This window comes from Actinomadura rubrobrunea NBRC 15275, assembly GCF_001552235.1.
GTDB classification, from domain to species: domain Bacteria; phylum Actinomycetota; class Actinomycetes; order Streptosporangiales; family Streptosporangiaceae; genus Spirillospora; species Spirillospora viridilutea.
Genome location: NZ_BCQU01000054.1, coordinates 1 through 45,460 on the forward strand (window position 1 = coordinate 1; position 45,460 = coordinate 45,460).

A 45,460-nucleotide genomic window follows, 5' to 3' on the forward strand; every position below is an offset into this window, starting at 1 on the left:
CGACCGCGCCGGAGCGGCCGCGGACGGGCGGTTCCGGCCAGGCCGGACCGCCGGGCGCCTCCCCGGAGCAGTCCGCCGCGCGCGCCGCCTCCCGCGACCAGACCGCCCAGCCGCCGTCCCGCACCGCCGCCTCCGCCCCCACCGTCCCGTCCCGGCCCTCCCCGGCCACGACTCCGCCGTCCGCCGCCCGGGTGCGCCGCAGGCTCGCCCGGCTCGGGGGGCCGCGCGGCACCGCTATGAACCCGGTACTCGAACCACTGATCAAGACGGTCCGCAACACCCATCCCAAGGCGGACCTGCGGCTGATCGAACGCGCCTACGACGTCGCCGCGCACTACCACCGCGACCAGAAGCGCAAGAGCGGCGACCCCTACATCACCCATCCCCTCGCCGTCGCCACCATCCTCGCCGAGCTCGGCATGAACACCGAGACGCTGTGCGCGGCGCTGCTGCACGACACCGTCGAGGACACCCCGTACACCCTCGAGGAGCTGCGCGCCGACTTCGGCGACGAGATCGCCGCGCTGGTGGACGGGGTGACCAAGCTCGACAAGGTCAAGTACGGCGACGCGGCCGAGGCCGAGACGGTCCGCAAGATGGTCGTGGCGATGTCCCGCGACATCCGGGTGCTGGTCATCAAGCTGGCCGACCGGCTGCACAACATGCGCACCCTGCGCTACCTGCCGCGGCACAAGCAGGAGCGCAAGGCCCGGGAGACGCTGGAGATCTTCGCGCCGCTGGCGCACCGGCTCGGCATGAACACCCTCAAGTGGGAGCTGGAGGACCTGGCGTTCGCCACCCTCTACCCCAAGCGGTTCGACGAGATCGCCCGCCTGGTGTCCGAGCGGGCCCCGCGCCGCGACGTCTACCTGCAGGAAGTGATCGAGAAGGTCTCGGCCGACCTGCGCGAGGCGCGGATCAAGGCCACGGTGACCGGCCGCCCCAAGCACTACTACTCGATCTACCAGAAGATGATCGCCCGGGACGTGAGCTTCGACGACATCTACGATCTCGTCGGCATCCGCGTCCTGGTCGACAACGTGCGCGACTGCTACGCCGCCCTCGGCTCGATCCACGCGCGATGGAACCCGGTCCCCGGCCGGTTCAAGGACTACATCGCGATGCCGAAGTTCAACATGTACCAGTCGCTGCACACCACGGTGATCGGCCCGGAGGGCAAGCCGGTCGAGCTGCAGATCCGCACGTGGGGGATGCACCGGCGGGCCGAGTACGGCGTGGCCGCGCACTGGAAGTACAAGGAGGAGACGGTCGCCGGCCGCAAGGCGAGCGACATGCAGTGGCTGCGCCAGCTGCTGGACTGGCAGAAGGAGACCGCCGACCCGGCCGAGTTCCTGGAGTCGCTGCGCTTCGACCTGTCGGTCTCGGAGGTCTTCGTCTTCACCCCCAAGGGCGACGTGATCGCCCTTCCGCAGGGCGCCACCCCGGTCGACTTCGCCTACGCCATCCACACCGAGGTGGGGCACCGCTGCATCGGCGCCCGGGTCAACGGGCGCCTGGTGCCGCTGGAGTCCACGCTCGACAACGGCGACACCGTCGAGGTGTTCACCTCCAAGTCGCCGGACGCCGGGCCCAGCCGCGACTGGCTGGGGTTCGTCAAGAGCGCCCGCGCCCGCAACAAGATCAAGCACTGGTTCTCCAAGGAGCGCCGCGACACGGCGATCGAGTCCGGCAAGGAGTCGATCGCCCGCGCCATGCGCAAGCAGAACATGCCGCTGCAGCGCATGATGTCCGGGGAGGCGCTGCTGGCGCTCGCCCGCGACATGCGGTACCCCGACGTGTCGTCGCTGTACGCGGCGGTCGGCGAGGGCCACGTGTCGGCCCAGCACGTCGTGCAGTCCCTGGTGGACGCCCTGGGCGGGGTGGAGAGCGCCGAGGAGGACCTCGCCGAGATCGCCCTGCCGACCCGCCGCAAGCGGGTGCGTCCGGCGGGCGACCCGGGCGTGGTCGTGGCGGACGACCCGGACGTGTGGGTGCGGCTGTCGCGCTGCTGCACGCCGGTGCCGGGCGACGACATCGTCGGCTTCGTGACCCGCGGCCACGGCGTGTCGGTGCACCGCACCGACTGCGTCAACGTCGCCCAGCTGCGGTCCCAGCCGGACCGGCTGATCGACGTCAAGTGGTCGCCCACCGAGGACTCGGTGTTCCTGGTCGCGATCCAGGTGGAGGCGTTGGACCGTCCGCGCCTGCTGTCGGACGTCACCCGGGTGCTGTCCGACCAGCACGTCAACATCCTGTCCGCCTCGGTCACCACCAGCCGCGACCGCGTCGCCGTCAGCCGCTTCACCTTCGAGATGGGCGACCCCAAGCACCTGGGCCACGTCCTCAAGGCGGTCCGTTCGATCGACGGCGTCTACGACGTCTACCGCATCACCAGCGGCGCCCACCGCTGACACCCCTCGTACCGCCGTCGCCGCCGCGTCGGCGCCGCCGCCCCCGCCGAGCATGGAAGAGGGCGGCCGCCGGTCGCTCCGGCGGCCGCCCTCATCGCGCGTGTCGCGCCCCGGGACGGGCGCGGGTCAAGACTTCTCCTCGGGGACGGCGTCGATGCCGGCCTCGGCGCGCTGCTGCGGCGTGATGGGGGTGGGGGCCGCGGTGAGCGGGTCGAACCCGGACGCGGCCTTCGGGAAGGCGATCACGTCGCGGATCGTCTCGGCGCCCGCCAGCAGCATGACGATGCGGTCCCAGCCGAACGCGATGCCGCCGTGCGGGGGCGGGCCGTACTTGAACGCCTCCAGCAGCCACCCGAACTTGGACTCGGCCTCCTCCTTGGACAGGCCGAGCACGTCGAACACCCGCTGCTGCATCTCCGCGCGGTGGATGCGGATCGAGCCGCCGCCGATCTCGTTGCCGTTGCACACCAGGTCGTAGGCGTCGGCCAGGGCCTCGCCCGGACGGTCCTGGAAGTCGTCGGCGAACTCGGGCTTGGGCGCGGTGAACGGGTGGTGCACCGAGGTCCAGCCGATCTGCTCGCCCTTGTCGTCGTACAGCGGCTCGAACACCGGGGCGTCCACCACCCACGCGAACGCCCAGGCCGACTCGTCGATCAGGCCGCAGCGGCGGCCGATCTCCAGCCGGGCCGCGCCCAGCAGCTCGCGGGACTCCTGCGGGCGGCCCGCGGCGAAGAAGATCGCGTCGCCGGGGGCGGCGCCGACCTTGGCGGCCAGGCCCTCCCGCTCGGCGTCCGACAGGTTCTTGGCGACCGGGCCGGTCAGCGAGCCGTCCGGCTGCACGAGCACGTACGCCAGGCCGCGGGCGCCGCGCGCCCTGGCCCAGTCCTGCCAGGCGTCCAGCTCCTTGCGGGTCTGGGACGCGCCGCCCGGCATCACCACGGCGCCCACGTACGGGGCCTGGAAGACGCGGAACGACGTGCCGGAGAAGTACTCGGTCATGTCGGTCAGCTCCTGGCCGAACCGCAGGTCCGGCTTGTCGGAGCCGTACCGCGCCATCGCCTCGGCGTAGGTGAGGTGCGGGATCGGCCGGGGGATCTCGTACCCGACGATCTCCTTCCACAGCCGGGCGACCAGGTCCTCGGCGACCTTCAGCACGTCGTCCTGGGTGACGAACGACATCTCGATGTCGATCTGGGTGAATTCCGGCTGCCGGTCGGCGCGGAAGTCCTCGTCCCGGTAGCAGCGGGCGATCTGGTAGTACCGCTCCATGCCCGCCACCATCAGCAGCTGCTTGAACAGCTGCGGCGACTGCGGCAGCGCGTACCAGTGGCCCGGCTGCAGCCGGACGGGCACGAGGAAGTCGCGGGCGCCCTCGGGGGTCGAACGGGTCAGCGTCGGCGTCTCGACGTTGACGAACCCGTGCTCGCGCATGACCTCGTGCACGATGAACGTCGCGTCCGAGCGGATCCGCATGGCGCGGGCGACGGCGTCGCGGCGGATGTCGAGGTAGCGGTACTTGAGCCGCACCTCCTCGTTGACGTTGGCCGCCCCCTCGATCGGGAACGGCAGCGGCGCCGACTCCGACAGCACCTCGATGTCGGTGGCGGCGACCTCGACCTCGCCGGTGGGCAGCTCGGGGTTCTCGTTGCCGGCCGGGCGCACCCGCACCTCGCCGGTGACCTTGACGCAGTATTCCGAGCGCAGGTCGTGCGCGGTGTCCTCTTCCCGGAAGACCACCTGGGCGATGCCGGACGCGTCGCGCAGGTCGATGAACGTGACCCCGCCGTGGTCGCGGCGGCGGGCCACCCACCCGGCCAGGGTGACCTGCTGACCGGCGTGCTCCCGGCGGAGCGTCCCCGCCTCGTGCGAGCGGATCATCGTGCGAGCCTTTCTGTCAACGTCGTGACGATCTCGGTGAGCGGTACGGCGGTCTGGTCGCCGCTTGCCAGGTCCTTCAGCTGGACGGACCCGGCGGCGATATCTCGCTCGCCGAGGATCACGGCGTACCGGGCGCCGGACCGGTCGGCGTCCTTCATGGCGCCCTTGAGCTTCTTGCCGCCGTAGGCCATGTCGGCCGCCACGCCCGCCGCGCGCAGCTCGGCGACCAGGCCGAACACGCGGCGCTCCGCCTCCTCGCCGAGGGCGACGCCGAACACCTCGCAGCGCGGCGGCGCGGCGAACTCGGCGCCCTCGGCCTCCAGCGCGAGCAGGGTGCGGTCCAGGCCGAGGCCGAACCCGATGCCCGGCAGCGGCGGGCCGCCGATGTCCTCCGACAGGCCGTCGTAGCGTCCGCCGCCGCCGATGCCCGACTGGGCGCCGAGCAGCGGGTGGTCGAACTCGTAGGTGGTGCGCGTGTAGTAGTCCAGGCCGCGCACCAGCGTGGGCGTGTCCTCCCAGGCGATGCCCAGGTCGGACAGCAGGCCGCGGACCCGGTCGTGGTGGGCCTTGCAGGCGGCGCACAGGTGGTCGGACACCAGCGGCGCGTCGGCCAGCCGGGCGCGGACCTCGGGGCGCTTGTCGTCCAGCACCCGCAGCGGGTTGATCTCGACGCGGGTGCGGGTGGCCTCGTCCAGGTCGAGGCCGCGCAGGAACTCCTGGAGGCGGGCGCGGTAGGCGGGGCGGCACTCGCGGCAGCCCAGCGAGTTGAGCAGCAGCCGCACCCGCGTCAGGCCCAGCGAGCGGTACCAGTTCCAGGCGATCGCGATGGTCTCGGCGTCGACCTGCGGGTCCTCGCTGCCGATGGCCTCCAGGTCCAGCTGGTAGAACTGCCGGTAGCGGCCCTGCTGGGGCCGTTCGGCGCGGAACGCCGGGCCGGTCGTCCACACCTTGACCGGCAGGCCGCCGCGCTTGTGCAGGCCGTGCTCCAGGACGGCGCGCAGCACCCCGGCGGTGAACTCCGGGCGCAGCGTCAGCGACCGCCCGCCGCGGTCGGTGAAGGTGTACATCTCCTTGCTGACCACGTCGGTGGACTCGCCGACGCCGCGCCGGAACAGGTTGGTGTCCTCGAAGACCGCCAGCTCCAGGTAGCCGTATCCGGCCAGCCGCGCCTGCTCGGCGAACCGCTGCCGGACGGCCTGCAGCAGGTCCGCGCGCGGCGGGACGTATTCACTGACCCCCTTGGGGGCCTGGAAGCTCGAACTCATGATCCTTATTCGGGTGTCACATCCCCGTGCGGGGACCGTCGGCGGGGGCCCCGCTCGGGGCCGAGAGGCCTGCCAGGAACGGGTTGGTCGCGCGCTCGCGGCCGATGGTGGTCTGCGGGCCGTGGCCGGGCAGGACGGCGGTGTCGTCGGGCAGCGGCAGGCACACCCGCGCCAGGCTGTCGAGGATCTGCTCGTAGGAGCCGCCCGGCAGGTCGGTGCGCCCGATCGACCCGGCGAACAGCAGGTCGCCGGTGAACAGCACGTCGGGGCGGTCGTCCGCGGCGGGCGTCCGGAACGTCACCGATCCGGGGGTGTGGCCCGGCGCGTGGTTCACGGTGATGCGCAGCCCGGCCAGTTCGATCACGGCGCCGTCGGTCAGCTCCCGCACGTCGTCGGGCTCGGACAGCGTCAGCCCGCCGAACAGCTCCTGCCCGGGCCCGAGGCCCAGCCCCTTGGCGGGGTCGGTGAGCAGGTCGCGGTCGTCGGGATGGATGTAGGCGGGCACGTCCTTGGCGCCGCACACCGGCGCCACCGACCAGACGTGGTCGATATGGCCGTGCGTGAGCAGGACGGCGACCGGCTTGAGCCGGTGCTCGCGCAGCAGCTCGTCGATGCCGGCCTCGGCGTCCTGGCCGGGATCGACGATCACGCACTCCTCGCCCGCGGCGGGCGCCACGACGTAGCAGTTCGCGGCGAACGATCCTGCGGGGAACCCGGCGACGAGCACGGTCGTCCTTCCCTTCGAGCTGTGCTGCGGGCCTCGCCTGGCCGGCGGGGCCGTTCCCGGCCGCCCGTCGGCGCAGGCGGCGGCGTTTCGAGGGTACCGGCGCGGCCAGGGGCATCGCGAACGAGATCCGCCATCGCCGTGTCGCTTCCCCCGGTGGACGCGGGGCGCGGACGCGGTCGAGGCCCGGCGGGGACCGTGGTCGAGGCGCGGCTGGGACGCCGACGTCGGGCGCGGGCGGCTTGACCATACACGGGCCGTATGCCGGTACCGCTACTATGCGCTGCACGTTCACCTGATCACTTGTTCGGCCCGGCGCGCGTCAGGGGTCGGGCAGACGGTTCGACGCAACGGATCCGCATCACCGGGAGGGCAGGCACGTGGCGGGGAAGGACCGCAAGAAGCAGCTCGCGCGGCAGCGCTACGAGCGGCAGCAGCAGCGCCGAAGGGCCCAGGAGGCCCGGGCCCGTCGCGTGAAGATCATCGGTTCGGTGCTCGCGGTGGCCGTCGTCGCGGGGGGCGTGACGGGCGTCGTGGCGCTGGTGGGCGGCGACGACGACTCCAAGGCGGACGCCGCGGCCAGTCCCCAGGCGTCGCCCAGCGCGCAGGCGAGCTCGGCCAAGCCGGGCGAGTGCGCCTACAACGACACGGGCGACGCGGCCAAGGACGTCGGCAAGCCGCCCGCCAAGCCCGCGTACGACAAGGCCGTCAAGGCGACCCTGAAGACCAACCAGGGCGAGGTGGAGCTGGAGCTGGACGGCAAGAAGGCTCCCTGCACCGTCAACTCCTTCGCCTACCTGGCCAAGAAGGACTACTTCGACAAGACCGAATGCCACCGCCTCACCAGCGGCGGCCTGAGCGTCCTGCAGTGCGGCGACCCCAAGGGGGACGGCACGGGCGGGCCGGGCTACCAGTTCGCCGACGAGAACACCCAGGGCGCCGAGTACGACAAGGGCACCCTGGCGATGGCCAACTCCGGCCCGGACACCAACGGCAGCCAGTTCTTCATGGTGTACGCCGACTCCCAGCTGCCGCCGAACTACTCGGTGTTCGGCAAGATCACTTCGGGCATGGACGTGCTCGAGAAGATCGCCAAGGGCGGGTCCGAGCCGGAGGGCGACGGTAAGCCCAAGACAAAGGTGACGATCCAGGACGTCTCGATCGCCAAGAAATAGGCGAACGGGATACTAAGGTGTGGAGGGTCCGGTGAGTGTGAGCACGATCGGACCGTGATTCAGGAGGCAAGGGTGTCCAGCGCGACCGATCCCTGGGGCCGGGTGGACGAGGACGGCACCGTCTATGTGCGGACCGCGGAGGGCGAGCGGGTCGTCGGCTCGTGGCAGGCCGGCGCCCCGGAGGAGGCCCTGGCCTACTTCCGGCGCAAGTACGACGCTCTGGCCACCGAGGTGAGCCTGCTGGAGCAGCGGTTGCGCACCACCGACCTGCAGCCGGGCCAGGCCCAGCAGGGCATCCAGCGGCTGCGCGAGGCGGTGAGCGAGGCGCACGCGGTCGGCGACCTGGACGCGCTGATGCGCCGCCTGGACGCGCTGGAGGAGGAGGTGGGCCGGCGCCGCGAGGAGGTCCGCGCGGCGCGCGAGCAGGCCCGCCAGGAGGCCCGCCTGGTCAAGGAGCGGATCGTCGCCGAGGCCGAGCGGATCGCCGCCGAGGAGACGCACTGGAAGAACGGCGGCGAGCGGCTGCGGCAGCTGGTGGAGGAGTGGAAGGCGGCCGAGCGGATCGACCGCCCCACCGAGACCGCGCTGTGGAAGCGGCTGTCGGCGGCGCGCAACGCCTTCACCAAGCGCCGCAAGGCCTACTTCGCCTCGCTGGACGACCAGCGCGAGGAGGCCCGCCGGGAGAAGGAGCGGCTGGTCGCCGAGGCCGAGGCGATGAGCGACTCCACCGACTGGAGCGAGACCGCCGCCGCCTACCGCGACCTGATGCGCCGGTGGAAGATGGCGGGGCGGGCGGCCCGGGACGTGGAGGAGCAGCTGTGGGCCCGGTTCAAGGCGGCCCAGGACGTGTTCTTCCAGGCCCGCAACGCCGCGTTTGCCGAGCGGGACGCCGAGCTGCGGGTCAACGCCGAGGAGAAGGAGAAGCTGCTGGCCGAGGCCGAGCGGCTGCTGCCCGTCACCGACGTGCGGTCGGCGCGGCAGGCGCTGCGCTCGATCCAGGAGCGCTGGGAGGCGATCGGCCCCGTGCCGCGCGACCAGCGCGACCGCCTGGAGGGGCGGCTGCGCAAGGTCGAGGAGGCGGTGCGCGGCGCCGAGGAGGCCGAGTGGCGGCGCACCAACCCCGAGGCGCGGGCCCGCGCCGAGGCGACGGTGGCGCAGCTGCGCAGCTCCATCGACCAGCTGGAGAAGCGGCTGGCCGAGGCCCGCGACGCCGGCCGGGACAAGGACGCCAAGGAGGCCGAGGAGGCCCTGACGGCCCGCCGCGCCTGGCTGGCGGAGGCCGAACGGACCCTGGCGGAGTTCTCCCGCTGACGCGCCCCGTCGCGCGGCGGCCCGGTGGGACCGCGCCGCCGCGCGACGGAGGGCTCACGCCGACGCGCTCACACTCGCGCGGTCACGCTCATGCCGAGGCGCCGCGCTCGGCCAGCATCCGGTTCATCAGGGCGATCTCCGACTGCTGCCCGTCCACCATGGTGCGGGCCAGGCGGCGCACCTCGGGGCGGTCGGTGCGGGCCAGCACGGCGCGGGCCATGTCCACGCCCCCGCGGTGGTGCGCGATCATCAACCGCAGGTAGCGGATCTCGGCGTCGCGCCCGGACGCCCGCTCCAGCTCCCGCAGCCGCGTGCGCGTCGCCATGCCCGGCATGACGGCTCCGTCCGCGCCCGAGCCGGGAGCGTGCGCGCCGCCGTGATGCCCGGACATCCAGCGCATCCGGCCCCCCGGGTCGGTCTTGGGCAGGCCCCAGTCGTCCAGCCAGGCGGTCATCATGCCGATCTGCGCCTGCTGGGCGGTGATGATGTCGTACGCCAGCAGCCGCACCGGCTCGTCGCGGGTGCGCTCGCGGACGATGAACGACATCCGCACGGCCTGGGCGTGGTGCGCGCTCATGTCGCGCGCGAACCCGGCCTCCGGCGAATCGGTGCCGGGTTCGCCGGACCGCTTCGCCGCCAGGACCGTCAGGACCGCGGCCGCCAGCAGCACCAGCGCCGCCAGCGCGACGGCGGCGCGCCGCACGCCCGTCCTCCCACGTGGGCCGTCCTCCCGCTCCGGACGGGGAGGGGAGACGGCCGTGCCCGTCTCGGCGCCGCTCACGGCGTGTCCTTCGCGCCGTCGCAGGCCGCCCCGGGCTCGGGCGTCTGCGGTCCCTTGACGTAGGCGCGCAGGAACGCGTCGATCCGCGCGTCGGAGGCGTCCTGCAGCATCAGCTGCCGGCCCCACGCCGTCAAGGCGATCGGGGCGTCCTGGCCCGGGTAAGGGCTCAGCATCGTGTAGTCGGTGCCGTCCACCTTGTCCTTGAGCCGGTCGAGCTGGTCGCCGGCCAGGCCGGGACGGTAGGTGACCCAGACGGCGCCGTGCTCCAGGGAGTGCACGGCGTTCTCGTCGCGCAGCGGCCGGTCGTAGACGCGTCCGTCGCAGTTCTGCCAGACGGGGTCGTGGGCCCCGCCCATGGGCGGGGCGGTGTCGTACTCCACCGCGCCGGTGGTGTGCTCGCGGCTGAGGCCCTCCTTCTCCACGACGCCGGAGATCGCCGCCTCGGCGGCGGACGGTCCCCGCGTCTGCAGGAAGGCGAACGCGATCGCCACGGCCGAGACGACGCCGATCACCGTGAAGAAGACGATGCCTCCCCACGGGACCTCCCGCTTGATGAGTGCGTTCTTGCGGTTGCGCGCCCGGGAGGACCGGCCGCGGTTCTGCAGGTTCTTGTGCCGTTGCTGGTTGCGAGCCCGCGTGCGGGCGCTCTTGGACATGCGTTCTCTCCAAGCAAGCTGAGATGAGGCAGGGGAAAACGGCGCTATGGCCGTACGTGGGCAGGGCGGTACGGAAGACAGGGGGCTGCCCTGACCTTCCGAGGCCGCCGGCCTGTCACAGCCTCAGAACCTGGAGAGAAGCCAACGAAGGCGTCAGAGGCGGGCCGGTCGCCGAAGGGACGAGGACCCGGGGCGCGCGGTCCGCCCGCAGCGCGCGGCGGCGGCGTCGGCCCACGGCCAGCGCGATCGCCAGAAGGCTGATCAGAACGGCGAGGCACAGGCACGCGTGGGCGGGGCCCAGCGGGGGCAGATCGACCGGCGCCTTCGACGTCGTCGCCGAGGACGCCGCCTCCGGGTGGAGGGCGTGCGCCTTCGGCGGGAGGTCGGCGGCGATCACGTCGGCGACGGCGGACGGCACCGACACGGCGTGCTGGGTGCACACCCGCAGCGGCGCGCCGTGGCCCAGCCCGTAGCTGGAGACGAGCCCGGCCACCAGGAACAGCGCCACCAGCAGGCAGGCCGGCCCGCGGCGCGGCTGCGGGGCGGCCGCCGTACGGGTCACCGATTCACCTCCGGGCGATGCCGACGCGACCGACGCGGCGGCGGATCGGCGCTATCGGTGCGCCCCGGCGCGATCCGCCTGACCAAGCGGTCAACGCGGAGCCCCGGCGCCGAGTTCCCGGGACACCGCACCGGATCGGTCCAAACCGAACGCCACCGTCATTCCGGACGGGCGGAGGAGGCGGCCCGCGGGCGCCCCGGGCCCGCCGGACCGAAGCCGGAGATGTCGGCGCGGCGAGATAGTGTCGGAGGGTGAGCAGGGCGCGACCGGACCAGCCGGAAGGGCTTTTCGACGATCCGCTGGAGGAGATCACCGGCGACCGCGGCGCGGGCCGCGGCACAGGACGCGGCACGGGGGGACCGGCGGGACCGGGCGGCGCCGGCCCCGTCGACGGCAGGGAGCCGCTGGCCGTCCGGATGCGCCCGCGCGGCCTGGACGAGGTCGTCGGGCAGGCGCACCTGCTGGGCCCCGGGACCCCCATCCGCCAGCTCGTCGACCGCGACCAGCCCATGTCGCTGGTGCTGTGGGGGCCGCCCGGCACCGGCAAGACCACCCTGGCCACCGTGGTCAGCCGGGTCACCCGGCGCCGCTTCGTGGAGATCTCCGCGGTGACCGACGGCGTCAAGCGGGTCCGCGCCGAGATCGACCTGGCCCGCCGCGAGCTCGGCATGACCGGGCGGCAGACCGTGCTGTTCGTCGACGAGGTGCACCGCTTCAACAAGGCCCAGCAGGACGCGCTGCTGCCCGCCGTGGAGAACCGCTGGGTGTCGTTCATCGGCGCGACCACCGAGAACCCGTTCTTCTCGGTGATCAGCCCGCTGCTGTCGCGCTCGCTGCTGCTCACCCTGGAGCCGCTCGGCGAGGACGAGCTGCGCGAGGTGGTCCGGCGGGCGCTGGTCGACGAACGCGGCCTGGCCGGGACGGTGGAGCTGCAGGACGCCGCCGAGGACCACCTCATCCGCCTGGCCGGCGGCGACGCCCGGCGCGCCCTGACCTACCTGGAGGCGGCCGCCCTGGTCGCGGACGGCGGGACGATCACCGTCGAGGTGCTGGAGAAGGCGGTCGACCGGGCCGCGGTGCGCTACGACCGCGAGGGCGACCAGCACTACGACGTCGTCAGCGCGTTCATCAAGAGCATCCGCGGCAGCGACGTCGACGCGGCCCTGCACTACCTGGCCCGCATGCTGGAGGCGGGGGAGGACCCTCGGTTCATCGCCCGGCGGCTCATCGTGCACGCCAGCGAGGACGTGGGCATGGCCGACCCCACCGCGCTGCAGACCGCCGTCGCCGCCGCGCAGGCCGTGGAGTTCGTCGGGCTGCCCGAGGCCCGCATCAACCTGGCCCAGGCCGTGATCCACCTGGCCGTCGCGCCCAAGTCCAACGCCGTGATCACCGCGGTGGACGAGGCGATCGGCGACGTCCGCCGCGGCCTGGTCGGCCCCGTGCCCGCCCACCTGCGCGACGCGCACTACAAGGGCGCGGCCAAGATCGGCCACGGCGCGGGCTACAAGTACGCCCACGACTACCCCGGCGGCGTGGTGCGCCAGCAGTACGCCCCGGACGCGGTGAACGGACGCGAGTACTACCGCCCGACCCGGTACGGCGCCGAGGCCCGCTTCTCGGAGATCGTCGAGCGCATCCGCTCCGTCCTGCGCGGCCGTCCCCGCGACACCCCGGCCGAGCCCCGCTGACCCCGCGCGGGCGGCCCGCCGACACCGTCCGCGCGATCTGGAAAATCATTCGGGCGCCGCGGGGGTCGGCCCGATAACCTGCCGATGTGACACCCCGGTCACCGGGGGAACGAGGGCGGCGCCGCCCGCGGGGGACGACGGCGCGACGCGTGTCCGAGCGGCCGCGCGCACGCGTCTCCCGGACCGGCGCCCACGGTAAGGTCAGTCAGACCGGACCAGCCAGCCCGAAAGACACAGCGAACGGAAGTCCTGATGCTCACAGGTGGACAGCTCGCGGGCCTCATCGTGGCCGTGTTCTGGGCCGTGCTCGTGTCCTTCCTCGCCTACACGCTGCTGCGGCTCGCCCGGCTGCTGCGCGAGGCCGGCGACCTGGTCGCCGACATCGCCGACCGGGCCGGCCCCCTCATGGAGGACATGTCCCGCACGGTGCGCCGCGCCAACGAGCAGCTCGGCCGCACCGACGCGATCACCAAGCAGGTCGCGGGCGTCACCCAGAACGTCTCGGCGGTCACCACCGTGATGACCTCTGTGGTGGGCGGCCCGCTGGTGAAGGCGGCGGCGTTCTCCTACGGGGTCCGCAAGGCCCTGGCCGGCCGCTCCGACGGAGGACGGGGATCGGGACGGTCCGAGCTGCCGCCCGGCCCCGCCCGCAACGGCGCCAGGAGCAGGGGGCGCGGGCGATGAAAAGGCTGTTCTGGCTCTCGGTCGGCGCGGGCGCCGGCATCTACGTCAGCCACCGGGTCCGGCGCCGGGTCGAGCGGCTGGCGCGCACCTGGTCGCCCGAGGGCGTGGCGTCCCGCGCGATCACCGCGGGACACGACATGGGGGATCGGTTGAGGCATTTCGCCGACGACGTCCGTAGAGAGATGCGGAACCGTGAGGCGGAACTGCGGGAGGCCGTACGGATCGACACCGTGCCGATCGACACCCCAGAAGCGGACCCGGCCCCGCGGCGCCGGGTGCTCAAGGCGCGTTACACGATCATCGACGACGACAAGGATGGCCACTGATCATGGAGTCGGCAGAAGTCGCACGCCGCTTCCTCGCGTTCTTCGAACGGCGCGGGCACACCGTGGTGCCCTCGGCCAGCCTGGTCGCCGAGGACCCGACCCTGCTGCTGGTGAACGCCGGCATGGTCCCGTTCAAGCCGTACTTCCTCGGACAGCGCACCCCGCCCGCGCAGCGGATGACCAGCGTCCAGAAGTGCGTGCGCACCCCGGACATCGACGAGGTCGGCAAGACCACGAGGCACGCCACCTTCTTCCAGATGCTGGGGAACTTCTCCATCGGCGACTACTTCAAGGAGGGGGCGATCCCCTACGCGTGGGAGCTGCTGACCACGCCGCAGTCCGACGGCGGGTTCGGGTTCCCCGAGGACAAGCTGTGGGTCACCGTCTACGAGGACGATGACGAGGCCGCCGACATCTGGCACACCAAGGTCGGCATCCCGCTGGAGCGCATCCAGCGGCGCGGCCTGGCCGACAACTACTGGCACATGGGCGTGCCCGGGCCCGGCGGCCCCTGCTCGGAGATCTACTACGACCGCGGCCCCGAGTACGGCCGCGAGGGCGGCCCGGTCGCCGACGAGGACCGCTACCTCGAGGTCTGGAACCTCGTGTTCATGCAGTCCCAGCTGTCGGCGGTGCGCAGCAAGGTCGACTTCGACGTCGAGGGCGACCTGCCCGCCAAGAACATTGACACCGGCATGGGCCTGGAGCGCATGGCGGCGATCCTGCAGGGCGTCGACAACATCTACGAGACCGACACCCTGCGCCGGATCCTGGACCGCGCCGCCGAGCTGACCGGCGCCGTGTACGGCCGCGACGCCCGCGCCGACGTGTCCCTGCGAGTGGTCGCCGACCACGTGCGCAGCGGCACCATGATGGTCGCCGACGGCATCCGCCCCGGCAACGAGGGCCGCGGCTACGTGCTGCGCCGCATCCTGCGGCGCTCGATCCGCAACCTGCGGCTGCTGGGCGGGCAGGACGCCGGGCTGATGCACGAGCTGACCGCCGTGGCGATCGCCACGATGGGCGAGCAGTACCCCGAGCTGGTCAACGACGCCGCCACCATCCACACCGTGATCGACGCCGAGGAGGAGTCGTTCCTGGCGACCCTGCGCACCGGCACCGCGATCTTCGACACGGCGGTGCAGGAGACCCGGCGGGCGGGCGGCACCACGCTGCCGGGCGAGCAGGCGTTCAAGCTGCACGACACCTACGGCTTCCCCATCGACCTGACCCTGGAGATGGCCGCCGAGCAGGGCCTCACCGTCGACGAGGAGGGCTTCCGGCGGCTGATGGCCGAGCAGCGGGAGCGGGCCAAGCGCGACGCGGCCGCGAAGAAGACCGGCAACCTGGACGTGTCGGTGCTGGACGAGCTGCTCACCGGCGCGGGCGGCCGGGTCGACTTCGTCGGCTACGAGCACGTCACCGGCGAGGCCCGCCTGGTCGGCCTGCTGGTCAACGGCGCGTCCGTGCAGGCCGCGGGCGAGGGCGCCGAGGTCGAGGCGGTGCTCGACCGCACCCCGTTCTACGCCGAGGGCGGCGGCCAGCTCGCCGACCAGGGCGTGATCCGGCTGGGCGGCGGCGCGGTGATCGAGGTGCGCGACGTGCAGTCGCCGCTGGCCGGGCTGATCGTGCACCGCGGCGTGGTGCGCAATGGCGAGGCCCAGGTCGGCGACTCCGCCTACGCCGAGATCGACGTGGAGCGGCGGCGGGCGATCTCCCGGTCGCACTCGGCCACCCACATGGTGCACGCCGGGTTCCGCCGGGCCCTCGGCGAGTCGGCCGCGCAGGCCGGCTCGGAGAACTCCCCGGGCCGGTTCCGGTTCGACTTCACCGCCGCCGGCGCCGTGCCGCCCAGCGTGCTGCGCGACGTCGAGGAAGAGGTCAACGCCGTCCTGGCCGACGACCTGGACGTGCGGGCCTTCCACACCTCCCTGGACGAGGCGCGGGCCATGGGCGCGCTGGCGCTGTTCGGCGAGAAGTACGGCGACGAGGTCCGCGTCGTGGAGATCGGCGACTACTCGCGGGAGCTGTGCGGCGGGACCCACGTGCACCGGTCCGGCCAGCTCGGCCTCGTCAAGATCCTCGGCGAGTCGTCCATCGGCGCCGGGGTGCGCCGCGTGGAGGCGCTCGTCGGCATCGACGCCTTCCGCTACCTGGCCCGCGAGAGCGTCCTGGTCGCGCAGCTGGCCGAGCAGATGAAGGCGCGCAAGGAGGAGCTGCCCGAGCGGATCTCCGGCGTGGTGGCGCGGCTGCGGGAGGCCGAGAAGGAGCTGGAGCGGCTGCGCTCGGCGCAGGTGCTGGCGGTCGCGGGCTCGCTCGCCGACGGCGCCAAGGACGTGGGCGGCGTGGCGTTCGTCGGGCACCGCGCGCCCGACGGCACCGGCGCCGACGACCTGCGCCGGCTCGCGGTGGACGTGCGCGGCCGGCTGGCCGCCCGGCCCGCCGTCGTCATGATCACGGGCGTGCCCAAGGACCGGCCCGTCGTGGTCGTCGCGGTCACCGAGGGCGCCCGCGAGCGCGGGCTGAAGGCGGGCGCGCTGGTCGGCGTGGCCGCCAAGGCCCTCGGCGGCGGCGGAGGCGGCAAGGACGACCTCGCCCAGGGCGGCGGCTCCAACGCCGGCGCGGTCGGCGAGGCCATGGCCGCCGTGGAACGGGCCGTGGGAGCCGCGTGAGCCCCATGGTCGCGCGGACGTACGGCAGGGGCGGGCACCGCGCCCGCGGCGGGCGCCCGACCGGACGCCGGTCCCGGGGGCGCCGCGCCCGGCGGAGCGGAGCCCGGCCATGAGGCAGGGCGTGCGGCTCGGGGTCGACGTGGGCACCGTCCGCATCGGGGTGGCCCGCAGCGACCCCGCCGGCATCCTGGCCTCGCCTCTGGAGACGGTGCGGCGCGGCAAGGGCGACCTGGACCGCCTGGCCGCGCTCGCCGAGGAGGTCGAGGCCATCGAAGTGATCGTGGGCCTGCCCACGTCGCTGTCGGGGCGCGAGGGGCCCGCCGCCGAGGCGGCCCGGCGGTTCGCCGCCGAGCTCGCCGGGCGGCTGGCGCCCCGCGTCGTCCGGCTCTGCGACGAGCGGCTCACCACCGTCACGGCGGAGAACGGCCTGCGCGCCGGGGGAGTGCGCGGCCGGGCGCGCCGTCAGGTCGTCGATCAGACGGCCGCGGCGGTTCTGTTGCAATCGGCCCTGGATGGGGAAAGGTTGACGGGGAGCCCCCCAGGCGAGATCGTCCGGGGAGGCTCATGAGCGACTTGGATCTGTTCTCGGACCCCTACGGCGAACGGCCCTACGGGCACTCGGGCTACGACGATTCGGGCCGCGACGGGCGGCAGGGACCGCCCCCCAGCCGCCGCGACCGGCGCAACGCGCGCAAGCGGCAGCGCCGCAAGCGCCGCAACGGCCGCGCCGCCGTGCTGTTCGCGCTGGCGTTCCTGGTGGCGGTGGTGGGCACCGGCGGCGTGCTCGGTCTGGCCTGGCTGGACCACCGGCTGCATCCGCCGGACTACGAGGGCCAGGGCACCGGCAGTGTCACGGTCCAGATCAAGGAGGGCGACAGCGGCGCGGTCATCGGCGCCACCCTGGAAGAGCACGGCGTGGTCAAGAGCAGCCGCGCGTTCGTGAAGGCGTACGGCAGGGAGCCGCGGGCCTCCAGCATCCAGCCGGGCTTCTACCAGATGCGCAAGCGGATGTCGTCGGCCGCGGCGATGGCGCTGCTGCTCGACCCCAAGTCGCGGGCGAGCAACCAGATCACCATCCCCGAGGGGCTGCGCGTCAGCCAGGTCGTCCAGCGCCTGGCCCGCAAGACCGGCATCCCCGAGAGCGAGTTCACCAAGGTGGTGCGGAACCCGAAAGGCCTCGGCCTGCCGCCGTACGCCAAGGGCAAGGTCGAGGGCTACCTGTTCCCGGGCCGCTACGACCTGGACCCGAACGGCTCGGCCGAGGAGATCCTCAAGCAGATGGTGGACCGCTTCAAGCAGACCGCCGACCGGATGGAGCTGGAGGAGCGGGCCCGGCGCGCCCGCATGAACCCCGGCTCGGTGATCACCATGGCCAGCCTCATCCAGGCCGAGAGCGGCCGCCCGTCCGACATGCCGAAGATCTCCCGGGTGATCTACAACCGGCTGCGGCACAAGCCCGAGCCGATGTTCCTCAAGTTCGACAGCACCACGCTGTACGGGCTGAACAAGTTCGGCTACGTCGCCAGCAACGAGGACATCCGCTCGCAGAACCCGTACAACACCTACCAGCATCCGGGACTGCCGCCGGGCGCGATCTCCAATCCGGGGGAGTCCGCCATCGAGGCGGTGTTCGAGCCCGAGCCGGGCGACTGGCTGTTCTTCGTCACCACCGACCCCAAGAACCGCATCACCGAGTACGCCGAGACCGAGGCCGAGTTCAACCGGCTGCGGGCCAAGCTGAACGCGTACCTGGCCAGGAACGGGGGCAACTAGTGCCGCACGCCGCGGTCGCCGGCTCCCCCATCGCGCACTCGCTCTCCCCGGTGCTGCACCGGGCCGCGTACGCCGCGATGGGGCTGGAGGACTGGACGTACGAGGCGTTCGAGTGCGCCGAGGAGGGCCTGCCCGCCCTCCTCGGCGGGCTCGGCCCCGACTGGGCCGGGCTGTCGCTGACCATGCCGCTCAAGCGCGCGGCGCTGACGCTGGCGGACACGGTGTCGGACCTGGCCGCCGCCGTGGGCGCCGCCAACACCCTCGTGCTGCGGGACGGCCGCCGCCACGCCGACAACACCGACGTGCACGGCATCGTCGCCGCGCTCGCCGAGAACGGCCTGGACCGGGCCAAGTCGGTGCTGGTGCTGGGCGGCGGCGCGACGGCCGCGTCGGCCCTGGCCGCGCTGGCGCGGCTCGGCGCGGCCGAGGCGCGGCTCGCGGCGCGCCGTCCGGAACGCGCCCGGGACGCCGTCGAGGTCGGACGCCGGTTCGGCCTGGCCGTCGAGGCGGCCTCCCTCGGCGACCTGCCCGCCCTGCTGGACGTCGACCTGGTGGTCTCCACGCTGCCCGCGGGCGCCGCGGACCCCTACGCCGAGCAGGTGGCCGCCTCGGGCGCGGCCGTGTTCGACGTGGTGTACGGGCAGCCGTCCGCGCTCGTCGGGACGGTCGAACGCGCGGGCGGCCGGGCCGTCGACGGCTTCCCGATGCTGCTCCACCAGGCCGTGCGGCAGGTCGCCCTGATGACCGGACGCGACGACGTGCCGGTCGAGGCGATGCGCGCCGCCGGGACCGCCGAGCTGGCGCGGCGGGCCCGGGCCTCCGGCGGCGCCTGACCCCCTCGGGGCGTCACTGAGCGCTCGGCGGCGACTGCGCGGCCTGCTGCCCCGGCGCGGTGAGCGCCGCGGACGACGAGCGGCGCCGTTTGGCCGCCTCGTGCGCCGTGGTCATCACCATCGGCAGGATGACGCTGAGCCAGAAGTCCTTCCAGTCCCAGGTGCCGGTGGCCACGCCGGCCAGGCTCCCCACCGCCACCAGGACCAGCAGCAGCCGGCTCCAGTTGCGGAGCAGGAACGGCGTCACCCGGACCCGCAGCCCCCGCGCGGGCAGCAGGGCGGTCAGGGGGCGGTCGCGGGCGTGCCCGCGCTGCACCACGGCCGCGTCGGGCAGCCAGTGCAGCACGTCCCTGGACGCCGCCAGCGGCATGCGGCGCAGATCCGTCAGCGCCTCCAGACGCCACCACAGCGTCCACAGCGAGGTCCGGCCGCTGCCGGGATAGCCGATCCACCGGGGCGTGGCCACCTCGCCGCGCACCAACGTCTGGAACGCGCGGCCGACCACGGCGCCGGGGACGCCCCGCGGATCCCGCAGCAGCGCCGAGACGGCGACCGGCAGGCCGTAGTGCCACAGCGCCAGCCGCCACACCGGCCGCGTGCCCGGCCCGCCGGGCGTCACGTCATAGGTCTCGATCCAGGTGTGCGAGTCCTCGGTGTCCAGGTTGGCGCGCAGCCAGTCGTAGGCGGCCAGCAACCGCTCGTCGTCGCGCAACGCGCGCGCCTCGGCCAAGGTCAGCAGAGCGAACGCTGTGTGCGTGACGGTCGGGGCCGCAGCGCGCGTCGGCCCCCAGGCGGGCCGTTTGCTCGTGCGGTCGGACGTGAGCCACTCCACGCCCCGCTCGACCGCGGGATGGTACGGGTTGAGCTGTGTGAGCGCGCGCAGCGCCAGGCAGGTCAGCCACACCCGCGACGGGCACCCGTACAGCGACCCCCAGCCGCCGTCCGGGTTCTGGTTGCGCAGCAGCCACTCGTAAGCGCGGCGGATGTCGGGTGCGTCGTCGCGCAGTCCGCAGCGTGCGCGCGCCAGGAACCGCGCGATCCACGCGGTCGCCTCGACGACGGGCATTCCCAGACTGGTCCTGGTGGCCCAGCCGCCGTCCTTGAGGCGGTCGGCGGAGGCGGCCTGCCGCTCGGCCAGGAAGGCCAGCCCCTCGTCGAAATGCTCGAACGGCCGTCCCGTCTCCGTGAACGCCATCAGGGCGACCGCGGTGGCGGTCGCGCCCGGGTCGGGACGGGTCAGGTCGTGGTACCAGCCCCCGACGTCGCCGGAGGGGACGTAGGTGTCGCGCAGGACGTCGAGCGACTCGTCGAGCCGGGTCTGGAGCACGGCCATGTCGATGCTGGGGGAGGCGCTGGTGGGAGGCACTGTCGTCACGTTAGGTCTGGCTTTGTCAACACGACCGTCATCTCTTGTTTATGTGCCCGTTAGGGCACGCTTCTGCACCCGGAAATGACGGCCACTATCCGCCCTCTCGGACAGGTAGATGTGCCGTATCAGCCCGCACGCCGGAGGGCAGGCTCTGTGACGCCCCACTTCATGACCCCCAGGAGGCGTCGTGGCCGAACCCGCGATGCGCACCGCACCCGAGGCGGACTGCGTCTTCTGTCCGCCGCTGAGATTCCGTTTCAACGCCATGGCCGACCTCCCCCGGGAGGGGAGCGTTCTGGCGGAGGACGACGTATTCCTGCTCATGCCCGACTTGGCGCCCCTCGCCGACGGGCATCTGCTTTTGGTGACGACCGCCCATTACCAATGCGCGGGGGCGTTCGATGCGGCGCTGTGGGGACGCGCGCTGCTATGGCGGCAGCGCGTCTCCCAGCTCTACGCCGCCGCTTACGGAACCGCGGACGTCCTCGTCTTGGAGCACGGGCCGGGCAGCGCCCAAGGCGGCGGCGCGTGCATCGACCACGCCCACTGGCACCTGCTGCCGACCGCGGCGAGCGTACGGGCCGTCCTGGAAAAGCAGGGCCCGGCCGGCAGGCCCGCGACACACCGTGCGCTCCGGGCGTGCTTCCGTGCGCGTCGGTCCTACCTGCTGGTCGACGAACGCAACGAACCGGTGATGTACCCGGGCGACGGCGCCCCGCGTCAGTACCTGCGCTGGGCCGCCGCCGTGGCCCTCAGCCGCCGCCGCGGCACCTCACCGGGCGTTTGGCGCTGGCAGGAGATGTTCGGTCTGCCGGAGAGCAAAGCCCGCTTCCTGCGCACGCTCGACGCCATGCGCAAGGCCGCCGCGGCGACCAGGCCGCCCGTTCCGGAGGGCGGCGGGCGGGGTCACCGGATGCCCGGCAGGCGCTCGCCGCACCGCGACGACAGCCACCAGTAGAGCTCCCCGGCCGCCAGCCGGTCGCCGAACCCTGTGCGCCGCACCCCCGGGCCGTACCCCGTCGCGTACTCCACGAGCACCTGCCCGCGCCGGTAGGCCACCACGTCCTCCAGCGAGGTCGGACCGTGGCGCAGCAGCCACAGCGGCCGTCCCCCGACCCTGCGGTCCAGCGCCGGGAGCATCTCCCGCACCTCGGCGGGCGTCGACGGCACCGGCAGGCCGAGCAGCCGCGCCAGCGTCGGCACTTCCGTGATCACCACGTCGACGGAGCCGAGCACCGGCGCCGCCTCCGCGGCGGGCAGCCTGCGGTCGATGTCGTGCGGCACGAGGTCGAACGCCACCAGCGTGCCGCCCCGCCGGGCGACGTCCACCGCCGCGCGCAGCGCCGCCCGCGACGCCGGCGCCAGCAGGGAGTAGCCGTCGGCGAACAGGACGTCCGCGCGCCGGATCGCCGGGGCCGCGCGGCGCACGTCGTCCTCGGTCAGGCGGCGGCCCGGGCCCTGGTCGTCCACCACCAGCAGCCGCACCCCCGGCCCGAGCGCGTCGCGCCCGACGGGCCCGCCCCGGGCGACGCCGACCGCGTCCGGGCGTCCGGTCCCGTCGCGCAGCATCACCGACACGCCGTTGGCCGCGCCCGGCTCCACGCACAGCAGGTCGCGCACGCCCATCCGCCGCAGCTCGCGCCGGATCACGGGGGTGAACGCGTCGTCGCCGATCTTGGCGAGCAGCGCCACCCGGCGGAAGTAGCCGGTGGCGCAGCGGGCCATGTTCATCGCCGTGCCCGCCACCACCGCCCGGGCGGGGGCGTAGGCCAGCCGGTCGGCGGCCAGGTCGGTGAAGCGCACGCCGGGCAGGTCCGCCCGCGCCTCGATCATCACGTCGCCCAGCACGACGAGGCGGAACCGGCGTTCGGCCGCGCCGTCCAGCCCCGGCCACCGGACGGGCGGGTGCACGGCCGCCGCGCCGTCGGGAGGGTCGGGAGAGCCGGGAGACGAGGCCACTCCCGCGCCGGGTCCGGTCACCCGGCCGCCGGCCGCAGACGCAGGAACGCGCGCATGACCGGCCGCAGGTCGGGGATCAGGTCGAACCGGTCCAGGCCGCCCAGCGGCACCCAGGCGGGCTCGTCCAGGTGGTCGTCGGCCATCCGGTGCTCCAGGCTGACCTGCGTGGTCATCGCGCGGCACGTGCGGGCGACGGCCACCACCCTGACGAGGCCGCGCCCGCCGTCCGGGCCGCGCGCGAGGGCGGGATCGCCCTGCGGGCGGCGCTCGGGCATCGACCACTGCCACAGGTGGAACGGCGGCCCCGGCTCGATCTCGAGGCCGACCTCCTCCCAGACCTCGCGGCGGATGTGGTCGTCCAGATCCAGGTCGCCCGCCACCTCCAGGCGGCCTCCCGGGACCTCCCACCGGCCCGGGTGCAGCGGGTCGGACGCGGATTTGCGGACCAGCAGCAGCCGGTCGTCGTGGACGATGAACGCCTTCTGCGCGAACTCCAACCGGACCGGGACCCCGGTCGGCTCGATGGTCGCTGCGGCCTCGGTCCTGATTACGGGCATCGCGCCATGTCTTTCCGTGCGGTCGGCCCACGGCGTCCCCAGAGGGCAGGTCCACGGTAACAAGGCCGCTTGCGGCCGCCCAGCGCCCGTCGGTGACTCTTGACGCGCTCTGGAGCCGGGAATGAACGGAAGGCGTGAGCGGTTGCGAACAGTCGTCGTACGGCACGGCATGACGCGTCCGTTTCGCTCTCCCGCGGTGATCTCGAGGGCGCCGTCGGATATCACATTGGGACGCGCCAGGTGATAGTCTTGGAAGTCGACCGATCCGGCATGGGTGTCCTAGTGTTCACCCGGGCCGGGCGCAAGCGGAGGCCGCCTCCCACCTGACCGGCCGTGCAGGCCGGTGGGTCTCGGTTTCGGCGAACGGGCGCTCGCGGGCGTCCGGCGCGCCGTCGTCACCGGGCACCGTCCCGGTCACGGCCGAAGGTGGCCCCGCATGCGATGCCGTGCGGGGCTTTTCGTATGAGAAGCCCGGGGTACGACCGGTCCGAAGACTTGAGCAACGGCCCCTAGGAGGTCCCATCAGCGCCGAACTGCGTATCAACGAGCGCATCCGAGTGCCCGAGGTCCGGCTCGTCGGTCCGAACGGCGAACAGGTGGGCATCGTGCCCATCGCCAAGGCCCTTGAACTCGCGCGCGAGGCAGACCTCGACCTGGTCGAGGTGGCCCCCACGGCGCGGCCGCCCGTCGCCAAGCTCATGGACTACGGCAAGTTCAAGTACGAGTCCGCGATGAAGGCGCGGGAGGCGCGCAAGAACCAGGCGCACACGGTCATCAAGGAAATCAAGCTCCGACCGAAGATCGACCCGCACGACTACGAGACCAAGAAGGGTCACGTGGTGCGGTTCCTCAAGGCCGGCGACAAGGTCAAGGTCACGATCATGTTCCGTGGCCGTGAGCAGTCCCGGCCCGAACTGGGCTTCCGCCTGCTGCAGCGGCTCGCCGACGACGTCGAGGAGCTCGGCTTCGTCGAGTCCCGGCCCAAGCAGGACGGGCGGAATATGATCATGGTGATCGGGCCGCACAAGAAGAAGGCGGAGGCCCGGGCCGAGCGCGCGGCCGCCCGCGCGCAGAAGTCGAGGTCCGGCTCGGCCTGAGCCGCCCTCGCCACGGCCCCGTCCCGGGCCGCCTCCGGCGGCGCGGCCGGGCCGCGCGGACGGCCGTCCGGCCGTTTCGCGGGCGACCCTGCGCTCCTGCAGGGTCGAGACGCACGTACATTGATGCCTGATCCAGGCGCGTACCCCGCGGCATCCGTGGGGCGCGCGCCGGTCAGGCGCGCCCCCGTGCATCCGGGGGCCCGGATTTGAGGGAGACGACGGCGACCATGCCGAAGACCAAGACGCACAGCGGCGCCAAGAAGCGGTTCAAGCTGACCGGCTCCGGCAAGGTGATCCGCCGCCGCGCCAACCGCAACCACCTGCTCGAGCACAAGCCGAGCAAGCGGACTCGGCGCCTGGACGGCACGACCGTGGTGTCCCCGGCCGACGCCAAGAACCTCAAGAAGCTGCTGCGCAAGTAGTAGCCGCCAACCGGATCTGTACGACCGGCCGAGGGCCTGACGGCCCCGGCCCCCACGAAGGAGTAGTCACGTGGCACGCGTGAAGCGAGCGGTCAACGCCGCCAAGAAGCGCCGGGTCGTTTTGGAGCGGTCGAGCGGCTACCGCGGCCAGCGGTCGCGCCTGTACCGCAAGGCCAAGGAGCAGCAGCTCCACTCGATGACCTACGCCTTCCGGGACCGCAAGGACCGCAAGGGCCAGTTCCGGAGGCTGTGGATCCAGCGCATCAACGCCGCGGCCCGCGCCAACGGCATGACCTACAACCGGTTCATCCAGGGGCTGAAGGCCGCCGAGGTGGAGGTCGACCGGCGGATGCTGGCCGAGCTGGCGGTCAACGACGCGGCCGCGTTCGCCGCCCTGGTGAAGGTGGCCAAGGACGCGCTGCCGGCCGAGGGTTCGGCGGCGGCCTGATCCGACCCGGACCGACGATGGCGAGCGGCGAGCTGACCTCCGTCCGGTCACCCCGGGTCAAGGCGGCTCGCCGGCTCGCCAAACGCGCGTTCCGGCGCCGCGAGCGCCGGTTCCTGGCCGAGGGGCCGCAGGCGGTGCGCGAGGCCCTGGAGGCGCCCGGGCGGCTGGCCGAGCTGTTCACCACGGCCGAGGCCGAGTCGCGGCACGGCGACCTGGTGCGCGCCGCCGAACGGGCGGGCGTGCCGGTGCTGCGGGTCAGCGGCGAGGTCATGGCCGAGCTGGCGCAGACCGTCACCCCGCAGGGCCTGCTGGCGGTGTGCCAGTTCGTCGACGTCCCGCTGGAGGACGCGCTGGAGCCCGCGCCCACACTGGTGACGGTGCTCGCGCACGTGCGGGACCCGGGCAACGCGGGCACGGTGCTGCGCACCGCCGACGCCGCCGGCGCGGAGGCCGTGGTCTTCACCGACGCCTCGGTCGACCCGTACAACGGCAAGTGCGTGCGGGCGTCGGCGGGAAGCCTGTTCCACCTGCCCGTCGTCGTCGGGCCGAGGTTCGGCGACCTGCTCCCCGCGCTGCGGGACAGGGGCCTGACGGTGCTCGCCGCCGACGGGGCGGGCAAGCGCACGCTGGACGAGGCGATCGACGACGGCCTGCTGGCCCGTCCCACCGCATGGGTGTTCGGCAACGAGGCGTGGGGGCTGCCCGAGGAGATCCTCGACAGCGTCGACGACGTGGTGCGCGTGCCGATCTACGGACGCGCCGAGAGCCTCAACCTGGCCACGGCCGCGGCCGTGTGCCTGTACGCCTCCTCCCGCGCGCAGCGCGCGGGCTAGCGCCGGCGACGCCGCGCGGCGGCCGCGGCGTCGCGCGGTGGTTGTGCGCAGTTTTACCGATGGCCGGATGCGGTCGCCTTCCACCCAGCCGAAGCGCCGGTGAACTGGGAACATGGAGTCCCGCCGGCGGCGCCGCGGGGGAGTCGGCGCCGGGGAGGCGCTCGTCCTCGAGGAGGAGAGGCAGACCACCCGGGCGGCGGATTCCGGGCGTCGTACCCGATGCCTACGGTGAGGGGCGAGAGCGGCGACGAGGCCGCATGACGTTGGGGGCGGACATGATGACCGACGACGGCAGGGCGACCCGGCGCGCGGGCCTGGGGCGGCGGCGGCCGGAGATCCGGTGCCGCTCGAGCGCGACCCGGCGGCCCCGCAGCGCCTTGCCGGACCTGACCGTGACCGTCACGGTGGCCTTCGGCGAGGCCGCCGTGGTGACCATCGACGGCGAGATCGACCTGCGCACCGCCGACACGCTGCGCGCCGAGCTGTTCGCCCTGCACGCCGCGGGGCGCCGCAGCCTGGTGCTGGACTTCGCCGGGGTGCGCTTCTGCGACGCCAGCGGCCTGAGCGCCCTGGTCGCCGCGCACAACCGCGTGACCCGCGAGGGCGGCCGCATCCGCCTGGCCCGGGTGCGCCCGCAGCAGCGCCGCCTGCTGAGCATCACCGGCCTGGACCGGCTGTTCCCCTCCTACGACGACCTCGCCGAGGCCGTCGCCGACGCCCGCACCTCCACCACCCCCTCCAGCTGACCCCGGCCCGCCGCGTGGACGGCGGGGACACAAAAGCCTTGCCGCAGCGGGGGTTCCGGGTGCCCCAAGGCGGCCGTGTCCGGATAGAGTCTGCTCTCGTAAAGGCTTGAACGGAGCCGTGTTCCCATCGGTGACTGGAGGCCGTCGTGGACGGAGAGCGCTCCCCGGACGCATCCGGGCGCGTGCCCTCCCTGCGCACCCGTGACGCGGCCTCCGGCGCGACCGGCGCGCCGGTTCCGGACGCGGCCTTCGACCCGCCCCTCGACGCGGTCGACGGCGTGGTGGACGACCTTCCCGACGGGCTGCTGGTGGCCGACCGGTCCGGGCGGGTCGTGGTGTTCAACGCCGCCGCCCAGCGCATCACCGGCGTCCCGGCGCGCGCGGCGCTCGGCCGCGACTTCCGCGACGTGCTGCCGCTGCGCGACGCCGAGGGACGCGACTGGTGGAAGTGCCTGGCCCCCTACGACGGCCTGGCGACCCGCACCCGGCACCCCGAACGGTCGCTGTACCTGCCCGACGGCACCGAGGTGCTGGTCACCGCGGGGTACCGGCGCGGCGAGGGCAGGCGTGTGGAACGATTCACCGTGTGCCTGCGGGACGCCGCCCAGCGGGCCCGCCGCGAACGCGACCGCGCCGACCTGGTGTCGACCGTGGCGCACGAGCTGCGCTCGCCGCTGACCAGCGTCAAGGGCTTCACCGCCACGCTGCTGGCGCGCTGGCACCGCTTCAACGACGACCAGAAGCGGGTCATGCTGGAGACCGTCAACGCCGACGCCGACCGGGTCACGCGGCTGATCACCGAGCTGCTGGACGTGTCGCGCATCGAGGCCGGGCGGCTGGAGATGCGGCGCCAGGTGGTCGACCTGGCCGAGGAGGTCCGCAAGGTGATCGCCGGACGGGTCGCGGCCGGCGACCCGGAGGACCGGTTCCGGTTCGAGGTGCGCGGCCCCCTTCCGGAGATGTGGCTCGATCCCGACAAGATCGGGCAGATCATCGGTAATTTGGTGGAGAACGCGGTGCGCCACGGGGCGGGAACCGTCACCATAGTGGTGGAGCCGGACGCGCATAAGGAGGGAGCCGCCGTGTCGGTGCGCGACGAGGGCGAGGGCATCCCGCCCGAGGCGGCGCAGCGCGTGTTCCGGCAGTTCTGGCGCGGTCCCGGCGGCAACCGCCGGCGCGGCACCGGCCTCGGCCTCTACATCGTGAAGGGCCTGGTCGAGGCGCACGGCGGCACGATCACCGTGCAACGCGCCCCGGGCGGCGGCGCCGAGTTCCGATTTACCGCGCCCGCCGGGGCTCCCGACTACGCCGTCTGACAGGGACGGGCGTCACGAGCCGCCGAGCGGGCCGACACCGCAGATCATTCCGCCGCGCCCTGAGGCCGCGCCGCGGGCGGCGCCACTAAACTCGGGGCGTTCCACGCCGACCGGAAGTTGTCAACACCACCATGTCTGCACCCAACAAGTCCTACGACCCCGTCGAGGTGTCCGCGCTGGCGCCCGAGGAGGTCGAACGGGCCCGCGACGAGGCGCTGGCCGCCATCGCCGCGGCCGCCGACCTCGACGAGCTCAAGCAGGTGCGCCTGGCGCACGCGGGCGACCGCTCCCCGCTCGCCCTGGCCAACCGCGAGATCGGCGCGCTGCCGCCCGCGGCCCGCGCCGAGGCGGGCAAGCGCGTCGGCGCCGCCCGCGGCGCGGTCGCCAAGGCCCTCAAGGCCCGCCAGGCCGAGCTGGAGGAGGAGCGCGACCGGCGCGTGCTGGTCGAGGAGACCGTCGACGTCACGCTGCCGTGGGACCGGGCCCCGCGCGGCGCCCGGCATCCGCTGACCACGATCCAGGAGCGGATGGCCGACGTGTTCGTCTCGATGGGCTTCGAGATCGCCGAGGGACCGGAGGTCGAGGCGGGCTGGTTCAACTTCGACGCGCTGAACTTCAAGCCCGACCACCCGGCGCGCACCATGCAGGACACCTTCTTCGTCGGGTCGGAGGACACCGACCTGGTCCTGCGCACCCACACCTCGCCGGTGCAGGTGCGGGCGCTGCTGGAGCGGGACCTGCCGGTGTACGTGGTGGTGCCCGGCCGCACCTACCGCACCGACGAGCTGGACGCCACGCACAGCCCGGTGTTCCACCAGCTGGAGGGCCTGGCGGTGGACGAGGGCCTCACCATGGCGGACCTGCGCGGCGCCATCGACGCGTTCGTCGGCGGCATGTTCGGGGAGGGGCTGGCGACCCGGTTCCGGCCGTCGTACTTCCCGTTCACCGAGCCGTCGGCCGAGGTGGACATGCAGTGCTTCGTGTGCCGCGGCGCGTCCGTCGAGCGCGGCGCCGACCCGTGCCGCACGTGCTCCTCGGAGGGGTGGATCGAGCTGGGCGGCTGCGGCATGGTCAACCCGCGGGTGCTGGTGGCCTGCGGCGTCGACCCCGAGCGCTACAGCGGCTGGGCGTTCGGCCTGGGCGTGGAGCGGACGCTGATGTTCCGCCACGGCGTCGAGAGCATGCACGACATGGTCGAGGGTGACGTCCGGTTCACCCTTCCGTTCGGGATGGAGATCTGATGCGGGTCCCGCTTTCGTGGCTGCGGGAGTTCGTCGAGCTCCCCGCGGACGTCACCGGCCGCGACGTGGCCGCCAAGCTGATCGCCGCGGGCCTGGAGGTCGAGACGGTCGAGCAGCCCGGCGCCGACGTCGCCGGCCCGCTGGTGGTCGGCGAGGTGCTGGCCATCGAGGAGCTGACCGGGTTCAAGAAGCCGATCCGGTACTGCCGGGTCGACGTGGGGCAGGCCAACGGCACGGGCGAGCCGCAGAACATCATCTGCGGCGCCACCAACTTCGCCGTCGGCGACCGCGTCGTGGTGATCCTGCCCGGCGGGGTGCTGCCCGGCGGGTTCCAGATCGGCGCGCGCAAGACCTACGGCCGCATGTCGGAGGGCATGATCTGCTCGGCGCGCGAGCTGGGCATCGGCGACGACCACGCGGGCATCCTGGTGCTGCCGCCCGACACGCCGGTCGGCCGGGACGCGATCGAGCTGCTCGGCCTGCGCGACGAGGTGCTCGACATCGCCGTCACCCCCGACCGCGGCTACGCCCTGTCGATCCGCGGCGTGGCGCGCGAGGTCGCCATCGCCTTCGACGTCCCGTTCACCGACCCGGCCGCCGTCGACCTGCCCGAGGACACCGCCGAGTCCTACCCGGCGCGCATCGCCGACCCGTCCGCGTGCGACCGGTTCGTGCTGCGCGAGGTGCGCGGCCTCGACCCGGACGCGCAGACGCCGCTGTGGATGCGGGTGCGGCTGTGGCGCGCCGGGATGAGGCCGGTGTCGCTGGCCGTGGACGTCACCAACTACCTGATGCTGGAGCTCGGGCAGCCGCTGCACGCGTACGACCGCGGCAAGCTGACCGGCCCGATCGAGGTGCGCCGGGCCCGCGAGGGCGAGAGCCTGGAGACGCTGGACCACGTCAAGCGCGCCCTGCACCCGGAGGACATCCTCATCACGGACGCGTCCGGGCCGATCGGGATGGCGGGCACCATGGGCGGCCTGGCCACCGAGATCGACGAGACGTCGACCGACATGGTGATCGAGGCGGCGCACTTCGACGACATCGGCGTCGCGCGGATGAGCCGCCGCCACAAGCTGCACAGCGAGGCGTCCTACCGGTTCGAACGCGGCGTCGACCGCGAGCTGCCGCTGTACGCCTCCTACCGGGCGGCGCGGATGCTGGCCGAGCTGGGCGGCGCCGAGATCGTCCCGGGCGTCACGAACGTGCGGCACCCGGTCGAGACGGTCACCGTGACCATGCGGGCCGACCACCCCGGGCGCGTCGCGGGCGTGCCGTACGACCGGGCCGCGGTGGTGCGCCGCCTGGAGCAGATCGGGTGCGCGGTCGAGGGGGACGAGGTGCTGACGGTGACGCCGCCGTCGTGGCGTCCCGACCTCACCGACCCCAACGACCTGGCCGAAGAGGTCATCCGGCTGGAGGGCTACGAGGAGATCCCGGCGCGTGCGCCGCGTCCCGTCGCCGGGCGGGGCCTGACGCCGGCCCAGCGGCTGCGCCGCCGCATCGGCCGGGCCCTGGCGGGCGCGGGCTACGTGGAGACGCTGAACTTCCCGTTCGTCGCCGAGCGCGACTGGGAGGCGCTGCAGCTGGCGGCCGACGACCCGCGGCGCCGGGCGCTCCGCCTGGCCAACCCGCTGTCGGACGACGAGCCGCTGCTGCGCACCACGCTCCTGCCGGGCCTGCTGCGCACCCTGGCCCGCAACGTGGGACGCGGCTTCGCCGACGCGGCGCTGTTCGAGCTGGGGCTGGTGTTCCTCCCCCGCCCGGACGCGCCGGAGCGGGCGCCGCGCCTGCGGGTCGACCGCGGCCCGACCGCCGAGGAGATCGCCTCGCTGGAGGCCGCGCTGCCCGACCAGCCGCTGCGCGCCGCCGTGGTGCTGTCGGGCGAGCGGGAACGCGCCGGCTGGTGGGGCCCGGGCCGCGCCGCCGGCTGGGCCGACGCGATCGAGGCCGCCCGCGTGGTGGCGCGCGAGGCCGGGGTGGAGCTGACGGTCAAGGCGGACCAGCACGCGCCGTGGCACCCGGGCCGCTGCGCCGCCCTGTACGTGGACGGCACGCTGGTCGGCCACGCCGGCGAGCTGCACCCGCGCACGGTCAAGGCGTACGGCCTGCCGCCGCGCACCTGCGCGATGGAGCTGGAGGTGCGCCGGCTGGGCGAGCCCGGGGTGACGCGGGCGCCGCGGGTGTCGTCCTACCCGGTGGCCACCCAGGACGTGGCGCTGATCGTCGACGCGGGCGTGCCGGCGGCGGACGTCGAGGCGGCGCTGCGCGAAGGCGCCGGGGAGCTGCTGGAGTCGCTGCGGCTGTTCGACGTCTACACCGGCGAGCAGGTGGGGGAGGGGCGCAAGTCCCTGGCCTACACGCTGCGGTTCCGCGCCTCCGACCGCACGCTCACCGCCGAGGAGGCGAGCGCCGCCCGCGACGCGGCGGTCGCCCTGGCCGCCGAACGGACGGGCGCCGTCCTCCGCGGCGCGTGACCTTCGCCGGAACGGCCCCGCACCCGCGCGGTGCGGGGCCGTTCCGTCTTTCCGGGACCCGCGCCGGAAAACCTTTTGTGCCGCGACGGGCTTCCGGCTAGCCTGAGCGGGTCTTGTCGTCGCCCGGTAGGGGAGTCCGTTGAAGAACTGAGGTCGCCGGCACCGCGCGGCACCACGCCCGTCGGCGTGGCGCGCGCACGCGACCTCGGCCGAGACTCCCGTCCCGGGCTTTTCTCGTGCCCGCGCGCCGTCCGTGCGCGCACCCGCGGTGTCTCCACAGTCCGCATCCGCGATGTCGTGCGTTCACGGAGGGCCGCCCTGGAATGTCTTCTCCCGCGTCTTCTTCCATCGTCTGTTCGAATCTGTCGTTCGCGTGGCCGGACGGGACCGTGGTGCTGGACGGGCTGGACGCCGCGTTCGGCACCGGACGCACCGGCCTGATCGGCGCCAACGGGTCCGGCAAGTCCACGCTGCTGCGGCTGATCGCCGGGGAGCTGCGGCCCGCGTCCGGCTCGGTGAGCGTGACCGGCCGGGTCGGCCACCTGCCGCAGAACCTGCCGCTGGGCACCGCCCGCACCGTCTCCGACCTGCTCGGGATCACCGCGACCCGCCGGGCGCTGCACGCCATCGAACGGGGCGAGGCCGACGAGGCCGACTTCGACGCCGTCGGCGACGACTGGGACGTGGAGGAGCGCGCCCGCGCCCAGCTCGACCGCCTCGGCCTGCCGCACATCGACCTCGACCGCACCGTCGCCGCGCTGTCGGGTGGGGAGGCGGTCATGGTGGGGCTCGCCGCGCTGCTGCTGGCCCGCCCGGACGTGCTGCTCCTCGACGAGCCCACCAACAACCTCGACCTGGACGCCCGCCGCCGCCTGTACGACGCGGTCGCCGCGTGGCCGGGCGTGCTGGTGGTCGTCAGCCACGACCGGGAGCTGCTGGAGCTGGTCGACGAGATCGCCGACCTGCGCGACGGCGCGATCCGCGCGTTCGGCGGCAACCTGTCGGCCTACGAGGAGCAGCTGGCGGTGGAGCGGGAGGCGGCCGAACGCGCCGTCCGGGCGGCCGAGGGCCATCTGCGCAGGCAGCGGCGGGAGCTGGCGGAGGCGCAGGTCAAGCTGGCCCGCCGCGCCCGCTACGGCGGAAAGATGTACGAGAACAAGCGCGAGCCGAAGATCGTCATGAACGCGCGCAAGCGGGAGGCGCAGGTGTCGGCGGGCAAGCACCGCCTCCTGCACGAGCAGCGCCTGGCCGAGGCGCGCGAACGGCTCGCCGAGGCGGAGGAGGCGGTCCGCGACGACGAGGAGATCCGGGTGGAGCTGCCCGCCACCGAGGTCCCGGCGGGCCGCGTCGTGCTGACCGTCACGGGCCTGCGCGCCCTGGAGCCGGGCTCGCTGGAGGAGCTGGTCGTGCGCGGCCCGGAGCGCATCGCGCTGGTCGGCCCGAACGGGTCGGGCAAGACCACGCTGCTGCGGGCGGTGATCGGCGAGCGGGTGCCCGAGGTCGGGGCGCTCACCGCGTCCACGCAGGTCCGGACCTCGGTGGGCGGGGTGCGCTGCCTGCCGCAGCGCCTCGACGTCCTCGACGACGCGCTCAGCGTCGTGGACAACGTGCGCGCGTTCGCCCCGTCGGCGTCGGTGAACGCGATCCGGGCCGGGTTGGCCCGGTTCCTGTTCCGCGGGGCGCGGGCCGACCGGCCCGCGGGCACGCTGTCGGGCGGGGAGCGGTTCCGGGCGGTGCTGGCGGCGCTGCTGCTGGCCGAGCCCGCGCCTCAACTGCTGCTCCTCGACGAGCCGACCAACAACCTCGACATGGCGAGCGTGCGCAGGCTCGGCGAGGCCCTGGACGCCTACCGGGGGGCGCTGATCGTGGTCAGCCACGACCTGCCGTTCCTGCGCACGCTGGGCATCACCCGGTGGCTCCGCATGGACCGTTCCGCCGGACTGACCGAAATCGACCCCATGTGATCCCCCGCGGAGCGGCCTGAGCTGCGCCGACACCGCCGTCCGGACGCGCCGTCGACAGGCGCGGGGGCGGAAGCGGCTTTGAATATTCATCCACCATGTTGCATACTCTTGCCAAGCGGCGAGAGAAGGGCGGTGGTGCGGATGGGCATCCGGGCGGCGGTGGCGGGCGCCAGCGGCTACGCGGGCGGCGAGATCGTGCGGATCCTCGCGGGCCACCCCGAGTTCGAGATCGGCGCGGTCACCGCGGGCGCCAACGCGGGCACGCCGCTGGGCGCGCGCCAGCCGCATCTGCGTCCGCTGGCCGACCGGATCCTCGACGAGACCACGCCCGACGTGCTGGCCGGGCACGACGCGGTGTTCCTGGCGCTGCCGCACGGGCAGTCCGCCGCGATCGCCGAGCGGCTCGGCGACGACGTGCTCGTGGTCGACTGCGGCGCCGACTTCCGCCTCGCCGACCCGGCCGACTGGGAGCGCTACTACGGCACCCCGCACGCGGGCACCTGGCCCTACGGGCTGCCCGAGCTGCCCGGCCACCGCGAGCGCCTGCGCGGCGCCCGCCGGATCGCGGTCCCCGGCTGCTACCCGACGGCGGTGCTGCTGGCGCTGTTCCCGGCGTTCGCCGCCGGGCTGGCCGAGCCGGACGTCGTGGTCGTCGCCGCGTCCGGCACCTCCGGCGCGGGCCGCGCCCTCAAGCCGCACCTGCTGGGCAGCGAGGTCATGGGCTCGGTCAGCGCCTACGGCGTGGGCGGCGTGCACCGGCACACCCCGGAGATGGCGCAGGGCCTGAGCGCCGTCGCCGGCGAGCCGGTCACCGTGTCGTTCACCCCGACGCTCGCGCCGATGAGCCGCGGCATCCTGGCCACCTGCACCGCCAAGGCCCGGCCCGGCGTCACCGCCGAGACGCTCCGCGCCGCCTACGAGCGGGCGTACGCGGACGAACCGTTCGTCGGGCTGCTCCCCGAGGGGACCTGGCCCGCCACCGCCATGACCCTGGGCGCCAACACCGCGCTCGTGCAGACCGCCCTCGACGAGCGCGCCGGGCGCCTCGTCGTGGTCGCCGCCATCGACAACCTCGTCAAGGGCACGGCCGGGGGCGCCGTGCAAAGCGCCAACATCGCCCTGGGCCTGCCCGAAGAACTCGGACTCACCACGATCGGAGTGTCCCCGTGAGCGTCACCGCCCCCCGGGGGTTCCGCGCCGCCGGCGTCGTCGCCGGGCTGAAGGACGGCGGAATCCGCGACCTGGCCTTGGTCGTCAACGACGGCCCCTCCCGCGCGGCGGCGGGCGTCTTCACCCGCAACCGCGTGAAGGCCGCCCCTGTCCTGTGGTCGCAGCAGGTCCTCAAAGGCGGCCGCGTGCGCGCGGTGGTGCTCAACTCCGGCGGCGCCAACGCCTGCACCGGACCGGCCGGGTTCCAGGACACGCACGCCACCGCCGAGAAGGCCGCCGAGCTGCTGGAGGACTCGGCCGGCGAGATCGCCGTGTGCTCCACCGGCCTGATCGGCGAGCGGCTGCCCATGGACAAGGTGCTGGCCGGCGTCGAGGCCGCCGCGGCCGAGCTGTCGCGCGGCGACGGGGGCCTGGCCGCCGCGGACGCCATCCGCACCACCGACACCGTCGCCAAGATCGCCTTCCGGTCGGGCGACGGGTACATGATCGGCGGCATGGCCAAGGGCGCGGGCATGCTCGCCCCGTCCCTGGCGACCATGCTGTGCGTGCTGACCACCGACGCCGACCTGGACGCCGCCGCCCTCGACCGGGCCCTGCGCGCCGCCACCGCCGTCACCTTCGACCGGCTGGACACCGACGGCTGCATGTCCACCAACGACACCGTGCTGCTGCTGGCGTCCGGCGCCAGCGGGGTCACCCCCGACGAGGCCGCGTTCACCGCGCTGCTCACCGACCTGTGCGCCGACCTGGCCCGGCAGCTGCTCGTCGACGCCGAGGGCGCGGCCAAGGCCATCGCGATCGAGGTGGTCGGCGCCGCCAGCGAGGACGACGCGGTCGCCGTCGGCCGCGCCATCGCCCGCAACAACCTGCTCAAGTGCGCCATCCACGGCGAGGACCCCAACTGGGGCCGGGTGCTGTCGGCGGTCGGCACGACGGACGCGGTGTTCGAACCCGACGAGCTGAACGTCGCGATCAACGGCGTGTGGGTGTGCCGCAACGGCGCGGTCGGCGACGACCGCGACAAGGTCGACCTGCGGCCCCGCGACGTGTCGATCACGGTCGACCTGTCCGCGGGCAAGCACTCGGCCGTCATCTACACGACCGACCTGACCGCCGACTATGTGCATGAGAACTCGGCGTACTCGACCTGACGCCGTCCCCGCCGGCGTCCGCCCGTCCGGGGGACGTCCGTCGAGGTCCCGCACCGTCTCCACAGGCTGCCGCCGCTCGCCCCTCGGCGGTCGGCCGCGCAGCGGTCATGTGAACTTGGGGATTCCTACATGAGCGACATCGTCTCCGGGGCGCGGGTGCGCACGAACCGGGCCGGAGCGCTGGACAAGGCGGAAACGCTGATCAAGGCCCTGCCCTGGCTGGAGCGCTTCCACGGCAAGACCGTCGTGATCAAGTACGGCGGGCACGCCATGACCGACGAGGCGCTGCGCGCCTCGTTCGCCGAGGACGTGGTGTTCCTGCGGTACGCGGGCCTGCGCCCGGTGATCGTGCACGGCGGCGGCCCGCAGATCAACGCGGCCCTCGACCGGCACGGCATCGAGTCGACGTTCACCGCCGGGCTGCGCGTCACCACCCCCGAGGCCATGGAGGTGGTGCGGATGGTGCTGGTCGGGCAGGTCGGCCGGGACGTGGTCGGCCTGATCAACCGGCACGGCCCGTTCGCCGTCGGCATGTCCGGCGAGGACGCCAACCTGTTCACCGCCGAGCGCAAGCGCGCGCTGGTCGACGGCGAGCCGGTCGACATCGGCCAGGTCGGCGAGATCGTCGAGGTGCAGGTCGGGGCGGTGCGGGCGCTGCTGGACGACGGCCGCATCCCCGTGGTGTCCAGCGTCGCCCGCGGCGACGACGGCGAGGTCTACAACGTCAACGCCGACACCGCGGCCGCCGCGCTGGCCGTCGCGCTGGACGCCGCCAAACTCGTCGTGCTCACCGACGTGGAGGGCCTGTACGCCGACTGGCCGAACAGCGACGACGTCATCGACCGCCTCACCACCGACGAGCTGGCCGCGTTGCTGCCGAAGCTGTCGTCGGGCATGGTGCCCAAGATGGAGGCGTGCCTGCAGGCGGTGCGCGGCGGGGTGCCGCGCGCGCACGTCCTGGACGGCCGCGTGCCGCACGCGCTGCTGCTGGAGATCTTCACCGACGAGGGGATCGGCACGATGGTCCTCCCCGGGGAGGCGGCGGAATGAACGACGAGCTGAGGAAGCGGTTCGCGGCCGCGTTCATGCCCAACTACGGCGTCCCGCCGGTGGCGCTGGCGCGCGGCGAGGGCAGCCGGGTCTGGGACGTCGACGGCAACGAGTACCTCGACCTGATCGCGGGGATCGCCGTCAGCTCCCTCGGCCACGGCCACCCCGCCCTGGTGGAGGCCGTCACCGCGCAGGTCGCCCGGCTCGCCCACGCCTCCAACCTGTTCCTGCACGAGCCGGAGGTGCTGCTGGCCGAGCGGCTGCGCGACCTGCTCGGCGGCGACGGCCGGGTCTTCTTCGCCAACAGCGGCGCCGAGGCCAACGAGTGCGCCTTCAAACTGGCCGCCAAGCACGGCCGGGCGAACGGCCGCACGTACTTCGTCGCCGCCGAGAACGGCTTCCACGGCCGCACCATGGGCGCGCTGGCGCTGACGGGCAAGGCGTCCATCCGCGAGCCGTTCGGCCCCTTCGGCGCGGACGTGCGGTTCGTCCCCTACGGCGACGCCGCGGCCCTGGAGGCCGCCGTCACCGACGAGTGCGCGGCGGTGTTCTTGGAGCCCACCCAGGGCGAGGCCGGGGTCGTGCCCCCGCCGGACGGCTACTTCGCCGCGGCGCGGCGGATCTGCGACGCGACCGGCGCGCTCCTGGTGGCCGACGAGATCCAATCGGCGATCGGCCGCACCGGCGCCTGGTTCGCCCACCAGCACGACGGCGTCCGCCCCGACGTGCTCACGCTCGCCAAGGGCCTGGGCGGCGGCCTGCCGATCGGCGCGTGCGTCGCCCTCGGCCCCTACGGCGAGGTGTTCGCCAAGGGGGACCACGGCTCCACCTTCGGCGGCAACCCCGTCAGCGCCGCCGCGGCCCTGGCCGTTCTGGACACCATCGAACGGGACGGGCTGCTCGCCCACGCCGCCGAGGTCGGCGCGGTCCTGTCCGACGGCGTCGCCGCGGTCTCCCACCCGCTGCTGGCGGGGGTGCGGGGCCGCGGGCTGTGGCTCGGCGTGCTGCTGAACGGCGCGGCCGCCGCCGCGGTGGAGGCCGCCGCCCGCGACGCCGGGTTCCTGGTCAACGCCGTGCAGCCGGACGCGGTCCGCCTGGCCCCGCCCCTGATCCTCACCGTCGACGAGGCGCGGTCGTTCGTCGACGCGCTCCCGGCGATCCTCGACGCGGCCGCCCAGGCCGCCCCGACCGGTAAGGACGACTGACGACGATGGTTCGGCACTTCCTCCGCGACGACGACCTCACCCCCGCCGAGCAGGCCGAGGTCCTGGACCTGGCCGCCGAGTTCAAGCGCGACCGGTTCGCCCGCCGCCCCCTGGAGGGCCCCCGGTCCGTGGCGGTGCTGTTCGACAAGCCGTCCACCCGCACCCGCGTGTCGTTCGCCGTGGGCATCGCCGAACTCGGCGGCCACGCGCTGATCGTGGACGCGGCCGGCAGCCAGCTCGGCCGCGGCGAGACCATCGCCGACACCGCCCGCGTCCTGGAACGGCAGGTCAGCGCGATCGTGTGGCGGACCTCCGGGCAGGAGCGCATCGAGGAGATGGCCGACGGCACGGCCGTGCCCGTCGTCAACGCCCTCACCGACCTGTTCCACCCCTGCCAGGTGCTCGCCGACCTGCAGACCATCCGGGAGGTCAAGGGCGCCCTCAGCGGCGTCACCCTGGCCTACTTCGGCGACGGCGCCAACAACATGGCGCACTCGTACCTGCTCGGCGGCGCCACCGCGGGCATGCACGTGCGGATCGCCGCGCCCGCGCAGCTGCCGCCGGACGCCGCCGTCGTCGAACGCGCCGCCGAGATCGCCGCGGCCACCGGCGGGTCGGTCACCGTCACCGCCGACGCCGAGCGCGCCGCCGCCGGCGCCGACGTGCTGGCCACCGATACGTGGGTGTCCATGGGGCAGGAGGGCAAGGACACGTCCCTCTACGAGCCGTACGCTGTGGACGAGGCGCTGCTCGCCAAGGCCGCCCCCGACGCCTGCGTGCTGCACTGCCTGCCCGCCTACCGGGGCAAGGAGATCTCCGCCGCCGTCCTCGACGGCCCGCAGAGCGTGGTCTGGGACGAGGCCGAGAACCGCCTGCACGCCCAGAAGGCATTGCTGACCTGGCTGCTGGAGCACTGACGCTGCTGGAGCACTGACGATGACCACCCCGCTGACCAAGACCGCCCGCCAGGCCCGGGTGATCGAGCTGCTCACCCGGCATCCCGTGCACTCCCAGGGAGAGCTGGCCAAGCTGCTGGCCGACGAGGGGGTCGAGGTCACCCAGGCGACCCTGTCGCGCGACCTGGTGGAGATCGGCGCGGTGAAGCTGCGGGCCGAGGACGGCAGTCTGATCTACGCGGTGCCCGGCGAGGGCGGCGAGCGCATCCGCCGCGCCCGCACCGGCGCCGCCGAGACCTTCGCCGGCCGGCTCGCCCGGGTGGCCGCGGAGCTGCTGGTGTCCGCCGAGGCGTCGGCCAACCTGGTGATCGTGCGCACCCCCGCGGGCGCCGCCCAGTACCTGGCCTCGGCCATCGACCACGCCGAGTGGCCCGACATCCTGGGCACGGTGGCGGGCGACGACACCGTCCTGGTGATCACCCGCGACCCCGACGGGGGCGAGCAGGTCGCCGAGGCGCTGCTGCGCCTGACGAACGGCCGCGAACGACGAAGCTAGGGGCCGCGAGCCCCGACTCCGATCCGCACCCGCGGCGCCTCCGTCGACAGGGCCGGGCGCGTCCCGGCCGGCATGGACAGCCGCGAGGAGCGGAGGACGTCACCGCCGATCGCGACCTGACCGGGCCGAGCGGCGGCGGGGCCGGCGGCCCCGGAAGGCCTCGCCGGGCGGCGGGACCCGCCGGGCGGGGCGGCACGCGGGACGGCGTCCGACCGCGCACCCGGGCGACACCGGACCGGACGGGGGGTGCGCCTCTCAGGAGGGGAGTGGTCGTACGCTGTTGCGGAACGTCCCGCGTCCCCGGCCCGCACGGCCCGGGACGGCACCGAAGCGGTCGACGGACCGCGCCAGACAGAACTCAGCCATGACGGTGGGAAGAGGAAATCCGTGACCAAGGCACCGACGCGACTGTGGGGCGGACGGTTCGAGGGCGGCCCGTCGGACGCGCTCGCGCGGCTCTCGGTGAGCGTCCAGTTCGACTGGCGGCTGGCCCCCTACGACCTCATGGGGTCGCGCGCCCACGCCCGCGTGCTCCACCGCGCGGGCCTGCTCACCGACGAGGAACTGGAGCGCATGCTCGGTGCCCTGGACGACCTGGAGCGGGCGTGCCGGACCGGCGAGTTCCGGCCCACCGCCGCCGACGAGGACGTCCACACGGCGCTGGAGCGCGGCCTGCTGGAGCGCCTCGGCACCCTCGGCGGCAAGCTGCGCGCCGGCCGCAGCCGCAACGACCAGGTCGCCACCGACCTGCGCCTGTACCTGCGCGACCACGTCCGGCGGATCGTGCACCGGCTGGTCGAGCTGGAGACGGCGCTGATCAACCAGGCCGAGCGCAACCTGGGCGTGGCCGCGCCCGGCATGACCCACCTGCAGCACGCCCAGCCCGTGCTGTTCTCCCACCAGCTGCTGGCGCACGTGCAGCCGCTGACCCGCGACATCGACCGGCTGCGCGACTGGGACAAGCGCGCCGCCGTCTCCCCCCTGGGCTCGGGCGCGCTGGCCGGCTCGTCGCTGCCGCTGGACCCGCAGGCCACCGCCGAGGAGCTGGGCTTCGACTCCGCCGCCCCCAACTCCATGGACGCGGTCGCCGACCGCGACTTCGTCGCCGAGTTCCTGTTCGCCGCCGCGATGATCGGCGTGCACCTGTCGCGGCTCGGCGAGGAGATCTGCCTGTGGGCCTCGCAGGAGTTCCGCTGGATCGAGATGGACGACACCTACGCCACAGGGTCGTCCATCATGCCGCAGAAGAAGAACCCCGACGTGGCCGAGCTGGCGCGCGGCAAGGCCGGGCGGCTCATCGGCCACCTGGTGGGCCTGCTGACCACCCTCAAGGGCCTGCCGCTCACCTACAACCGGGACCTGCAGGAGGACAAGGAGGGCGCCTTCGACGCCGTCGAGACGCTGCTGCTGGTCCTGCCCGCCATGTCCGGGCTGATCGCGACGATGCGGGTCAACACCGAGCGGCTGGAGGCGACCGCCGCCGACGGGTTCGCCCTCGCCACCGACCTGGCCGAGCTGCTGGTGCGGCGCGGCGTTCCGTTCCGCGAGGCGCACGAGGTCGTCGGCCACCTGGTGGTGTGGTGCCAGGTCAACGACAAGGACTTCGGCGACCTGACCGACGAGGACCTGGCCAAGGTGTCGCCGCACCTCACCCCGGACGTGCGGGAGGTCCTCGACGTCCAGGGGGCGCTGGCGTCGCGCAAGGCGTACGGGGGCACGGCCCCCGATCGCGTGCGCGAACAGCTCGAGGCGCTCCGCGCGGTCGTCGACGAGCACGCGGCGTGGGCCGCCGGACCCGACGAAAGCTGATCCCGGCGCCGCGCCGCAGGGCGGTACGGTGACGGGTCGGCAGACCCCTGGGCGCCGCGGCGCCCAGGCCCCTCCAGCGCACCGCCCGCCGGCCGGGACACGTCGACGATCGTGAAGGGCGCCGGAGCGGCCGGAAGACGGACCGGGACGGCACCGCGGTGAGGTGATGGACGGAGCGACGCTGCCACGCGACTTCTTCGACCGCCCCGTCGTGGAGGTCGCACGCGACCTGCTCGGACGCGTGCTGGCGCATCGGACGGACGAGGGCGAGGTCGCGGTACGGCTCAGCGAGGTGGAGGCGTACGCGGGCCCCCTCGACCCCGCGTCCCACGCCTACCGGGGGCGGACCCCTCGCACCGAGGTGATGTTCGGCCCGCCGGGGCACGCCTACGTGTACTTCACCTACGGCATGCACTTCTGCGTGAACCTGGTGTGCGGGCCGGACGGCACCGCCTCGGCGGTGCTGCTCCGCGCCGGGGAGATCGTCGCGGGAGAGGACCTGGCGCGACGCCGCCGGCCGCGCTCGACCGTGCGGGACCTGGCCCGCGGCCCGGCGAGGCTCTGCCAGGCCCTCGCCATCGTCCGCGAGCACAACGGCCTGGACGTCTGCTCGCCCGACGGGGAACTGCGGATCATGGCGGGGGAGGGGCCCGTCGACCCGTCCCTGATCCGGACGGGCCCGCGCACGGGCGTGAACGGCGGCAAGGAGACCCCGTGGCGGTTCTGGATCGACGGCGACCCCACCGTCTCCCCCTACCGCCCTCACGTTCCACGCCGCCGCGGCAGGTCCACCGGGGTGAGCGCGGATGCCTGACACCCGCGGGGGACCGCGCAGAGCGGCGTGCCGCCACGTGCGCCTCGACTCCGTGAGAGTCGACCGGCCGGTGCTCGCGGAGGCCGAGTGGCGCCCGAACGGGGTGCGGGCCCGCTTCACCTCCGGGCACGAGGTGTTCGTCCCCAGCAAATTCTTCCATTCCGGCCGCTGACTGGCGTTACCGTGATCGGCGGACCATGGGGCACCCTGGTTGGGACAGGCCGCCGGCCGTTCGGAGGGAGCGGCGCCCGGCTCCGCCGGGGGCGGCGACCGCGACACCGGCGGGCGAGAATCGCAACGGAAGACGAGGAAGACCGTGACCGACATCCTGGACGATCTGGTATGGCGCGACCTGATCGCGCAGTCCACCGATCTGGATGACCTGCGGACGCTGCTCGCCGCGGGACCGGTCACGCTGTATTGCGGTTTCGACCCGACGGCGCCGTCCCTGCACCTCGGCCACCTGATCCAGCTGCTGACCCTGCGCCGCTTCCAGGAGGCCGGGCACCGGCCGATCGCGCTCGTCGGCGGCGCCACCGGCCTCATCGGCGACCCCAGCGGCAAGAGCGCCGAGCGCGTCCTGAACGCCGAGGAGACCGTCGCCGGCTGGGTGGAGCGCATCCGCGACCAGGTGACGCGCTACCTGGACTTCGGCGACGGCCCGACCGGCGCCCTCCTGGTCAGCAACCTCGAGTGGACGGGCCCGATGAGCGCCATCGAGTTCCTCCGCGACATCGGCAAGCACTTCTCGGTGAACCGGATGCTGGCCCGCGAGACCGTCCGCAAGCGCCTGGACACCACGGGCATCAGCTACACCGAATTCAGCTACGTGCTGCTGCAGGCGATGGACTTCCTGGAGCTCTACCGGCGCTACGGCTGCCGCCTGCAGACGGGCGGCAGCGACCAGTGGGGCAACCTCACCGCCGGCGTCGACCTGATCCGCCGGGTCGAGGGCGGCACCGCGCACGCCCTGACCACGCCCCTGCTCACCAGGGCGGACGGCACCAAGTTCGGCAAGACCGCCGGCGGCGAGACCTACTGGCTCGACCCCGAGCTGACCACGCCGTACGCCTTCTACCAGTTCTGGATCAACACCGACGACCGCGACGTCGAGCGCTACCTGAAGGTGTTCAGCCTCCGCTCCCGCGAGGAGATCGAGGACCTGGTCAAGCAGGGCTCTGAACGGCCCGCCGCGCGCATCCCGCAGCGCGCGCTCGCCGAGGAGGTCACGACGCTGGTGCACGGCGCGGACGAATGCGCGCGCGTCGTCGCGGCGTCCCGCGCCCTGTTCGGCCAGGGCGAGCTGCGCGACCTGGACGAGCGGACCTTGCAGGCGGCCCTGGCCGAGGTGCCGCGCGCCGAGGTCCCGGCCGGCGACCTGCCGCCCGTGGCGGACCTGCTCGCCGCGTCCGGCCTGTGCAAGAGCAAGTCGGAGGCCCGCCGCACGATCGCCCAGGGCGGCGCGTACCTCAACAACGCCAAGGTCGACGCCGAGGACGCGGTCCCGTCGTCCGCCGACCTGCTGCACGGCCGCTTCCTCGTGCTGCGCCGCGGGAAGCGCAACATCGGCGGCATCGAGGTCGTCCGCTCCTGAACCAGGCGCGCGCCGCACGTCCGCCCGGACACCGACCCGTGTCCGGGCGGACACGGCCCCGCGCCTTCTGGCCGCACCCAAAAGATCACGTCGCCCGAAACACGCCTCCAGCAAGCGCAGAACCGCCGTCCCGGCGACCGCGGGACAACGAGTCCGCAGACGGACCAGCCGGGGCCGACGTGCCCAATGAATTGGGGAGACAGACCGAGCCCTGATCGACACCCCGCGACGGTGGTGCTCTCGAGCAGTCACCCGTGGGTTGCGGCGCCACTGCGCTGCGGTCTTGCGGGTGCTTCATCCAAGCCGCGGAATGACTCCCGGGCAGGCGGACCACGGGTGGTGCTCTGCGGCACGTCGGGCGCCGTCCTGATGGCTGCGGCCCGACCGCTGATGGAAGATCGGCGCCTCCGCAGCCGTAGGCGCCCTCTTCGCGTGGTGATCTCGGGACTCCGTGAGCCGCGCGTGGTGATCTTCCAGCTGCAGTCCGACGGCCTGGCCGCCTCGCTGCGCAAGCACATGGAGGTCCTCGACCGCGCCCACGACGCCGATGTGCGCTTCACCATGGACGGCGGCGCCGTGGCCCTCCCCGAAGAGCACGAGGCCGTGGTGTTCCAGCTGCACAACGCGCTGCGCCACGCGTCCGCCCGAACGATCGAGGTGCGGCTGCGCACGGAGGACGGCGCCGTCGTGCTGGAGCTCGCCGACGTGCGTGCCGAGGCGGTCGTGCACGTGGTCGGCCAGGCCCTGGCACGCAGCGTCGAGCAGCACCTGGCCTCGCGCGCTGAGACGCAGGGCGCGCTGCTGGACCTGCCGGACGACGGGCCGCATGAGCTGAGCGCGGATGGGCGGACGGGCGCGCGGTGTGGACGGTTCCGGTCAGCGTGTCGGCCGGTCGGTGACCGCCGACGGCGTCGGGTTCGCCCCGGGCGCCGCGCCCGCCAAGAACGGCGGCGGCGAGCCGCACGGTGGGCTTCCCGGTTCTGCTGAGACGGTTTGGGCCGCTTCGGCAGCGACGTGCCCGGCGGGAAGCCGTCGCTCGACGCGCTGAGGCTGATCCGGGCCGGACGAGGTCGACGGTGCGGCGCGACCGCCGCGAGGAGGAGCGCTCGGCCAAGGACCTGCTCGCCGAGCTGGTCGGAATGGACACCGAGGACCCGCAGTTCCTGCCCAAGCTGGACAAGCCGCGGATCGAGGTGCTGACGAACGCCCGCGCGGAGGAGCGCTACGAGTCCCGGCGGTGGACGGCGGGTGCAGGCTCGCCCTCGAGGTGCTCGCCGGGCGCCGCGTTCGAAGCGCAGCAGCACCCGCGTACGTGTGGACGCGGCACGCGGCCTCTCCACAGCCCAGCCGGTGCGCGGCCGGTCGGTCACGATCACCTCGGCGGGGGAGAGGGCCACGGCCGACTGGGTGGAGGGCCTGCGCGCGGCCTGGACACGCCCGTGGGGGCACCTTGGTCGCGGTCGCGCTGGTCGCGCTGACCCTGGACGCGGTCCAGGCGGCGGTCGCGGCGGCGGGCGACCCCAGGTACGTGGCCCGCGCCGACTCCACCGCGGCCGCCTTGGTCGCGCTGCTGTCAGCGGCTTGGGTAGGGCCGGGTCCCATCCCTACCCGCCTCAACAAGCCGGTCAGTCGCTTCAGCTGTGGTGTGCTGCTGGTCGGCGACATGCCGTGACCCCGCTACCACGGAATGCAAGATGCGGGCTGAGACGGGCCCGTCTTCCCGGATGCGATACGTCCAATGGGGGGTCCGTCGGTCGACGAGCCGAAGTTTGGTCTGCGCTCGGTGAGGTGGCAGTACAAGGGTTGTGGCGGGTCAGTGCGCCGCGGCCGACGGGCCATTGCCACCCGCGCCGGGGTTCGCCTTCCGGGCAGGCGGACTTCGGATTGGCGTTCTGAGGCGCGTCGGACGTTGTACCGGCGAATGCGGCGTCGGCCACTGGAGCCGGCGCGCTGACGACTGCCGATACTGCAGTTGACCTGTAGCGGGCAGTGACAGTCGAGTCCCAGATGACGGATTTGACGACGACGTCGCACTTGCCTAATG

General features: G+C 73.7%; 40 protein-coding genes. 31 read left to right on the plus strand and 9 right to left on the minus strand.

The features are described from left to right. The first annotated feature begins 236 nt into the window (after nt 1-236). The gene (locus tag AR3_RS17595) at nt 237-2,411 is read left to right on the plus strand and encodes a RelA/SpoT family protein (RefSeq protein WP_083951638.1); all 2,175 of its coding nucleotides are present in this window, start codon (nt 237-239) and stop codon (nt 2,409-2,411) included. Between the two features lie 126 nt (nt 2,412-2,537). Here the strand turns inward: AR3_RS17595 and aspS are convergent, their stop codons facing one another. The 3 genes from aspS to AR3_RS17610 are packed head-to-tail and all read right to left on the minus strand — an operon-like array spanning nt 2,538 to nt 6,281. Continuing rightward, complete coding sequence (aspS, locus tag AR3_RS17600; protein ID WP_067915312.1) at nt 2,538-4,289, minus strand: aspartate--tRNA ligase; 1,752 nt, start codon at nt 4,287-4,289, stop codon at nt 2,538-2,540. Then, nucleotides 4,286-5,554, minus strand: coding sequence for a histidine--tRNA ligase (gene hisS / locus AR3_RS17605; protein ID WP_067915313.1), 1,269 nt, complete (start codon nt 5,552-5,554; stop codon nt 4,286-4,288). Before hisS ends, aspS begins: the two co-directional genes overlap by 4 nt. A gap of 16 nt (nt 5,555-5,570) precedes the next feature. Beyond that, entirely contained in the window at nt 5,571-6,281 is a 711-nt protein-coding gene (locus tag AR3_RS17610) for an MBL fold metallo-hydrolase (protein WP_067915314.1), read from the minus strand. Nucleotides 6,282-6,658: 377 nt separating this feature from the next. On the opposite strand from AR3_RS17610, the gene AR3_RS17615 reads away from it, so the two are divergent. Both AR3_RS17615 and AR3_RS17620 read left to right on the plus strand, forming a co-directional pair. After that, nucleotides 6,659-7,453 (plus strand): peptidylprolyl isomerase, encoded by a 795-nt coding sequence (locus tag AR3_RS17615; RefSeq protein WP_067915315.1) that lies wholly within the window; start codon nt 6,659-6,661, stop codon nt 7,451-7,453. A 72-nt stretch (nt 7,454-7,525) separates the two neighbouring features. Next, a complete protein-coding gene (locus tag AR3_RS17620) occupies nt 7,526-8,764 on the plus strand; it encodes a DUF349 domain-containing protein (RefSeq protein ID WP_083951632.1) in 1,239 nt (412 codons plus the stop codon). Nucleotides 8,765-8,852: 88 nt separating this feature from the next. Here the strand turns inward: AR3_RS17620 and AR3_RS17625 are convergent, their stop codons facing one another. The 3 genes from AR3_RS17625 to AR3_RS17635 all read right to left on the minus strand — a co-directional run bounded on the left by AR3_RS17625 (nt 8,853) and on the right by AR3_RS17635 (nt 10,763). Continuing rightward, nucleotides 8,853-9,545, minus strand: coding sequence for a DUF305 domain-containing protein (locus tag AR3_RS17625; RefSeq protein ID WP_083951633.1), 693 nt, complete (start codon nt 9,543-9,545; stop codon nt 8,853-8,855). Next, nucleotides 9,542-10,201 carry a thioredoxin-like domain-containing protein gene (locus AR3_RS17630; RefSeq protein WP_083951634.1) on the minus strand — a complete coding sequence of 220 codons (660 nt, stop codon included), beginning with the start codon at nt 10,199-10,201 and terminating at the stop codon, nt 9,542-9,544. The genes AR3_RS17625 and AR3_RS17630 overlap by 4 nt, the downstream gene beginning before the upstream one ends. Nucleotides 10,202-10,316: 115 nt before the next feature. After that, nucleotides 10,317-10,763 (minus strand): hypothetical protein, encoded by a 447-nt coding sequence (locus AR3_RS17635; protein ID WP_067915317.1) that lies wholly within the window; start codon nt 10,761-10,763, stop codon nt 10,317-10,319. A gap of 416 nt (nt 10,764-11,179) precedes the next feature. Here AR3_RS17635 and AR3_RS17640 point away from each other — a divergent pair, with 416 nt between their 5' ends. The 7 genes from AR3_RS17640 (at nt 11,180) to AR3_RS17670 (ending at nt 18,742) form a co-directional block, all read left to right on the plus strand. Continuing rightward, the gene (locus AR3_RS17640) at nt 11,180-12,454 is read left to right on the plus strand and encodes a replication-associated recombination protein A (protein ID WP_083951639.1); all 1,275 of its coding nucleotides are present in this window, start codon (nt 11,180-11,182) and stop codon (nt 12,452-12,454) included. Between the two features lie 252 nt (nt 12,455-12,706). After that, nucleotides 12,707-13,138: a DUF948 domain-containing protein gene (locus tag AR3_RS17645; RefSeq protein WP_067915318.1), complete on the plus strand. Its 432-nt coding sequence runs from the start codon at nt 12,707-12,709 to the stop codon at nt 13,136-13,138. Beyond that, the gene (locus AR3_RS17650) at nt 13,135-13,464 is read left to right on the plus strand and encodes a DUF6167 family protein (protein WP_067915319.1); all 330 of its coding nucleotides are present in this window, start codon (nt 13,135-13,137) and stop codon (nt 13,462-13,464) included. The genes AR3_RS17645 and AR3_RS17650 overlap by 4 nt, the downstream gene beginning before the upstream one ends. A 2-nt stretch (nt 13,465-13,466) precedes the next feature. Beyond that, nucleotides 13,467-16,136: an alanine--tRNA ligase gene (gene alaS / locus AR3_RS17655; RefSeq protein WP_067915320.1), complete on the plus strand. Its 2,670-nt coding sequence runs from the start codon at nt 13,467-13,469 to the stop codon at nt 16,134-16,136. A gap of 109 nt (nt 16,137-16,245) precedes the next feature. After that, nucleotides 16,246-16,704, plus strand: a complete 459-nt coding sequence (gene ruvX, locus AR3_RS17660) for a Holliday junction resolvase RuvX (protein ID WP_067915321.1) — start codon at nt 16,246-16,248, stop codon at nt 16,702-16,704. Continuing rightward, the gene (gene mltG / locus AR3_RS17665) at nt 16,701-17,909 is read left to right on the plus strand and encodes an endolytic transglycosylase MltG (RefSeq protein WP_067915322.1); all 1,209 of its coding nucleotides are present in this window, start codon (nt 16,701-16,703) and stop codon (nt 17,907-17,909) included. The genes ruvX and mltG overlap by 4 nt, the downstream gene beginning before the upstream one ends. Further along, nucleotides 17,909-18,742 carry a shikimate dehydrogenase gene (locus AR3_RS17670; protein ID WP_067915323.1) on the plus strand — a complete coding sequence of 278 codons (834 nt, stop codon included), beginning with the start codon at nt 17,909-17,911 and terminating at the stop codon, nt 18,740-18,742. The genes mltG and AR3_RS17670 overlap by 1 nt, the downstream gene beginning before the upstream one ends. A 13-nt stretch (nt 18,743-18,755) precedes the next feature. Here the strand turns inward: AR3_RS17670 and AR3_RS17675 are convergent, their stop codons facing one another. Beyond that, nucleotides 18,756-20,108, minus strand: coding sequence for a prenyltransferase/squalene oxidase repeat-containing protein (locus AR3_RS17675; RefSeq protein ID WP_106259120.1), 1,353 nt, complete (start codon nt 20,106-20,108; stop codon nt 18,756-18,758). 190 nt (nt 20,109-20,298) lie between these two features. Between AR3_RS17675 and AR3_RS17680 the strand changes: the two genes are divergently transcribed. Beyond that, nucleotides 20,299-21,069, plus strand: a complete 771-nt coding sequence (locus AR3_RS17680; protein WP_067915325.1) for an HIT family protein — start codon at nt 20,299-20,301, stop codon at nt 21,067-21,069. On the opposite strand, the gene AR3_RS17685 is transcribed toward AR3_RS17680, so the two are convergent. Continuing rightward, entirely contained in the window at nt 21,018-22,070 is a 1,053-nt protein-coding gene (locus AR3_RS17685) for a carbohydrate kinase family protein (RefSeq protein WP_067915326.1), read from the minus strand. The two genes, AR3_RS17680 and AR3_RS17685, sit on opposite strands and share 52 nt — an antisense overlap. A gap of 17 nt (nt 22,071-22,087) precedes the next feature. Beyond that, nucleotides 22,088-22,627 (minus strand): NUDIX domain-containing protein, encoded by a 540-nt coding sequence (locus tag AR3_RS17690; RefSeq protein ID WP_067915327.1) that lies wholly within the window; start codon nt 22,625-22,627, stop codon nt 22,088-22,090. Between the two features lie 446 nt (nt 22,628-23,073). On the opposite strand from AR3_RS17690, the gene infC reads away from it, so the two are divergent. The 20 genes from infC (at nt 23,074) to AR3_RS17795 (ending at nt 45,088) form a co-directional block, all read left to right on the plus strand. Continuing rightward, entirely contained in the window at nt 23,074-23,724 is a 651-nt protein-coding gene (infC, locus tag AR3_RS17695) for a translation initiation factor IF-3 (protein ID WP_083951636.1), read from the plus strand. A 227-nt stretch (nt 23,725-23,951) separates the two neighbouring features. After that, entirely contained in the window at nt 23,952-24,146 is a 195-nt protein-coding gene (rpmI, locus tag AR3_RS17700; RefSeq protein ID WP_067915329.1) for a 50S ribosomal protein L35, read from the plus strand. A 70-nt stretch (nt 24,147-24,216) separates the two neighbouring features. After that, entirely contained in the window at nt 24,217-24,594 is a 378-nt protein-coding gene (gene rplT, locus AR3_RS17705) for a 50S ribosomal protein L20 (protein WP_067915330.1), read from the plus strand. 17 nt (nt 24,595-24,611) lie between these two features. Beyond that, nucleotides 24,612-25,427 (plus strand): TrmH family RNA methyltransferase, encoded by an 816-nt coding sequence (locus AR3_RS17710; RefSeq protein WP_067915331.1) that lies wholly within the window; start codon nt 24,612-24,614, stop codon nt 25,425-25,427. A 257-nt stretch (nt 25,428-25,684) separates the two neighbouring features. Next, nucleotides 25,685-26,173: an STAS domain-containing protein gene (locus tag AR3_RS17715; protein ID WP_227023336.1), complete on the plus strand. Its 489-nt coding sequence runs from the start codon at nt 25,685-25,687 to the stop codon at nt 26,171-26,173. Nucleotides 26,174-26,451: 278 nt separating this feature from the next. After that, nucleotides 26,452-27,489: a sensor histidine kinase gene (locus AR3_RS17720; RefSeq protein ID WP_067915350.1), complete on the plus strand. Its 1,038-nt coding sequence runs from the start codon at nt 26,452-26,454 to the stop codon at nt 27,487-27,489. Nucleotides 27,490-27,620: 131 nt separating this feature from the next. Continuing rightward, nucleotides 27,621-28,730, plus strand: a complete 1,110-nt coding sequence (pheS, locus tag AR3_RS17725) for a phenylalanine--tRNA ligase subunit alpha (protein WP_067915332.1) — start codon at nt 27,621-27,623, stop codon at nt 28,728-28,730. After that, nucleotides 28,730-31,207, plus strand: a complete 2,478-nt coding sequence (gene pheT / locus AR3_RS17730) for a phenylalanine--tRNA ligase subunit beta (RefSeq protein WP_067915333.1) — start codon at nt 28,730-28,732, stop codon at nt 31,205-31,207. The genes pheS and pheT overlap by 1 nt, the downstream gene beginning before the upstream one ends. A 323-nt stretch (nt 31,208-31,530) precedes the next feature. Then, nucleotides 31,531-33,171, plus strand: coding sequence for an ABC-F family ATP-binding cassette domain-containing protein (locus tag AR3_RS17735; RefSeq protein ID WP_067915334.1), 1,641 nt, complete (start codon nt 31,531-31,533; stop codon nt 33,169-33,171). Between the two features lie 141 nt (nt 33,172-33,312). Further along, on the plus strand, nt 33,313-34,341 hold the full coding sequence (argC, locus tag AR3_RS17740) for an N-acetyl-gamma-glutamyl-phosphate reductase (RefSeq protein ID WP_067915351.1): 1,029 nt from the start codon (nt 33,313-33,315) through the stop codon (nt 34,339-34,341). Beyond that, entirely contained in the window at nt 34,338-35,492 is a 1,155-nt protein-coding gene (gene argJ / locus AR3_RS17745) for a bifunctional glutamate N-acetyltransferase/amino-acid acetyltransferase ArgJ (protein WP_067915335.1), read from the plus strand. The genes argC and argJ overlap by 4 nt, the downstream gene beginning before the upstream one ends. A 129-nt stretch (nt 35,493-35,621) precedes the next feature. After that, nucleotides 35,622-36,542 (plus strand): acetylglutamate kinase, encoded by a 921-nt coding sequence (gene argB, locus AR3_RS17750; RefSeq protein WP_067915336.1) that lies wholly within the window; start codon nt 35,622-35,624, stop codon nt 36,540-36,542. Continuing rightward, nucleotides 36,539-37,747: an acetylornithine transaminase gene (locus tag AR3_RS17755; RefSeq protein WP_067915337.1), complete on the plus strand. Its 1,209-nt coding sequence runs from the start codon at nt 36,539-36,541 to the stop codon at nt 37,745-37,747. Before argB ends, AR3_RS17755 begins: the two co-directional genes overlap by 4 nt. A 5-nt stretch (nt 37,748-37,752) precedes the next feature. Further along, nucleotides 37,753-38,664, plus strand: a complete 912-nt coding sequence (gene argF / locus AR3_RS17760; protein ID WP_067915338.1) for an ornithine carbamoyltransferase — start codon at nt 37,753-37,755, stop codon at nt 38,662-38,664. A gap of 19 nt (nt 38,665-38,683) precedes the next feature. Continuing rightward, on the plus strand, nt 38,684-39,199 hold the full coding sequence (locus AR3_RS17765; protein WP_067915339.1) for an arginine repressor: 516 nt from the start codon (nt 38,684-38,686) through the stop codon (nt 39,197-39,199). 387 nt (nt 39,200-39,586) lie between these two features. Continuing rightward, entirely contained in the window at nt 39,587-41,008 is a 1,422-nt protein-coding gene (argH, locus tag AR3_RS17770; protein ID WP_067915340.1) for an argininosuccinate lyase, read from the plus strand. A gap of 166 nt (nt 41,009-41,174) precedes the next feature. Continuing rightward, the gene (locus AR3_RS17775; RefSeq protein WP_067915341.1) at nt 41,175-41,822 is read left to right on the plus strand and encodes a DNA-3-methyladenine glycosylase; all 648 of its coding nucleotides are present in this window, start codon (nt 41,175-41,177) and stop codon (nt 41,820-41,822) included. 316 nt (nt 41,823-42,138) lie between these two features. Beyond that, the gene (gene tyrS / locus AR3_RS17780; protein WP_067915342.1) at nt 42,139-43,416 is read left to right on the plus strand and encodes a tyrosine--tRNA ligase; all 1,278 of its coding nucleotides are present in this window, start codon (nt 42,139-42,141) and stop codon (nt 43,414-43,416) included. 432 nt (nt 43,417-43,848) lie between these two features. Further along, a complete protein-coding gene (locus tag AR3_RS17785) occupies nt 43,849-44,403 on the plus strand; it encodes a sensor histidine kinase (protein ID WP_106259132.1) in 555 nt (184 codons plus the stop codon). 463 nt (nt 44,404-44,866) lie between these two features. Then, nucleotides 44,867-45,088, plus strand: coding sequence for a hypothetical protein (locus AR3_RS17795; RefSeq protein ID WP_067915345.1), 222 nt, complete (start codon nt 44,867-44,869; stop codon nt 45,086-45,088). Nucleotides 45,089-45,460: the final 372 nt, after the last annotated feature.

Bases quoted from the DNA above. Each gene is read 5' to 3' on its own strand.
- AR3_RS17690 (WP_067915327.1), bottom strand. From the start codon at position 22,627: ATGCCCGTAATCAGGACCGAGGCCGCAGCGACCATCGAGCCGACCGGG.
- ruvX (WP_067915321.1), top strand. From the start codon at position 16,246: ATGAGGCAGGGCGTGCGGCTCGGGGTCGACGTGGGCACCGTCCGCATC.
- rpmI (WP_067915329.1), top strand. From the start codon at position 23,952: ATGCCGAAGACCAAGACGCACAGCGGCGCCAAGAAGCGGTTCAAGCTG.
- argF (WP_067915338.1), top strand. From the start codon at position 37,753: ATGGTTCGGCACTTCCTCCGCGACGACGACCTCACCCCCGCCGAGCAG.
- AR3_RS17735 (WP_067915334.1), top strand. From the start codon at position 31,531: ATGTCTTCTCCCGCGTCTTCTTCCATCGTCTGTTCGAATCTGTCGTTC.
- alaS (WP_067915320.1), top strand. From the start codon at position 13,467: ATGGAGTCGGCAGAAGTCGCACGCCGCTTCCTCGCGTTCTTCGAACGG.
- mltG (WP_067915322.1), top strand. From the start codon at position 16,701: ATGAGCGACTTGGATCTGTTCTCGGACCCCTACGGCGAACGGCCCTAC.
- aspS (WP_067915312.1), bottom strand. From the start codon at position 4,289: ATGATCCGCTCGCACGAGGCGGGGACGCTCCGCCGGGAGCACGCCGGT.
- AR3_RS17595 (WP_083951638.1), top strand. From the start codon at position 237: ATGAACCCGGTACTCGAACCACTGATCAAGACGGTCCGCAACACCCAT.
- AR3_RS17775 (WP_067915341.1), top strand. From the start codon at position 41,175: ATGGACGGAGCGACGCTGCCACGCGACTTCTTCGACCGCCCCGTCGTG.
- hisS (WP_067915313.1), bottom strand. From the start codon at position 5,554: ATGAGTTCGAGCTTCCAGGCCCCCAAGGGGGTCAGTGAATACGTCCCG.
- argC (WP_067915351.1), top strand. From the start codon at position 33,313: ATGGGCATCCGGGCGGCGGTGGCGGGCGCCAGCGGCTACGCGGGCGGC.
- AR3_RS17640 (WP_083951639.1), top strand. From the start codon at position 11,180: ATGCGCCCGCGCGGCCTGGACGAGGTCGTCGGGCAGGCGCACCTGCTG.
- pheT (WP_067915333.1), top strand. From the start codon at position 28,730: ATGCGGGTCCCGCTTTCGTGGCTGCGGGAGTTCGTCGAGCTCCCCGCG.
- AR3_RS17630 (WP_083951634.1), bottom strand. From the start codon at position 10,201: ATGTCCAAGAGCGCCCGCACGCGGGCTCGCAACCAGCAACGGCACAAG.
- AR3_RS17715 (WP_227023336.1), top strand. From the start codon at position 25,685: ATGACGTTGGGGGCGGACATGATGACCGACGACGGCAGGGCGACCCGG.
- AR3_RS17645 (WP_067915318.1), top strand. From the start codon at position 12,707: ATGCTCACAGGTGGACAGCTCGCGGGCCTCATCGTGGCCGTGTTCTGG.
- argB (WP_067915336.1), top strand. From the start codon at position 35,622: ATGAGCGACATCGTCTCCGGGGCGCGGGTGCGCACGAACCGGGCCGGA.
- AR3_RS17755 (WP_067915337.1), top strand. From the start codon at position 36,539: ATGAACGACGAGCTGAGGAAGCGGTTCGCGGCCGCGTTCATGCCCAAC.
- AR3_RS17710 (WP_067915331.1), top strand. From the start codon at position 24,612: ATGGCGAGCGGCGAGCTGACCTCCGTCCGGTCACCCCGGGTCAAGGCG.
- AR3_RS17765 (WP_067915339.1), top strand. From the start codon at position 38,684: ATGACCACCCCGCTGACCAAGACCGCCCGCCAGGCCCGGGTGATCGAG.
- AR3_RS17650 (WP_067915319.1), top strand. From the start codon at position 13,135: ATGAAAAGGCTGTTCTGGCTCTCGGTCGGCGCGGGCGCCGGCATCTAC.
- pheS (WP_067915332.1), top strand. From the start codon at position 27,621: ATGTCTGCACCCAACAAGTCCTACGACCCCGTCGAGGTGTCCGCGCTG.